The 57,671-nt window shown below is 40.9% G+C and carries 50 protein-coding genes (1 of these 50 running past the window's edge); 20 read left to right on the top strand and 30 right to left on the bottom strand.

Translation table 11 applies throughout. From position 1 onward, the window contains the following. Nucleotides 1-190, bottom strand: the beginning of a protein-coding gene (gene nrfA / locus BCU94_RS15680; RefSeq protein ID WP_198590899.1) for an ammonia-forming nitrite reductase cytochrome c552 subunit. It extends 1,205 nt beyond the left edge of the window; the window shows 190 of its 1,395 coding nt (coding positions 1-190); its start codon is at nucleotides 188-190; its stop codon lies off the left edge, out of view. Between the two features lie 250 nt (nucleotides 191-440). Between nrfA and narQ the strand changes: the two genes are divergently transcribed. Further along, entirely contained in the window at nucleotides 441-2,177 is a 1,737-nt protein-coding gene (gene narQ, locus BCU94_RS15675) for a nitrate/nitrite two-component system sensor histidine kinase NarQ (RefSeq protein WP_102476909.1), read from the top strand. Next, a complete protein-coding gene (locus tag BCU94_RS15670) occupies nucleotides 2,170-2,799 on the top strand; it encodes a response regulator (RefSeq protein WP_102438422.1) in 630 nt (209 codons plus the stop codon). The genes narQ and BCU94_RS15670 overlap by 8 nt, the downstream gene beginning before the upstream one ends. 137 nt (nucleotides 2,800-2,936) lie before the next feature. On the opposite strand, the gene BCU94_RS15665 is transcribed toward BCU94_RS15670, so the two are convergent. Then, a complete protein-coding gene (locus BCU94_RS15665) occupies nucleotides 2,937-3,308 on the bottom strand; it encodes a YacL family protein (RefSeq protein ID WP_102438420.1) in 372 nt (123 codons plus the stop codon). 257 nt (nucleotides 3,309-3,565) lie between these two features. Between BCU94_RS15665 and BCU94_RS15660 the strand changes: the two genes are divergently transcribed. Next, nucleotides 3,566-4,534 (top strand): zinc transporter ZntB, encoded by a 969-nt coding sequence (locus tag BCU94_RS15660; RefSeq protein ID WP_102476908.1) that lies wholly within the window; start codon nucleotides 3,566-3,568, stop codon nucleotides 4,532-4,534. Nucleotides 4,535-4,589: 55 nt separating this feature from the next. On the opposite strand, the gene fkpA is transcribed toward BCU94_RS15660, so the two are convergent. After that, the gene (fkpA, locus tag BCU94_RS15655; protein ID WP_102438416.1) at nucleotides 4,590-5,342 is read right to left on the bottom strand and encodes an FKBP-type peptidyl-prolyl cis-trans isomerase; all 753 of its coding nucleotides are present in this window, start codon (nucleotides 5,340-5,342) and stop codon (nucleotides 4,590-4,592) included. A 150-nt stretch (nucleotides 5,343-5,492) separates the two neighbouring features. Here fkpA and BCU94_RS15650 point away from each other — a divergent pair, with 150 nt between their 5' ends. From BCU94_RS15650 to pepN, 6 genes are all read left to right on the top strand, one after another. Continuing rightward, entirely contained in the window at nucleotides 5,493-6,458 is a 966-nt protein-coding gene (locus BCU94_RS15650) for a hypothetical protein (RefSeq protein WP_102438414.1), read from the top strand. A gap of 21 nt (nucleotides 6,459-6,479) precedes the next feature. Continuing rightward, on the top strand, nucleotides 6,480-6,692 hold the full coding sequence (locus tag BCU94_RS15645) for a SlyX family protein (protein WP_076540726.1): 213 nt from the start codon (nucleotides 6,480-6,482) through the stop codon (nucleotides 6,690-6,692). A 134-nt stretch (nucleotides 6,693-6,826) separates the two neighbouring features. After that, entirely contained in the window at nucleotides 6,827-7,363 is a 537-nt protein-coding gene (gene def / locus BCU94_RS15640) for a peptide deformylase (protein WP_102438412.1), read from the top strand. Next, nucleotides 7,363-8,730, top strand: coding sequence for a hypothetical protein (locus BCU94_RS15635; RefSeq protein ID WP_102476907.1), 1,368 nt, complete (start codon nucleotides 7,363-7,365; stop codon nucleotides 8,728-8,730). The genes def and BCU94_RS15635 overlap by 1 nt, the downstream gene beginning before the upstream one ends. A 68-nt stretch (nucleotides 8,731-8,798) precedes the next feature. Next, the gene (lpoB, locus tag BCU94_RS15630; RefSeq protein WP_198590898.1) at nucleotides 8,799-9,392 is read left to right on the top strand and encodes a penicillin-binding protein activator LpoB; all 594 of its coding nucleotides are present in this window, start codon (nucleotides 8,799-8,801) and stop codon (nucleotides 9,390-9,392) included. 97 nt (nucleotides 9,393-9,489) lie between these two features. Continuing rightward, nucleotides 9,490-12,123, top strand: a complete 2,634-nt coding sequence (pepN, locus tag BCU94_RS15625) for an aminopeptidase N (RefSeq protein ID WP_102476905.1) — start codon at nucleotides 9,490-9,492, stop codon at nucleotides 12,121-12,123. A gap of 126 nt (nucleotides 12,124-12,249) precedes the next feature. On the opposite strand, the gene BCU94_RS15620 is transcribed toward pepN, so the two are convergent. Next, entirely contained in the window at nucleotides 12,250-13,572 is a 1,323-nt protein-coding gene (locus BCU94_RS15620) for an endonuclease/exonuclease/phosphatase family protein (RefSeq protein ID WP_241905020.1), read from the bottom strand. A gap of 212 nt (nucleotides 13,573-13,784) precedes the next feature. Between BCU94_RS15620 and BCU94_RS15615 the strand changes: the two genes are divergently transcribed. From BCU94_RS15615 to BCU94_RS15605, 3 genes are all read left to right on the top strand, one after another. Then, nucleotides 13,785-15,161: a DUF4397 domain-containing protein gene (locus BCU94_RS15615; RefSeq protein ID WP_198589932.1), complete on the top strand. Its 1,377-nt coding sequence runs from the start codon at nucleotides 13,785-13,787 to the stop codon at nucleotides 15,159-15,161. A 180-nt stretch (nucleotides 15,162-15,341) separates the two neighbouring features. Then, the gene (locus BCU94_RS15610) at nucleotides 15,342-15,905 is read left to right on the top strand and encodes a CIA30 family protein (RefSeq protein ID WP_102476904.1); all 564 of its coding nucleotides are present in this window, start codon (nucleotides 15,342-15,344) and stop codon (nucleotides 15,903-15,905) included. A gap of 103 nt (nucleotides 15,906-16,008) precedes the next feature. Next, entirely contained in the window at nucleotides 16,009-16,608 is a 600-nt protein-coding gene (locus tag BCU94_RS15605; protein WP_102476903.1) for an HAD family hydrolase, read from the top strand. A gap of 142 nt (nucleotides 16,609-16,750) precedes the next feature. Here BCU94_RS15605 and BCU94_RS15600 read toward each other — a convergent pair whose 3' ends face one another. The 4 genes from BCU94_RS15600 to BCU94_RS15585 all read right to left on the bottom strand — a co-directional run bounded on the left by BCU94_RS15600 (nucleotide 16,751) and on the right by BCU94_RS15585 (nucleotide 18,798). Beyond that, nucleotides 16,751-17,248, bottom strand: a complete 498-nt coding sequence (locus tag BCU94_RS15600; protein WP_102476902.1) for a hypothetical protein — start codon at nucleotides 17,246-17,248, stop codon at nucleotides 16,751-16,753. After that, nucleotides 17,249-17,482, bottom strand: coding sequence for a hypothetical protein (locus BCU94_RS15595; RefSeq protein ID WP_102438397.1), 234 nt, complete (start codon nucleotides 17,480-17,482; stop codon nucleotides 17,249-17,251). A 120-nt stretch (nucleotides 17,483-17,602) separates the two neighbouring features. Next, the gene (locus BCU94_RS15590) at nucleotides 17,603-17,950 is read right to left on the bottom strand and encodes a DUF3024 domain-containing protein (RefSeq protein ID WP_102476944.1); all 348 of its coding nucleotides are present in this window, start codon (nucleotides 17,948-17,950) and stop codon (nucleotides 17,603-17,605) included. A gap of 35 nt (nucleotides 17,951-17,985) precedes the next feature. After that, nucleotides 17,986-18,798 carry a hypothetical protein gene (locus BCU94_RS15585; RefSeq protein ID WP_102476901.1) on the bottom strand — a complete coding sequence of 271 codons (813 nt, stop codon included), beginning with the start codon at nucleotides 18,796-18,798 and terminating at the stop codon, nucleotides 17,986-17,988. Nucleotides 18,799-20,093: 1,295 nt separating this feature from the next. Between BCU94_RS15585 and BCU94_RS15580 the strand changes: the two genes are divergently transcribed. Continuing rightward, nucleotides 20,094-20,309, top strand: a complete 216-nt coding sequence (locus tag BCU94_RS15580; protein ID WP_102476900.1) for a TIGR02450 family Trp-rich protein — start codon at nucleotides 20,094-20,096, stop codon at nucleotides 20,307-20,309. Here BCU94_RS15580 and BCU94_RS15575 read toward each other — a convergent pair whose 3' ends face one another. Next, nucleotides 20,310-20,981, bottom strand: coding sequence for a nitroreductase family protein (locus BCU94_RS15575; RefSeq protein WP_102438389.1), 672 nt, complete (start codon nucleotides 20,979-20,981; stop codon nucleotides 20,310-20,312). A gap of 500 nt (nucleotides 20,982-21,481) precedes the next feature. On the opposite strand from BCU94_RS15575, the gene BCU94_RS15570 reads away from it, so the two are divergent. Beyond that, on the top strand, nucleotides 21,482-23,101 hold the full coding sequence (locus BCU94_RS15570; protein ID WP_102476899.1) for a methyl-accepting chemotaxis protein: 1,620 nt from the start codon (nucleotides 21,482-21,484) through the stop codon (nucleotides 23,099-23,101). Nucleotides 23,102-23,144: 43 nt separating this feature from the next. Here BCU94_RS15570 and BCU94_RS15565 read toward each other — a convergent pair whose 3' ends face one another. Beyond that, nucleotides 23,145-23,318, bottom strand: a complete 174-nt coding sequence (locus BCU94_RS15565) for a YbaM family protein (RefSeq protein ID WP_102476898.1) — start codon at nucleotides 23,316-23,318, stop codon at nucleotides 23,145-23,147. Nucleotides 23,319-23,472: 154 nt separating this feature from the next. Further along, on the bottom strand, nucleotides 23,473-23,847 hold the full coding sequence (locus BCU94_RS15560) for a PH domain-containing protein (protein WP_102438386.1): 375 nt from the start codon (nucleotides 23,845-23,847) through the stop codon (nucleotides 23,473-23,475). A 333-nt stretch (nucleotides 23,848-24,180) separates the two neighbouring features. Between BCU94_RS15560 and BCU94_RS15555 the strand changes: the two genes are divergently transcribed. Further along, entirely contained in the window at nucleotides 24,181-24,918 is a 738-nt protein-coding gene (locus BCU94_RS15555; RefSeq protein ID WP_102476897.1) for a nucleoside-diphosphate sugar epimerase, read from the top strand. An 890-nt stretch (nucleotides 24,919-25,808) separates the two neighbouring features. Here the strand turns inward: BCU94_RS15555 and BCU94_RS15545 are convergent. Further along, nucleotides 25,809-26,309 (bottom strand): nuclear transport factor 2 family protein, encoded by a 501-nt coding sequence (locus tag BCU94_RS15545; RefSeq protein ID WP_102476895.1) that lies wholly within the window; start codon nucleotides 26,307-26,309, stop codon nucleotides 25,809-25,811. 141 nt (nucleotides 26,310-26,450) lie between these two features. Here BCU94_RS15545 and BCU94_RS19825 point away from each other — a divergent pair, with 141 nt between their 5' ends. After that, nucleotides 26,451-26,636, top strand: a complete 186-nt coding sequence (locus BCU94_RS19825; protein ID WP_277869670.1) for a LysR family transcriptional regulator — start codon at nucleotides 26,451-26,453, stop codon at nucleotides 26,634-26,636. Nucleotides 26,637-26,982: 346 nt separating this feature from the next. On the opposite strand, the gene cydC is transcribed toward BCU94_RS19825, so the two are convergent. After that, nucleotides 26,983-28,773, bottom strand: a complete 1,791-nt coding sequence (gene cydC / locus BCU94_RS15535) for a cysteine/glutathione ABC transporter ATP-binding protein/permease CydC (RefSeq protein ID WP_102476894.1) — start codon at nucleotides 28,771-28,773, stop codon at nucleotides 26,983-26,985. After that, nucleotides 28,773-30,653, bottom strand: a complete 1,881-nt coding sequence (gene cydD / locus BCU94_RS15530; RefSeq protein WP_102476893.1) for a cysteine/glutathione ABC transporter permease/ATP-binding protein CydD — start codon at nucleotides 30,651-30,653, stop codon at nucleotides 28,773-28,775. Before cydD ends, cydC begins: the two co-directional genes overlap by 1 nt. 350 nt (nucleotides 30,654-31,003) lie before the next feature. Here cydD and BCU94_RS15525 point away from each other — a divergent pair, with 350 nt between their 5' ends. After that, entirely contained in the window at nucleotides 31,004-31,885 is an 882-nt protein-coding gene (locus tag BCU94_RS15525) for a sensor domain-containing diguanylate cyclase (protein WP_102476892.1), read from the top strand. 56 nt (nucleotides 31,886-31,941) lie between these two features. On the opposite strand, the gene BCU94_RS15520 is transcribed toward BCU94_RS15525, so the two are convergent. Continuing rightward, nucleotides 31,942-33,015 carry a DUF3626 domain-containing protein gene (locus BCU94_RS15520; RefSeq protein ID WP_102476891.1) on the bottom strand — a complete coding sequence of 358 codons (1,074 nt, stop codon included), beginning with the start codon at nucleotides 33,013-33,015 and terminating at the stop codon, nucleotides 31,942-31,944. Between the two features lie 277 nt (nucleotides 33,016-33,292). Between BCU94_RS15520 and BCU94_RS15515 the strand changes: the two genes are divergently transcribed. Then, on the top strand, nucleotides 33,293-34,708 hold the full coding sequence (locus BCU94_RS15515; RefSeq protein ID WP_102438374.1) for a DEAD/DEAH box helicase: 1,416 nt from the start codon (nucleotides 33,293-33,295) through the stop codon (nucleotides 34,706-34,708). Between the two features lie 303 nt (nucleotides 34,709-35,011). Here the strand turns inward: BCU94_RS15515 and dbpA are convergent, their stop codons facing one another. The 7 genes from dbpA to BCU94_RS15480 form a co-directional block, all read right to left on the bottom strand. Further along, nucleotides 35,012-36,415 carry an ATP-dependent RNA helicase DbpA gene (gene dbpA / locus BCU94_RS15510; RefSeq protein WP_102438372.1) on the bottom strand — a complete coding sequence of 468 codons (1,404 nt, stop codon included), beginning with the start codon at nucleotides 36,413-36,415 and terminating at the stop codon, nucleotides 35,012-35,014. Nucleotides 36,416-36,544: 129 nt separating this feature from the next. Then, the gene (locus tag BCU94_RS15505; protein ID WP_102476890.1) at nucleotides 36,545-37,426 is read right to left on the bottom strand and encodes a pirin family protein; all 882 of its coding nucleotides are present in this window, start codon (nucleotides 37,424-37,426) and stop codon (nucleotides 36,545-36,547) included. Between the two features lie 185 nt (nucleotides 37,427-37,611). Further along, on the bottom strand, nucleotides 37,612-38,007 hold the full coding sequence (locus BCU94_RS15500) for a DUF2391 family protein (RefSeq protein WP_102438368.1): 396 nt from the start codon (nucleotides 38,005-38,007) through the stop codon (nucleotides 37,612-37,614). Nucleotides 38,008-38,059: 52 nt separating this feature from the next. Continuing rightward, nucleotides 38,060-39,472 (bottom strand): class II fumarate hydratase, encoded by a 1,413-nt coding sequence (fumC, locus tag BCU94_RS15495; protein WP_102476889.1) that lies wholly within the window; start codon nucleotides 39,470-39,472, stop codon nucleotides 38,060-38,062. Nucleotides 39,473-39,645: 173 nt separating this feature from the next. Beyond that, entirely contained in the window at nucleotides 39,646-40,005 is a 360-nt protein-coding gene (locus BCU94_RS15490; protein ID WP_102438364.1) for a group 1 truncated hemoglobin, read from the bottom strand. Nucleotides 40,006-40,431: 426 nt separating this feature from the next. Next, nucleotides 40,432-41,088, bottom strand: coding sequence for a hypothetical protein (locus tag BCU94_RS15485; protein ID WP_102438362.1), 657 nt, complete (start codon nucleotides 41,086-41,088; stop codon nucleotides 40,432-40,434). Nucleotides 41,089-41,310: 222 nt separating this feature from the next. Further along, on the bottom strand, nucleotides 41,311-42,033 hold the full coding sequence (locus BCU94_RS15480) for a hypothetical protein (RefSeq protein WP_102476888.1): 723 nt from the start codon (nucleotides 42,031-42,033) through the stop codon (nucleotides 41,311-41,313). 281 nt (nucleotides 42,034-42,314) lie between these two features. Here BCU94_RS15480 and BCU94_RS19545 point away from each other — a divergent pair, with 281 nt between their 5' ends. After that, complete coding sequence (locus BCU94_RS19545) at nucleotides 42,315-42,542, top strand: hypothetical protein (protein ID WP_133126443.1); 228 nt, start codon at nucleotides 42,315-42,317, stop codon at nucleotides 42,540-42,542. Nucleotides 42,543-42,675: 133 nt separating this feature from the next. Here the strand turns inward: BCU94_RS19545 and BCU94_RS15475 are convergent, their stop codons facing one another. Continuing rightward, complete coding sequence (locus BCU94_RS15475) at nucleotides 42,676-43,125, bottom strand: SMI1/KNR4 family protein (protein WP_102476887.1); 450 nt, start codon at nucleotides 43,123-43,125, stop codon at nucleotides 42,676-42,678. Between the two features lie 413 nt (nucleotides 43,126-43,538). On the opposite strand from BCU94_RS15475, the gene BCU94_RS15470 reads away from it, so the two are divergent. After that, entirely contained in the window at nucleotides 43,539-45,953 is a 2,415-nt protein-coding gene (locus BCU94_RS15470) for an ATP-binding protein (RefSeq protein ID WP_198590897.1), read from the top strand. Between the two features lie 167 nt (nucleotides 45,954-46,120). Here BCU94_RS15470 and BCU94_RS15465 read toward each other — a convergent pair whose 3' ends face one another. The 7 genes from BCU94_RS15465 to BCU94_RS15435 form a co-directional block, all read right to left on the bottom strand. Continuing rightward, nucleotides 46,121-48,280, bottom strand: a complete 2,160-nt coding sequence (locus BCU94_RS15465) for an ATP-binding cassette domain-containing protein (protein ID WP_102438353.1) — start codon at nucleotides 48,278-48,280, stop codon at nucleotides 46,121-46,123. A 3-nt stretch (nucleotides 48,281-48,283) separates the two neighbouring features. Further along, complete coding sequence (locus BCU94_RS15460) at nucleotides 48,284-49,894, bottom strand: ABC transporter transmembrane domain-containing protein (RefSeq protein WP_198589346.1); 1,611 nt, start codon at nucleotides 49,892-49,894, stop codon at nucleotides 48,284-48,286. Next, nucleotides 49,887-51,263 (bottom strand): TolC family protein, encoded by a 1,377-nt coding sequence (locus tag BCU94_RS15455; protein WP_102438349.1) that lies wholly within the window; start codon nucleotides 51,261-51,263, stop codon nucleotides 49,887-49,889. The genes BCU94_RS15460 and BCU94_RS15455 overlap by 8 nt, the downstream gene beginning before the upstream one ends. Beyond that, on the bottom strand, nucleotides 51,260-53,491 hold the full coding sequence (locus tag BCU94_RS15450; RefSeq protein WP_102476885.1) for a response regulator: 2,232 nt from the start codon (nucleotides 53,489-53,491) through the stop codon (nucleotides 51,260-51,262). Before BCU94_RS15450 ends, BCU94_RS15455 begins: the two co-directional genes overlap by 4 nt. Before the next feature lie 2 nt (nucleotides 53,492-53,493). Continuing rightward, nucleotides 53,494-54,843, bottom strand: coding sequence for an HlyD family type I secretion periplasmic adaptor subunit (locus BCU94_RS15445; RefSeq protein ID WP_102438345.1), 1,350 nt, complete (start codon nucleotides 54,841-54,843; stop codon nucleotides 53,494-53,496). A 43-nt stretch (nucleotides 54,844-54,886) separates the two neighbouring features. Continuing rightward, nucleotides 54,887-55,210 (bottom strand): Hpt domain-containing protein, encoded by a 324-nt coding sequence (locus BCU94_RS15440; RefSeq protein WP_102438343.1) that lies wholly within the window; start codon nucleotides 55,208-55,210, stop codon nucleotides 54,887-54,889. Nucleotides 55,211-55,394: 184 nt separating this feature from the next. After that, nucleotides 55,395-57,671 (bottom strand): cadherin-like domain-containing protein (locus BCU94_RS15435; RefSeq protein WP_133149795.1); only part of this gene is annotated, 2,277 nt, incomplete at its 5' end.

The following is a 57,671-nucleotide window of genomic DNA, read 5'->3' as shown; positions in this document are numbered from 1 at the left end:
GGTTTGGATCTTCTTCTAATACATCAACAATTTCATCACTTTCTGATGTTGCATGCCAAGATTCAAATTGGGCTTTATATTTATCTTTATATACTTCACTTCTAGGTTCTGTTTTATCACTAGCCATTGCACTAGTCATCATAAAACTGCTTGCTAATAGTGCACTTAGTGCAACAATCTTTCCTTTCATCTTCATCACCGTTCATCTCCGTGTTACATTTTATATATTAAATAATCACGACATCTCCATAAGCAAACTTATAGATTTAAGGTTCAATTAAGAATACCCCTTAATGAGTATTAAGCAATAAGCTTGCGCTAGATCAAAATGTTAATACGTTGTATGTCACACATTTACCAATCCGTTAACAAATACTGATAACCGAACAGTAAAATAGTGCGTACTTTATGTTCAAAATATGACTTAAGTTGGATATTTCATGGTCAAACGTGGCAGTCTTACATCAACAATATTAAGGCTAATGTTAGTACTAATATTTATTTCTTCCAGCCTAGCGGTGTACTCAATTATTAATCTTTCATTTAGTATTGGCGATGCCCGAGCCATTAATGCCTCTGGTTCATTAAGAATGCAAAGTTACCGCTTAAAGTTATTTTTAGAGCGAGAACCACAGTTATTGAATGAAAAAATAAATCAGTTTGAAGAAACCTTGGGGTCTGAAGCACTGCAGCGCTCCAATGCTTGGTATAGCCCGAAAGAGCTTTCTGACCAATATTTATTGGTCATTGATAAATGGCAACAAATGCGTTATTTCATTGAAAATAATGAAAAACCACTCTATACCGCTGCCCTAAAAGACTTTGTTGATACTATTGATTTACTGGTTCTAGAAATGGAGCGATTTGCGGCATTTAAGCTCAGAGCATTAGTTATAAGCCAAATAATCGGTTTATTTTTAATGCTAATAGTGGCAAGTTTTGCGACCCGCTATACCCGCAAAAAGATGGTGCAACCGATACTGCAATTAATGGATGTGGCCAATTCAATATCTAAAGGAAAATTTAACGTTGAGGTGCCAGCCACAGACTATATAGAGCTGCACTCATTAGGGGTCGCTTTCAAAAAGACCGCCGCCGAGCTTGATAGGCTATATCAAGACTTAGAAGGCCAAGTAAATGAAAAAACCACTGCCTTAACTCGCGCCAATAATGAGTTGAGTTTTTTATATGACAACTTAATTATGCTTCATGCTGACAGACTGGATTACAAAGCATTGGGCTTAGCATTAAACCAGCTGCAGCAATTTGAAAGTCTTGATTTTTTACGCCTTGTTATCGAACATGATGACCATTCAATCGATACCATTGAGGCTGATACAGGCTGGCCATCATCTGAACATATCCTAAATAAAGAAAGCAAACTAATCCCTGTTAAGTTTGACCTTAAACTGGAAAATAAAACCTTAGGTTATCTGGAAGTTATTTCTCTAAAGCCGATCAATAACATGTTATTTGTCAATTTCGCTATGATGCTAACCCGCTCTATTGTGATCCATAATGCCACCGAAGAGCGCCAGCAATTAGCTTTAATGGAAGAGCGCGCCGTGATTGCCAGAGAGCTACACGACTCTCTAGGTCAGCTATTATCATATTTAAAAATTCAGGTGAGTTTATTAGGAAAACAAATTCAACCAGCACATAAAACTGAGAAAGTAGCATCACAATTAGCTGATATTAATGAAGGTGTTAGCGTAGCATACGGTCAATTACGAGAACTATTATCCACCTTCCGCTTAACCATTAAAGAGCCTAATTTAAACCAAGCCATTGAAGTCATGATTAGTGAGTTACGTAAGCAATCTGGCATTAACATTGAGCTTAAATATAGCCTTTCGCAGCACCTATTTGCCTCAAGCCAGCATATTCATGTGCTACATTTAATGCGTGAAGCAACCATTAATGCCATAAAACATGCCAAGCCAAATAAAATAGTTATTGATTGTTTTTTAGCAGACTCTGGTATGATACAAATCAACATAAAAGATGACGGCATTGGTGTCTCTCACTTAAAAGAGCGGGATCAACATTTTGGCATCGGCATCATGCATGAGCGTGCAACTAAATTGCACGGCACGGTAAAGTTTGACAATAATCCGCAGGGCGGCACAACTGTTTCCCTCGTATTTCCACCCCAGCAGGAGCCTTTAAATGGGTAAACCTTATTCTGTACTCGTAGTTGATGACCACCCTCTACTTCGGCGTGGCATCTGTCAGTTAATAACCTCAGATAGCGATTTTAAACTATTTGGTGAAGCCGGAACGGGGTTAGATGCATTAACCGCAATAGGTGAAGACGAACCTGATATTATTTTGCTCGACCTTAATATGAAAGGCATGTCAGGCTTAGATACCTTAAATGCTATGCGTCAAGAAGGAGTCACTGCTCGTATTGTGATCTTGACCGTGTCTGATGCTAAACAAGATGTGGTGCGGCTATTACGCGCTGGCGCTGACGGCTATTTACTTAAAGATACTGAGCCAGATTTATTATTAGAGCAGCTTAAAAAAGCCATGCTTGGCCATCGCGTTATTAGTGATGAGGTCGAAGAATACATTTATGAGCTGAAAAATGCTGATAATGATGAAACTTGGATAGCCTCGTTAACCCCACGTGAATTGCAAATTCTCAAAGAGCTTGCCGAAGGTAAAAGCAACCGCGTGGTCGCTGAAGATTTACATATCAGTGAAGGTACGGTAAAAGTTCACGTGAAAAACTTATTACGTAAAGCCAATGCTAAATCAAGAACTGAAATGGCGGTAAGATACTTAAACCACTAACTTCAGTCGCAGCTACTTGTGCCCATTGAAAGTGTTTAGGCCATAAAAAATGGATGACAGCCACTGGCTATCATCCATTTTTATCTCTAAAGCAATAATAAACAGCTATAAGGTCAAGATGCCTGACGAAACATCAACTAGGCTCTGGCGATAAACTCAACCCAACTCTTTAAGGCACTTTCAAAGTCTTCTAAACCACAAAAGGCTTCTGACTCTGCATCATACATATTCATTGACTCTTCCAAGTCAAAGTCTTCATCAAAATCAATGGCATTGGTATAAATCCGCACCTGCTCACTGTCAATCGCGATAGACAAATCGTTACTTTGCCACGACCAGCCTGCTTTTTTGCTGGCCCTAATTTGTTCAATTTGCTGCAAAATATCGTGGCATTGGGATTTATCAGTACCAAGTTGCTCAGCAAAAAATCGTCCGAGTATCGCATGCTCCATACTGAATTCTGCAAACACGGTGCCGTCTAGACTATTACGGCGAAATTCATATTCCATGGTAAAGCTCAATTAAATAAGGCATTAAGTCTATTTTAACTGATATTGATGCAAACTGCTTAATTACAGCCAGTAAATAATTAAAAATACCCCGAATGGTATTTAAACTTACAGCATCTAAAATGCCTTAATAAGGCATTAGCAAGTAGGTTAAATAGTTAGCGGTATATTTAATGCTAAGTGATAGGATAGGCATTACCAACAAGATAAATCCGCTTTTAAACCATACACCATACCGCCTAGGTATAAGGAATCATATGGAATCAGGTTTTATATATTGCTTATTATTATCAGGTCCTAATGCTGGTCAAAGTTTAACACCTGAGCAAGTTAACCAATGGCAGCCTGCAGATGGTTTATTGTGGCTACATCTGCGTTATAGCGCAGCCGATGCCATAGCGTGGATTAACAACGCCCAATTACCCGCCACTGAAACAGACACCCTACTGGCAGAGCACACTCGCCCAAGGGCTCTTAGCACTGCAGATGGTATATTAATGGCTTTACGCGGAGTTAACCTTAACCCCAATTCAGCGCCAGAAGACATGGTGTCGATGCGCGTTTTCGCCCAGCCACAGCGGATAATCTCTACCTGTGAACGGCCACTACAATCGGTAAAAGATATTGCTCAACAGATAATAAGCTCACCTGGTTCTATTGATTCTAGTGCTGATTTTCTTATCTCTTTATGTGAACGTTTAACCCACAGAAAAGTAGAACTCATCCATAATCTTGAAGATGAACTAGATAATCTTGATGAGCAGGTGTCTGAGCATAACAGCCAAACTTTACGCTCCGATATTGCTGAGCTGCGTAAGCAAACGGTTATTTTACGGCGATACTTTTCGCCCCAACGGGATGCTTTTTCGCGGCTACTTAATGACAGCCACTTGCTCTTTAATACTGAGCATAAGCTTCGCATTAGAGAAATTAATGAAGTGCTCATTCGGGTCATTGAGGATTTAGATGCGGTGCGTGATAGAGCCAGCGTCACTCAAGAGCAGCTGCAATCAGTGCAATCTGAGCAGCTTAATAAACGGCTTTATTTTCTGTCACTGATCTCAGCAATATTTTTACCATTGGGCTTTTTAACGGGGTTGCTTGGGGTCAATATTGGCGGCATACCTGGTACTGATAGTCATTTAGCGTTCAGCTTATTTTGTGCAGGACTGTTTGCCATTATTGCGCTGCAAATGTGGCTATTTTATCGCTTTAAATGGTTGTAGTGATTTTCAGACAATAAAAAAGGACGCTTGGCGTCCTTTTTTATTATTCGAAAAATTACTGCGCAGCTGGTGCCGCTTGTGCTTTTTCGATAGACAGCAATTCAACTTCAAATACTAAGGTTGAATTAGCTGGGATAGTACCAGTATCACGTTCGCCGTAAGCAAGTTCTGATGGGATAACGAACTTGTACTTAGCACCAACAGGCATTAATTGAACACCTTCAGTCCAACCAGGAATAACGCGGTTTAGTGGGAACTTAGCTGGCTCACCACGGCTGTATGAGCTATCAAACTCAGTACCGTCAATCAAAGTACCTTTATAGTGTACTTCAACCGTGTCTTCAGCAACTGGAGTGTCACCTGCACCCGCTTCAAGTACTTCGTACTGTAAACCAGATTCTGTGGTTACTACGCCTTCTTTAGCTTTGTTGGTTTCAAGGAACTTTTTACCTTCTTCAACCGCTTTGCTGGCTAATAATGCAGCTTGCTCAGTACGCTTTTCGTTTAATTTAGTGTCTAAACCTTGAAGAACCACTTGCATCTCTTCTTCAGTTAACTCTAGCGTATCAGCTAAACCATCGCTAAAACCTTGGATAACTAAAGTTCTATCAACTGCAAACCCTAACTCTTCTTGTTCAGTAATATGACCCGCCATGTAACGGCCAATAGAACCACCAACACTGTAAGCTTCTTTTTGTGCATCCGTTGTTAATTCAACTTTTTTAGCAACAACTTCTTGCTCTTGATTACACGCAGTTAGACCAACTACAGCCAATGCAACTAACGATAATTTGTAAATAGATTTCATTAAAGCTTCCTCAGCACTCTTGAGCGGTTACAATAACCTTTAAATGTAAAATTTGTATATATTTGGCCACTTTATACTAATTAAAGTGTTTTTAGCAATGGCCGTAAGTCATATCAACGCCAATGAGACAACATTTATGGGAGTAAGTTCATGGTTAGGATCATAATGCTGATATTTTGCATTTGCTTACTCATAGGTTGTCATCCCTCTGCCACACACGTCTTTAGCGTCACTGATGATGCCAGTTACAGCGCCAGCTTATCTGAAGATGGCCAATATGCACTTGTTAGTACAGCAAGTAATGGGATTTTATGGTGGGATCTCAAGGCTAACCAGCTAAAATACCATTGGCAGCATGGCAATAGTGCTAGCGAAAGCGATAATAGCGTCTTTGATACAGCGATCTCTGCCAATGCGCATTATGCCGCGACATTATCTAATAGCTCATTAGTGATTTGGAATATCCAAAGTGGTAAATCCATTGGCTGGTGGTCCTTGCCCGCATCAGCACAATCGGTGGCCATTGCTAATAATGCCCAAACCCTAGTGGGATTAATTGATGGCTCAGTAATGTCATTGGCACCAGAAAAAAATCTGATTAAATTTTTGGGCCATAATGAGCGCGTTTCAAGCGTGTCAATTTCCGCTGATGGCCAGCGGGCACTAACAGGCTCCAATGATGGCTCTGTTATCTTGTGGCAAGCACAAACAGGCCAACCGATTCAGCAATGGCAACTTGAGTCACGCCTTAGTAAAGTACAATTGAATCAGCGCGGCAGCTTGAGTTTTGTCAGTGATATTAAAGGTCATGCCTATATCTATCACAATGACACTGGCGCACAGCAATCGCAATTGGCCATAAACCGACGCCAAATGACCTTTAGTAGTGCCAGGTTTATTCATCAAGATAAACAGCTAATAACAGGCTCACCTTCCAAAGAAATTATATTATGGGATACAAAAACTGGTAAAAAACAAACAACAAGGCAAATTCAGCTGACGAAAAACAGCCAAAATAGAGGTGCCGTTGTATACTCTATTGCAAGTGATGAAAATCAAAACATCATCAGTATCAGTAATCAAGGTTTAGTAGAAACATGGGGCAACTTAAAATAGTGCCATGTTTGGAGAAGATTAATGCAAGATGTACATCAAAAAATTGATGATTTAGAAATGAAAGTCGCTTTTCAAGAAGCAACCATTGAAGATCTCAATCAAGAAGTGATTAAATTAAATGACCTTGTTGCGTTTCAGCAACATCAATTGTCATTAATCGTCAATAAACTACAAGCGATTGAACCCAGTAATATGGCTTCTCAAGCAGATGAAACACCACCGCCACATTATTAATCTATGCTATATAAGCCATGATGAGCTAAGCCGCTATGAGCTAGCTTTTAGATAACGTGGTCGCTTTATTATTAACATTAAAGAGTCAAGAATTCGCTTGATGTTATCAAGCTGAATTTTCAGTAAGGGATTATATGCTAGAAAGTAACATTCTAACGATTGCTAAAACCGGTGCCGCTATTTTAACTCACCAAACTCAGCCCGTTGTTACTTTTGATCAAGCTCTGGTTCAGCTAACCGACGATATGATGGCTACTATGTTGGCAGCCAATGGAGTCGGGATCGCTGCGCCACAAGTGTTTAGTAATAAAGCGGTATTTATTATGCATTCAAGGCCAAATGCGCGCTATCCCTCAATACCCACAAGCCAAGCAACCATAGTTATCAACCCACAAATAATTAGCAGTTCGTTAGAGGTGGAAGCGGCTACAGAGGGATGCTTATCAATCGATAACCAGCGTGTTAGCGTCTATCGGCATAAACACATTAACGTGGAATACCAAACCTTAAGCGGTAAGTGGGTAACACAACAGTTGAGCGGCTTTGATGCCCGCATTTTTCAACATGAATTTGATCATTTACAAGGTATTACTTTGCTAGAAAGGATAAATATGCCAGATCAGCAACAGGCCTTCGACCAAGAAAAATCACGGTTGCAGGACGTATGCTAATGAAAGCACTGAGCAGTATTTTCCTATTGCCAATCCTGTTATCAGGCTGCGCTTATAATAGTGTGCTGATTAACTACCCTTCGCAAATTGCGCCGATTAAACAGCAACTCAGTGGCCCAACACCCAGCGCCAAACTTAATGAGTTGGCCGGTGAAATTGATACCAATGATGGCCTACTTTACGCCCAAGAAGCTGGCCGAGTAGCGCAAATATCGGGTGATTTTGATGCCAGTAAAAATTATTACCAACAAGCCATCAAAGCCTATCAAGCCTTTGATGACAGAGCCGTTATTAGCGCCTCAGACTTAACCGCCACCGCCAGTAGCCTAGTATTAAACGACAATGCCATTCCATATCGCGGCCCAGGCTATGAGCGCATTATGGTGCATCAATACCAAGCCTTTAACTATTTATTTGCCGGCGATCCCCAAGGGGCGTTAATTGAAGTGCGCCGCAGTAATGAGCTGCAAAGCAGTGAGCAGGCGCGCTACCAAAAATCGCAAAAATCAGTGCAAGCCATGGCTAATGGCACCATTGATAGCGAATTAAATAAATTAGGCTCAGCGGCTGGCACTGTCACCAGCTCCTTTTTAAATGCCTACAGCTATTACACCACCGGCTTACTACATGAGTTATTGGGCGAGCCCAATGATGCCTATATTGATTACCGTAAAGCCGCTCAAATAAGCCCGAATAATAAATACCTCCAACAAGATTTAGTCAGGTTAGCCAAGCAACTTTCAATGCCGCAATATGATGAATTCAAACACCGTTGGGGAGATGCCATTTTACCTAAACAAGGCCAAGGTCAGGTGGTGATGGTAGTTGAACGTGGCTTTGTCCCCGAAAAACAAAGCCTGACCGTGCCGTTTACAATTCATGGCAACTGGCAAACGGTGTCATTAGCCACTTACCAGCCCTATAACCAAGTGATCCCGCCCTCAATCATTCAAGGTTTTGGCACAGTGCTAAAAGCTGAGCCCATTGCCAATATCGATGCCTTAGCCATTAATGCCTTAAAAGAAGATTTACCCGGCGCATTGGTTCGACAAGCCGCGCGGGTCTATACTAAATCAGAGTTTACTCGCAGCGTCGAAAGTGGCAGTAAACGCCGTAATAATGAAGCCGATGCCGCTGCCATATTAATGCAAATTTTCAATGTAGTAACAGAGCAAGCCGACAGAAGAAGTTGGCTAACGCTGCCAAGGCAAGCGCAAATAGCGCGCCAATATATTGAGCCAGGCGCCTATCAAGTCAGCCTAGGTAACAGCCCAGCTGCGACCATTAATGTTCACGCTAATCGGGCCACCTTAATTTGGGTAATAGAAACTGGCAATCAAACCCGTTTTTATTCAATAATAATTTAATACGACTCCTATTTAATGCGACTTTTTAAAAACAACAACTTTACCTTTTATCTAACATGGAACTTACTATGAAACATTTTAAACTGATTTTTGTTTTAGCTGCGGTTATTGGGCTAACAGCGTGTCAATCTAAGGTTGAGTATGGCGATGCCACAGAAGTAGAAACCGTGAATGAAAACTTCGGTTCAACGGATCTACAAGTCATTGCCGCCAAAATGGTCGACAGCATGTTAACCTTCCCACCAGTGATCGTAATGACCCAAAACGATCGCCCAATTATTTTCGTTGATAAAATTAAAAATAAAACCTCAGAGCACATCGACACTGAATCAGTCACTGACACCATCAGTAACAAGCTATTACGCTCAGGTAAGTTCCGCTTTATTGACATGACCAAAGTCGATTCAGTGCGCAAGCAGCTTGATTACCAAAACAATGCTGGCATGGTCGACCCATCAACTGCGATTAAGTTTGGCCGCCAAGTGGGCGCGCAATACATGCTATACGGCAATCTTTCTAGCATAGTAAAACAAGATGGCAGCACTAAAGATGTTTACTATAAAATGACCATGCGTCTTATGGACCTTGAAACAGGCTTAATTGAATGGTCTGATGAAAAAGAAATCCGTAAAGTAAAATCGAAGTCTTTCTTAGGCATGTAAGCCTATTCGATTTACAATCATAAGCCGACGTCACGTCGGCTTTTTTATAGCAAAAATAACAATAATAAAAACATCAAATTAGGTTAGGGAAGAATTTGTGAACTCGTTTAAGTCTGCGCTTATTGCACTGGTCTGCTCCAGTTTATTTGCCTGTAATGCCACCGCGCCCAATATCAAACCCCGAGATGGCAGCGCGAACATCACTCAGGGCCAAGCTAAAGCTCGCTCAAATGTGGTGTCAGAGGTAGATTACCAACTCAGTTTTACCCTCACTGGTGAAACCCGTTTTGAGGCCATTAGCAAAATAGATTTTAGCCTTGCAAGCACAGCGGAAGCATTAACCATCGACTTAAACCAAGCCAATATCAGCAAATTATTGATTAATGGCAAAAGCCTTTACCCTAACTACAATGGCGCATACCTCACCATTAACCCGCTGCTTTTATCAAGTGGCAAAAACACCATTGAGATAAGCTACAGCCGCGAGCACAGTACCAATGGCGAGGGCTTGCATCGCTTTGAAGACCCCGTTGATGGCAAGGTATATTTGTATTCCCATTTTGAACCCGCTGCTGCCCAGCAAATGTTTGCCGTGTTTGACCAACCCGATTTAAAAGCCAGCTTTCAAATTACTGTTGAAGCGCCGCCAAGCTGGCAGGTGATAAGCACCATGGCTGAAACCCATATTGAAGATCTTGGCGACAGCAAAATTTGGACTTTCCCAGCGACGCCAAAACTGAGCCCTTATAACTTCTCAATGCATGCTGGGCCTTATCATGTGTGGCAAGATAACTCCGGCAATTACCCCATGCGTTTATTTGCCCGCCAATCTGTGGCTGAGCAAGTTAACTATCAAGATTGGTTTTCTTACACCAAGCAAGGCCTCAGCTTCTTCGATGATTACTTTGGTATTGACTACCCTTTTAAAAAGTACGACCAATTATTAGTGCCTGATTTTCTCTATGGCGCGATGGAGAATGCTGGCGCTATTACCTACTCAGAAAGCCGCTTTATGGTAAAAGACACCATGACCGCCGCCCAAAGGCAGCGGTTAGCTGGGGTTATCATGCATGAAATGGCGCACCAGTGGTTTGGCAATTTAGTGACCATGAAATGGTGGAATGGCTTATGGCTCAACGAAAGCTTTGCCTCCTTTATGGGCACCTTGGCCACCAGCGAAGCCACCGAATTTAACCACGCTTGGCGCAGCTTTTACGCCAGTGGCAAGCTAAAGGCGTATCAGCAAGATAGCCTAGTGACCACTCACCCCATCGAAGTGCCTGTGGCCAGTAGCAATAATGCCTTTGATAATATTGATGCTATTACCTATTCAAAAGGCGCGTCGGTGTTAATGCAATTACGCCATTTACTGGGCGCTGAGACATTCCAACAAGGTGTGCAGCAATACCTTAAAACATACAGTTATCAAAATGCCCAGTTAGCGGATTTTATTAATAGCCTTGCCAAAGCCAGTAATCGCGACTTAAGCCAGTGGACACAAGAGTGGCTGTACCAAGCTGGGGTTAACACCTTAACAGCCCAATACCAATGTAAAGACCATCGCATCAGCAAGTTTTCATTGCTACAAAGCGCCCCAAGTGAAGACTTTGCCACCCTGCGAGAACAAAAAGTACAAGTGGCATTATTTAGAGCAGCGCGGCATTTTATTCACCATAGCACCACGGTAGCGGTCACTTATAAAGGCGCCATTACCGAGGTACCTGAACTTGTAGGCGAGTATTGCCCAGACTTGGTTTACCCAAATTTTGATGATTGGGGCTTTGTAAAGGTTGAGTTAGATCAGCGCTCGTTTAACACGGTAAAGCAGCAGTTAGCTAAGGTCAGTGACCCATTACTGCGGTCAATGTTATGGCAAAGCATGTGGGACAGTGTTAGCGATGGCCACACCTCATTAAAGCAGTTTATTAATGTCGCCTTAGTTAATGCCCCATTAGAAAAAGACTACACCATTTTAGGCCAAGTCATTGGCTACTTAACAGAGGTGCAAAAAAACCTTCATAGCATGGCGCCTAACCATAAATCTTATGCCACTAAAGTCAGCAAAGCGCTAACACAAATGAGTTTACGCATGACCATGGAGCACCACGACGATGCTGATTTTCAGCGCCGTTGGTTTGATGCTTATATTAGCTTAGCCAGCGACAATGCCGCCCTTGGGCACTTAGCCGATATCTTGGCTGGCATTGCGCCGATTAAAGGGTTAACTATCAGTCAGGATTTACGCTGGAAAATAATCATTCAATTAAATCGCTATGATTACCCTAATAGCGCGGCGTTGCTGGCAAACGAAAAACAACAAGATAACAGCGACAGTGGCCAAAAATCTGCCATTGCCGCAGAAGTGTCTCGCCCTCAAGCTAGCCTTAAACGTCAATGGCTACACAAGATACAAGATGACAGCCGACTGCCCTTTGCCAAAGCCCGTATCGCCATGGATCATCTTTACCCAAGCGAACAAAAATTACTGAGCGCCGCTACTGCGGAGCAGCGTTTAGATACGCTAAGTGAGATTGATAAAAAAGGCCCGGTATTTATGCGCGCTTACAACCGAGCATTAATCCCCATGGACTGCACCAATGCCAATATTGAAGCTTTATCTGAAGTGTTAAATACCCAAACGGGATTATCGAAAATGACTCGGCGGGCACTGTTAGAAGCCCGCCAACAGGAACAAACCTGTGTCAGCATGAGTGAGGCCTTAGCTTATTAACAATAAGCTTGGCGCTCGCTTTTTGAATCAGCTTTTTGAATCAGCTTTTTGAACTAGCCGTTGAACTAGCCTTTGAATTAGCCTTTGAATTAGCTTTGTAAATCAGCTCAGTGAACTCGCGTTAGGCTACTGCCTAACGCTAAAGGTCATCATAATAGGCGCGTGATCAGTACTATCACTGTCACGTTCATATTCTGGCCTAACTAAGTGTCTATCATAGGTTTGATAGGCGCTGACCTCAGCTAAGTTTCTTGGATGCGAGGCATCAAACTCACAACTTGCCAAAATATAATCTAATACCGAGCCAGTATTGCCATAATAATGGGTTGCTGGCCTATCATGCTTATGTAAATCAGGCGCTGGTGCATCATCAATGTCGCTAGTCGATTCATCTGCATTAACACTAGATTCATATTCATCTTGGGCTAAGGTGGCATTGAGCTTTTGCCCTGCTTGAAACAATTCATAACTATCAAATAAACTAAAGCGTTCAAACTCAGCTTTAAGAGTAACGTCATTCAATACTTTAAGGTTTGGATCGATAATATCGCTTCTAAACACTCGCTTGCTGTTAGCCCTAAAAGCCTCCAGTGCTGTGCTTTGCAATGAATCATTAAAATCACCCATTAATAACACCGGCAGCTGATTAGCCTGGCGGCGTTTGGCAATTTCATAAAATAGTAATGCCGCTTCACTGCCCCTTTGCATATTCGATGCCCATGTACCAAGGGCTTGTCTGGCCATAATATCAGCGCCGCCAGTCATGCCAGTATCGGCTAAAGTGTCGATACCCATGCCACTGCGTTTAGACTTTAAATGCACCACGTAACACTCGCACTCACCAAAGTTGGGAATGTTAACCCTTGCCAGTAACGGTTGGCGGCTAAAGCTAAAATCACTGGCAATGCCCATCAGTGGCAATAGTGATTTATCAACGCTGATTAAGGCAGTTTCGGTTATCGGAAATTTAGAAGCCAGCGCCACTACAGGGCTTTGATAAACATAGTCACTGACTAAGGTGGGCTCATCTAATACCGCAAAATAGTCATAGCCTAAAGGGAGCAATAATGCTTTTAAAGCATCGGGGCTAAAGACTTCTTGAAAACCAATCATGTCAGGTTGCAGCTCAGTGAGATAGTCAGTTAACCAGCGACACTTTTTTTGCCATTGCTGATGGGAATAGATGTTTTCAAAATCATAATAAGCCGCAGGCGGCTCGATGAAGTTGAATAAATTAAACGAGGCCACCCGAAACTGGCGCTCAGTTTTTTGTTCAATTTTAGCGGCAACGCTAGGAGCAATTTCAGGTTCGACTTTAGATTTGATTTCAGCAGCGACATCTGCCGCTATTGGCAGTAACAGATCATTATTTTGATCCTTTTGCAGATCTTTTTCTAGACTATTTTTAAGAGCTTTATTCAGAGTATTTTGACGGCTTTTTAAACTCACACGCGACACCTTACAACACCGATTAAGACTACAGATTATCCCCTATTCACCCCTATGTCGATGTTTGTCATACCGACTAAAAATCACCCTATTAGAATCTCTAAAACCAACAATTGTGTTTAAAGATTAAATAAAAACATGATCCTAAATTAGCAAGTGCCGTATTACCCATCGACATGACAATACGACAAAATGAATTTGAGGATATAAAGATGAAACGGAAATACTCCCTTGGTCTGTGCTTTTCACTAATCGCCCTAACCGCTTGTTCAGATGATGACGATGACAAAATTGTTATTGAAGAAACCCCCAATATTGAATATGCCCAAGTACGCGTTATTCACGCATCAAGCGATGCGCCTATGGTTAATGTCACTGCCGATGGCGCTCAGTTATTAGCCGATGTCGATTACGCCGTTTCAAGTGGTTTGTTAGAAGTTGAAGCCTCAACCTACGCCATTACCGTAGATGCAAAGCTTGCAGATGGCACCACTACAACGGTATTGTCAGCCGACTTAGCCGCCGCTGCTGATATGGAATATACCGCCGTTGCTTTAGGTAACGTCAGCGATGAAAACTTGATGCTCAAGTTGGTTGCCAATGAAAAAGCCGACATCACCGCAGACAATGCCCGAGTGCAAGTATTACATGCTGCTCCTGATGTGGGTTTAGTGGATATTTACGTCACCGAGCCAATGGCAGACATCGCCATGATGGAGCCAACCTTATCGGCCAATTACATGGATAACAGTGATCAGCTTGAAGTGCCGACCGCTGATTATCAAATTCGAATTACCCCAAATGGTGACAAAACCGTGGTGTTTGATTCAGGCACAGTCAATTTAGCCGCAGGTAATGATTACTTCATTTCGGCAATCCCAAATGAATGGTCAGGAGACTCACCTGTCGCGCTGTTAGTGGCATTACCAGATGCACAAGTACTTTTAAATGATGTGAGCAGTGGTAGCGACATCCGTGTAGTCCATGCCGTAGCAGACGCACCTGCTGTTGATGTGTTTCTTGATGGCAGCATGACTCCCGCCATTGACATGCTATCGTTTGGTCAATTTGCAGGTTACGTCAACATCCCAGAAGGCATGCACACAGTCACTGTGGCAGCTGATGCTGATAACTCAGTTGAAGTGATTAAAGATGCCGAAGTCGATTTAATGCTAGGTGCCAGCTACTCAGTGCTCGCAGTCGGCTCTTTATCTGACAACGACATTAGCCCTTGGGCCTTTGCCGAGCACACTCGCCGCATTGCAACTGAAGCTAGATTAAACGTCATCCACGCTTCGTACTCAGCGGGTAATGTCGATGTTTACCTCACCCCTACAGCCGACATCAGTGCATCAGAGCCTGCGCTAACAGATGTACCATTTAAAGCAGCGTCAGGTAGTTTAAGTGTTGCCCCAGGTGATTACACCGTAAGCGTCACTGTAACAGGTACTAAAACTGTTGCCATTGGTCCACTGCCAGTGAGCTTAGCTGCAAATGGGCTATACAGCGTTGCTGCAGTGGATGCAGAAAATGACACTTCTATGTTTTCAGTTATTCTAATGGATGACTTTGTTGCCGAAGAAGAGTAACAACCAATTCAATACTGATATCTACCCAGTATGAGTATTGATTAAACACGATTTACCCGTCCCTGCGTTACCTTTTGCGACTTATTCCTCACCCAGATAAGTCGCTTTTTTTACTAAAATCATCAATCAAAACCATAACTCAACTTAAATGCCAGCTAAACAACCTCGAGGCACAGCATTATGCTAAAGTTATCCCCGCTTTTTATTGTCACTTTGGTGTTGTTTCATTTACTCAGCATAAAGGCGCTCGCCATGGAAATTCAGTTTGATAACCCCAATCATGTCACAGAGGCTAAAATTAGTAATGACACGGTAATGGGCGGATTATCGGCAAGTCAGCTTGACTCTCAACAAGGCCAAAATGCCGTATTTAGCGGTAATGTCTCGCTAGATAATAATGGCGGCTTTGCCTCGATAGAGTTTCAATTACGTCAAACAGCCCCTTATAGTGACCGTATTACCCTTAGGGTCTTTGGTGACGGTAAACGCTATCAATTACGCCTAAAAACCGCCAAACTGAGTTTTGGTGAAGCTTATGCCGCCGACTTTGATACGCAAGCGGGGCAATGGAGTGAACACACATTTACTGTGACAGATTTTCAGCCACGTTTTCGGGGTAGAAATATCAGCGCGCCAGCGTTAAAATTTGCTGATATCAGCCGTATTGGGTTACTGATCGCAGCCAAACAGCAAGGCCCATTTAGTATTACCCTAGATACGCTTATATTTGATAGCCACATATAAGCACAAGCTAAACATAAGCTAAGCATTAGCTGAGTAGAATCAGAGCATCAGCGCGAACGGCTATCACCCATCAACACCCTATTTTTGACTGCAAGGATTAGCAATGAAAAGTTTGGCCGGCATTAAAGGCGTCATTTTTGATTTAGATGGCACCTTGGTTGAATCAGCACTGGATTTTAGCCAAATAAAACAGGAATTAGGTTGCCCATGCGATGTTGACCTACTGGATTTTGTCGCCGATATTACCCATCCGCCTTTGCAAGATAGAGCCAACCAAATTATCTTGGCCCATGAAACACAAGATGCCACGAATGCCAAAGCCTTGCCGCATATGCATGAATTACTCAGCAGCATTGAACAGTTAAGTTTGCCCAGCGCCATTGTTACCCGCAACAGTAAAGCGGCCACGGCCACCAAGCTTAGGCAAAATAATATCAATCTCGAACTGGTATTAACCCGCGAATGTTATCCCGCCAAACCCGCCCCAGATGCACTGCTGGCCATCGCCACCACTTGGGATTTATACCCTGCGTCACTGATTTATGTAGGGGATTATTTATATGATATTCAAGCGGCGAAAAATGCGGGGATGAAGTCGGTTTTTATTAATCATAATAAGCAGCCTGATTATCAATCTCAGGCTGATTTTATTGTGAATGATTTACTGCAATTACAACAAGCGATTTTGGCGTCTAATAGCTAGTTAACTCGCTACTTTAGGGGCATGATTGGGATTGGTTTGTAACTTTTTTTGGACAAAAAGTGGGTTAGTAACGCCGCACTAAGCGGACTAAAATTGTGGGTTAGAATGCGTAGCAAAGCTAAACGTAACTCGCTGTTTTAGTTCAATTTAAACACCTTACTACACGTGCTATACAGTGACCCAAAAAAAGTTCCTCATGGCTTTCTTTTTCTAAGTCTTTCCATGTAATCTTTGCTTGGTATTTTAATGGAGAGCCTAAGCATATTGCAGCGATTAACTTAACTCTGGTATTTGGCTTCATTTCTGGATGTGGGAATTTCTCTTCTACATCACTACAAAGTGGACTGTTTTCACAGTCAACAAGCTCAAACCTGACGTCAAATGCAGAGCCTTGCCCTGTATTGGAAATATAGAAAGAATATGACTTTCCTAATTTAGTTAACGATACATTAAATTTAGGCTTTATTTTGTCAGCCTTTTCTAATTCGATACTTTCAATTTGAAGCTTAGAAAGCTCAGCAGTGACCCTTTCTAGTTCTAGTTGTTCTTTAGCCAGTTTACGAGTTCGGATTAATGAAACTGAAGAAACCACTATAGCCAGTAATGAAACAAGACTACTTATAATTTCGTATTTGCTCATTTATTTAAACCCCTTGAACGCTTTCTTTAACATATTTTCAATTTCTTTTTTAGCTTCTGGAATAATGACTTCCTTAGCTTGCTCAATACCTACCTCTTTAAGGTCTGCCAGCATCATTTCAAATTTACAATGATTACATTTAACAAAGTCATCATCTTGTACATTATCAGGTTGTTCAAATTCAGTTTCACCACACTGTGGACATTGAATCTGTATGCTTTCAGTTTTGATCATGGCAACTCCGAATGTACGTGTAACGCCGCAATAAGCGGACTAAAATTGCGGGTTAACATGTGTAGCAAAGCGAAGCGTAACCCACTGTTTTAGTTCCGTTATAACTACCTTGCTATACGTTTAACTAAAAAAGCAATCGTACTGATTTTGACCAACAACATTCAAGAAATCTTCTAGATGTTTGACTGTTGCTACAGGTTCATATACATGCCATTTAAGATCAGATTTTTGCCAATAGATCTTCCACACTTTTTGCGTTTTCACATATGTAGCTTTCGCAATCGGAATATCTAATTTTTCCGATGGATTTCTAAAGTTAGCTCTAATTTCAAATAGCACAACGCTTTGATTTTCAATTTGATAACTAATATCAAGCTGGTCTCTTACATGAACAGGAGGCCGATGCTCATCAATAAACTTATCTAACTCTTTCTCACAACGCTTTATTTCAAACTCACTGATTGCCATAATAAAACTCATCTCTCTGAATGACGTATAACGCCTCAATCAGCCGCCGCGTCAGCGGTCGGTTGAATTGACTTGTTATATCTAAACTCCAATCTAGCCCAATACATTCCCAAAGTAATAGGTATTACAATTGAGGAGTAAACTGTCCACCTGTATGCCTCAATATCTATAACTGTTTTGGCTAGTAAAACGGAAGAAAATGCACAGGTCATACTCAAAATAAATAAAGTAAGCTTTTCACTCACACCTTTTTGTTTTAATTTTTCAAAAAACTGCCTAAAGGATTTTGCGTAAAACACCAACAAAATGAAACTCAAGGTAAGAGTAATTGCGAGCTTTATAGTAGATCTTTCAGAAGGATAGCTTTCTTTTATTTCAGATATTCCAGCTATTCTAGATGCAACTGATGGATAGTTTTTTGATGATGATACTATTTCAAGTGAAAACTCCTCTTCAGAATTAAACAAGAAGGGGTTTACTAAAACACTTTCACCTTCAACCAAATAATCCAAGGAAAGGTTAGTTGGTATCTTTTCCTTAGCTTTTACAGATAGGATTTCGCCGTCAAATTTAATCTGTATTGGCTTCTCATAATCACTTACCATTATTGGCTCCGTCCCTGTATTTGTTAATTTCACCAAATAGAGATAGGCCTCTTTAACCTGTTTTTCTTTTATGGATATTTCTAGCTCATCAACTCCATCTAGCGCGCCAACTAAATCGGTTTTTGAGACCACCTCAAATACAACAATTCGTTCCGGAATAGAGTTAAAATACAGCGCGATAGGAATTACTACACCTAAGAAAGCTAGTGCTATAGAAATGATCCATTTGTTTTTTTCAGTCATAACGCGCTCATGTAATTAGAAGATATAACAGCTTATTATCCAGCGTCTCGGATAAATCCCTGCTTATAATTAATTTTAAATTCAATTTATCATGTAACTTACTGATGTAAAAGAACTAATACCTACTTTATTGGCCGCATTAAGGTTAATCACTCCGCAAAGTTGAGCCTGAACATTTATCGGGTCCATTGTTACTCAATATGAATAAGATAAACCCATGAAATATATAAGTTAAACTTTCAACCTCAAATTTATCGATGCCAATTGACCTGATTTTGGCTTCGATAATAATGAAAAATTCTTAGAGGATTAATATAACTGCGTTAATACACAGTGATATTAAGCTTTAAACTTCATTTATATTGGCCCCGTTACAGCAGGCCATTACTTCAATCTAACCAATTGCCTGCCGCAGGTGATGTATAGGATATACAAATGTCGCGATCACATGGTCAATGATGTTCCCGACATCATCATGACATTTCCCAAATCCCTATGGGTCAGATGTGAAAGAGCGACCTTATGTGCAAGCACTACTGTGACACGCTGCATTCTTTATATAAATCAAAAGGTCCCTGAAAGCTCTGCCAAAACAAATAACATCCTTGTTAAACGGCCAGTTCGGCATCCATGCCTCTCGCTCAGAACGTTTCACACTGTGAAACTTCGCCATGTCATGGACGGTCACAGCTGCGCTTACACCGGAATTTTCATATCTTCGATTTAGCCTCATATATTGCGGCAAGTAAAAGCTAAAGAGTTGAAGATCTATTTGCCTCCGACTCAATTTGAATTGAGGACGCAGAGAAAATAGCGTGATGCTCACATGAATGTGAGCATAGCTTTCGCGGTGCAGGGTCACTCCTTAGCATCCATGCCACCGTGACATTTGTAAATCCATTTACTTCAGACTCACCATCGGAAGCGTTAGCATTTTCACTCTTTATAATAAACAGGGGCCGAAGTTAGCAACAAACGAAGTCAGAAGCTGGATCAATCCCCGTCGAAAATTATGCGCTTTTCAGCATTTTTCGTCGGGGGGCTGAGGGATTGTTAAGGGGGACAAGCAGTTTCCCCCTTGACTCTGGTGTGGGCGAAGCGCCACGACTTTGATTTTTACATGGCAAAATAAATTGAGGGCAAGTGTGAATGTGAAAAAACCACAATGTTAATCCAAACAGAGTTTGGAAACAGAACCCTTCTATAGCTGAACCTTTTAACCCGATTCAACGTAATAACGTAATGAGGTAAATAAACAATCAGATGAGATATAAACCACCAACTAGGAGAAATGAATGAACCCACTACATCCAAAAAAGTTACTTCATAGTAAGTGGACTAAGGTCAATGTGACCGAAAAGCTAAAACACTTTTCGGTCATCAAAGTCAGTTTTGATGAACAACAAAACGTGATTGAATGCTTGATTAGAGCAGAGCTAAACGGTCAAGAATTTGCTATCAATTGGCGCGAGTTAAAACAAACCAGCCAGTGGTTACAAGGCTGGAAGTAATCATAAAAAATCACAAATCTCAGTTAACGGTTTCTTGTGTAAAGCATGCTCTGGTACCGTAGCATTCTCATCAGGATAACCAGCCACAATCAGCATATAGGGGCGCTCATTGTCATTATCTCGGCCACATACTTTACTTAAAAACGACATAGGTTTGGGAGTGTGAGTTAAGGTGCCAAGGCCTGCATTGTGCAGCGCCTGAATTAAAAAACCTGTGGCGATGCCTACCGACTCATGCACGTAATAATTCTGCTTTTGCTCACCATTATCTTCGCTGCGTTTTTTAGAAAACACCGCAATTAACCAAGGGGCGGTTTCTAGATAAGGTTTGCTGGCATTAGTGCCTAATGGCTTTAAATTATCGAGCCACTCTTCACCGCCGCGACCGGCATAAAACGCTTGTTCAATGGCTTCTGCTTGCTGGCGAATTTGCGCTTTAATCTCAGGGTTGCTGATGGCGACAAAGTGCCACGGCTGATGATTGGCGCCATTGGGCGCGGTTCCTGCCGCTAAAATACATTGCTCAATAACCTGCTGAGGAACCGCTCTATCAGAGAACTTACGTATCGAATGACGGCGTTTTACATTTTGATAGTTTTGCTGCGCCCGTTCAATCATCTCTGCTTGGCTATATTCGATGAAATCTGTCAGTGGTAAGTGAGCTTCGGTCATGTGTGTTCCTTATTATTTTAGTTAGCACGGTTTGAGTCTTGTTCTATTTATCGGCTTATCAATTTATCGTCCGTTAACCATCGTTATAGCTTCATGAGCAAGTAGCCGCTAAAGCTCTTTAGAATATAAGGGCTTAATCATATGGCTATAAAGCAAGCTGGCTACGGCCTGTGATGCATAAAGCACCAGCTTACATTGTATATTTACAACTAAAAACTCAACTATTTAAAGTCAAAAACGCTAGCAGCACACATCCGACCAGCACAATGGCTCGAACTCCTTAGCTGGCGATCATTTTTATTTTAATGCTGCTAACTCTTGGGCATAATCAGCAACCCTTTTACTCAAGTTGGCAAACAAAAACCTCACACCAACAGCGTAATCACAACCAACTTTTTATTTGGAACGCAAAATTAACACATTTTTAAAATGGAAGTTACCAGCTACAGAACCGTTAAGCAGATTCAAATAAAACACGATAATAAAAATTAAAGGTTTACATGAATTTTACCATCAAGCATAAGATCAGTTTCTTCGTCTTCATTTCATTATTCGCCATTATAGCTGTTGGATATAAAGGTATCGATTTAGTCGAGCAGAAAATGCTCGAAGCCAAAAAGGTCCAACTACAAGTACAAGTCGAATCGGTCGAAAGTCTACTTAAATCGGTTTATCAAAAAGTGCAAACCGGGGAGCTTGCAGTTGATGAGGCAAAGCAAGACTTTTACCTTACCCTACAAAACCTCAGTTATGGTCATGACGGTTATTTCTTCGCATTCACTTCCGACATGATCCTTCGCGCATCCCAAAAAGGCGCAAAAGTAGCGGTTAATATCGCCCATGTCCAAGACAATGATGGCGGCTACCTGTATCAAGAGATTTTGGATGGCACCCGAAATCGTGATAATCGCGGCTTTGTTGAATATGACTTTAAACGCGTTGCCAATGGTAAACCTGAACCCAAGTTATCTTACTCATTAATGTTTCAGCCATGGGATTTAGTGGTGGGAACGGGTATTTATATTAGCGATATTAATGAGACAGCAAACAAAACAATGATGACGATGGCGTTAGTTGTCGGTGTTATTCTGGCTATCTTGCTCAGTATTTCATTTTTCATTATTAAAGCGATAACGGGACCGATTAATAATATTCAAGCGGTGATGCTAAAAGCAGAGCACGGTGATATGACACAACGTATTGTGATTGACAAAGAGCATGATGAGCTGGGTCAGCTAAGTAAATCAATCAATGCGATGTTAAGTCAGTTTCATCAGCTACTCGATAGCTTAAATGTCTCATCTAAAACACTGTCGAGCGCATCAGAAGGGCTCTCTGTTATTGCGGCACAAACTAATCGAAGTGTTTCAGATCAAACGGGTGAAATCCAAACGGTAGTCAGTGCTATTGAGCAAATGTCTGTGACAATCAAAGAGGTTGAAGGTAACACCCTTAACGCTGCGAGTGCCACTGCAGAAGCCAGCGACATGATTAATGGCGCAAGTGATATGGTTGCAGATACCATCACATTAATAAATAACACCTCCCATAGAATTGATGAAGCCAGCGCGGTTGTCGATGAGCTTAAGCAGGGATCCGCAGAAATTGCCCAGGTACTCAATGTGATTACCAGCATTTCAGATCAAACCAATTTACTCGCCTTAAACGCGGCGATAGAAGCTGCTCGTGCTGGTGAAGCTGGTCGCGGTTTTGCAGTGGTTGCTGATGAAGTTAGAAGCTTAGCCCATAGTACCCAAAACTCGACTGTGGAAATCAGCAAAATCATTGAGACCCTGCAACACTTAGCTCAAAGTGCAGCCAGTAGCATGAATGCAGGTAAAGAAGCTACCAATCAAACCATAGAGGCAGCGGCTAGAACGGATCAAAACTTAAAATTAGTGGTGCAGCATGTAGACAACATTAACCAAATGACTGAACAAATTTCTTCGGCAACGACTGAGCAATCAGCGGTTTCTGATGAAGTAGCTCGCGCTATGGTCAACATTAGTAATATTTCACTGGAAACAGGTCAAGCAAGTGAGCAAACCAGCCATGAAAGTGAGAATGTGAAATTACTGTCAGAGCAAGTTGATAAAAATATTGCTAAATTTACGATTTAATCGCCTCAAATGAATAACAGATAAAGCAGCGATACAGGGTGTTCTACACGCCCTGTTGCTGCTTTTTTTTGAAATCAGCTAAGGTGATTTGTAATGCTTCAATCGCCGTTGTGGTATCTATTTTATTTTCTTCAAGTAACTGAATTAAATCGACCGCAAGTTGAATGGCTTTAGGCGCATCATTCAAGGCTGATGGTTGCGGAGTTTCTGTGGTCATTTGCGTTATCCAATATGTAAAGTAGGCCTAACCATACGCACATAATGATTGCGCTATGGCTCAGCCGATATGTTAACTCAGTAATTGTTGTTGGCCTGCGGTTTATGGTAAGACTTTAGCTGGCTGCTTTGTTATAAAACACATTAACTCGCAATTAAAGTGAAAAGTTAGCAATGGCTTTTTGAATGCCCACCACATCAGTGCCTTTTTTTAGCTCTTTAACTATGGGTTGCTCTGTGCCTGAAATATAAATTTTCAGCTCGGCATCCATATCAAAGGTACCTGCGGTTTCAACAATAAAGTGAGTCATCGATTTATAAGCAATTGAATGATAACTCACCTTTTTGCCCGTCATGCCTTGTTTGTCGATTAAAATAAGCCGTTTGTCGGTGAACACAAACATATCGCGGATCAATTTATAACCCAGATGCACTGACTCATTGTCAGCCAAAATTGGCGCAAGCTCTTGCTCTAATTCTGCTAAATCAACTTCTGACGAGTTACCTAATATCGCATCAAATAATCCCATAACGTCTCCCTGTTTTTATGTTTTCAAACTGAATGGTCAGCTTATTCATTATATTTATGCCACAAAATACTGCGCTATCTTGATGATATTAACAAGCTTATTCCATGCTAAAACCAATACTTATAAATGTTCAATAGCAGCTGCTATGGACTAATAACCCTGCAATTACCTATGCAACTACCTATGCAACTACCTATTCAACTACCTATTCAACTACCTATGCAGCAGCGCTTTTGCGCACTTATTTTGAGCCGTATTAACAAGCTTATTCCATGCTAAAATCTCTACTTATAAAAAAGAGTCAACATGCTGGCTTGGTACTTTAGGAAAAATATGAATGCTGCAATAATTGGTGCCACAGGGCTTATTGGTGCAAATGTGTTACTTGGATTACTGGCTGATGAGCGCTACCAGCAAGTAATGGTTTTAGGTCGACGTCTGCCACAACTGGCTGAAGGCACCCACGGCATCGACAAGCTCAGCTTTATTCAATGCCAGCTAGAAGACATCCCCAGTTTATCCATTCCGATCGACATCGATCATGCATTTTGTTGTTTAGGCACCACCATTAAGCAAGCGGGTAGCCAAGATAATTTTAAAAAAGTAGATGTGACTGCAGTTATTGATTTCGCTAAGTTAATCCAACAACATCAACTTAGCAGAAACCGTTCAAAGCCATGGTCTTTTTCAGTGGTCACGGCATTAGATGCCAATGCAAATTCAAGCATTTTTTATAATCGTGCTAAAGGTCAGGTACAGCAAGCCTTAGTCGCGCTTAACCTACCTAAACTAATGATATTTCAGCCAAGCTTGTTATTAGGGGAGCGTGCGAGTCAGCGAACCTTAGAAGATATAGGGCAAAAGTTTTTTGCTATTGCCTCTGGGGTATTTATCGGCCCTTTAGCCAAGTACAAACCCATTACAGGCAAGCTTGTGGCAGACAACATGCTGGCTGTTGCAATAAAAGATGAAGAGTTAGTCACTGATGCCGAATTAGTTAATGACACTAAGCTAGATAAAGTCGAGGTTAGGATTATTGATAATAAACAGATGCATCGACTGGTTAACTGAGGTTTGTCCCAAAGCTTATTTCAAATTTTTAAAAAAATCTAAATCAAGGTCGTGGCGCTTCGCCCCTTCTTTTGTAAAGAGCAGACTAAAAGGGTATCAACAGCAATACCCTCTATACTCTTTATTAAAGAATTAGGCCCGCAGCCCCAACGAAAAATGCTGAAAAGCGCATGTTTTCAACGGGGATTAATCCAGCTTTTAACTTCATTTTGAGTCCGCTTCGGCAAGCTACAAAAATCACTAACGCTTCCGATGGGGCGTCCCTTCCCCTCGAAAGCTAGCCAGACATCCATGCCTGGACTCACGTAATTTTCTTGCTTACCTCAATTCAAATTGAACATTCAAAGAAGATCAAAAGCACCCACGCAACTTGAGTAATTTAGCTTTTAAAGTTGTCACGAATACAGTCAAATCGAAGAGACAATAATCCCAGTGTAGATGCAGCAGCGAGCTTCCAAAACATGGATGTTTTGGCAGAGCTTACAGGGACGTACTTGCAGCGTCTCGCAGTTGTATCTGCACATAAGCCTGCGGCAGGCAATGGATTAGATGGAAGTGATGGATTACAGTAATTGCCCCAATATAAACGAAGTATAAAGTTGGTGGCTGTAACGCATTTATGCCCCAAAAGGTATTTGAAATGGATATATCCCGAAGCTTAGCAGTTTTTATTTACCCTCAATAATCTAATATAACATTCAATAGAATGGCCAAATTATCTATACCACTACACACCGTGTACGTTTACGACTGGTTGAATCTGAGGGTTTCATAGATAAGTCTCCAAACTGTCAACTTATCTCAGGACGGGACAGAGCAACGAAAAAAGGCGCAAGTGATCACTTGCGCCTTTTGTTGTTAGGGTCTCTATTTGGGATAGATTTATATGCTTACTTTTTAGCGTGGAACGCTTTCGAAACGGCAAAACTGTCTTCGAACCAGTTCCAGCTTTTTACCTTACCATTTTCAACGTGTACACGCACAGCCCAGCTGAATTTTCCAGTGTCGGCTCCCGACTCCGTTGCAATCGCGCTCATGCTACCCATAAAAACGGCTTGGTCGCCATTAACGAAGCTATAGTCTGTAGTCCAGCTTGTGGTTTTCAGGCCTGCACCAAAACGAGGAAGAAAGGTATTAAGGACAGTCTCTTTTGTTTCCCAATTGCCGATCCAAGGTATTTGGTTGTCGCCTTCATTATGCCAAACAAAGTCATCAGACATTAGCGCATTGAGTTTTTCCATGTCACCCGAACCTGCAGCCCATAAAAAAGCTTGAGCAGTTTCTAGAGTGTTGGATGGTTGTGTTGTGCTTTCTGTGTCTGCAAAAGCAGTCGTCAGCTTGAACATTGAGAGTAAGCAGATAAGCAAAAGGGGTGACTTATTTTTTAACATTTTGATTTCCTTTTAATTGAACTTAAATACATAAAGCACTTAACAAACAACACGATAACCATCACAACACATCAAAACAACTATAATATATATGAATAAAATCGATTATTTGTCGCTTAACGGGCATAGTTTTCGAACCTTTTGACCGTTCTTGAAGAGAATTCGGTTTCAAAGGCAGCTGAACGACTTGGGGTTACTCAATCTGCCGTCAGTCATACACTAGACAAACTGCGAGTGACCTTTGATGACCCACTTTTTGTGCGCTCTGGACTAAGTATAGACGCTACCCGAAGGGAGTGGGTAGGATTGAAAAACAAACCTTTGTAGATACATATAGTAAAGTAGCTTTTGCTGGATTTGGACATGTGGTGTAAATTGTAAATCACGCATAAAAGTTCAAGCACTCTGAGCAGGAATGCCCAGATTTAGCCTTACTAAAGTTAATTTATAGATTGCTAATTTAGTAAGATCTCTGGCAAGGTTTATGTCCAAAAATGAGTTTCAACCTTTACAGTCTGCAAATAACCAGCTCGATTTGAGCTAAAACAAAAAAACGCTAATCGCTTGGTTCAATCCCAAGTCGATTAGCGTTTTTTTGTTGTCATTATCGTTTCAAAAGCGTTTTCCAATTCCTTTCAAACGATAACAGTCCTTTCTAACGATACCAGTCCTATTAAGCTTCTTTGGCTAAATGCTTATATAAACCTTGGTATTCAGCACAATCTTGCATTAAGTCTTCATGGGTGCCACTGGCGGCAATCAGCCCATTATCCAGCATATGAATTTGATCCATTTCAGCCATGGCGGTGAGTCTGTGGCTGATCATCAGTAAGGTTTTACCTTCAGCAAACGTAAACAGTAAGCGTAAAATTTCCCGTTCAGTGCGTTTATCAAGCCCTTCGGTTGGCTCATCAAGCAATAAAATAGGCGCATCACGCAGTAATGCACGAGCCACCCCAATTCGGCGCTGTTCGCCACCTGATAACTGACGCCCGCCGTCACCAATCCAGCTGTCTAAACCAATTTCTTCACCGCGATCTGTAGCCGTTACGGACTCAAGTAACGTGCCTAAGCCCACTTGCTTTAACACTGCGATTAAGCGCTGATCATTGGCCTTTTTCTTTTGCCCCTCAACATAAGGTAAGGCAATGGTTAAGTTATCGCGTACTGTGCCAGCAAATAAATGCACCCGCTGACTCACCACTGTCATCGCGTTGCGTAATGACACTTCGTCATAGTCAGCAATATCATGACCTGATAATCTGATTTGACCTTGTTGCGGCATCCACTCACGGGTGATCAGTGCAAGCAAGCTTGATTTACCACAGCCCGTTGGCCCAAGTAAGGCCACTTTTTGGCCTTGGGTTATATGTAAATTAACCCCGGTTAAAATTGACCGCTCAGCTTGATAGCCAAAGTGAATGTCGTTTAACTCAAGTTCTGTAGCAGCTAATTCACCCCCTTGAAATTGGCGCTCACCGTACTGAATATCCCCTTGCTGATCGGTAATTTCAGTAATACGTTTAGCCGATAACACACAGCTAGATAAATGCTGAAACGCCCCAGAGATTGGCATCATCATTTCAATTGACGCCATAGTAGCAAACACCATTGTCGCCATTAAGGGGCCTGGCGGCACCTGCGCACCAACGCCTTGTCCAGCAAGATATAACATCATTACCACAGCAAAACCGTTCACCGCAATCAATAGCCCTTGGCTAAAACCAGTAATATTGGCCATGGCTGTTTGGCTGTTAAATAAGGCTGTTTCAGCATCACGTAATTTTTGTCTATAACGATCATTAGCTGCAAAAATGCTTAATTCAGCTTGTCCCTGAATAACATCAAGGATTAACACTCTAAAGTGGCGCTTAGCATCTACCACAGCCTCACCAGGTTTTCTGCCTAAGCGATAGAATATCAATGGCAGCACAATCCATACACTCAGCAACAAACCACATAGGCTTAACGCTAGGGTTAAATCAAACCAAGATAAAAATGCATACAAGGCAATGATGGTCAATAACGACGCTGTCATTGGCACCAGTAAGCGTAAATACAAATGATCTAAGGTATCGATATCGGCCACTAGACGGTTAAGCATGTCGCCTTGTCGTAACCCTTGCAGATTACTGGCACTAAGCGGAAACAGCTTTTTCCAAGACCAAACCCGTAAATCCGTAAGTAATTTAAAGGTCGCCTCATGGGTAGCTAAGCGCTCACCATAACGACTTGCGGTGCGGGCAATAGAGAAAAAACGCACCCCACCAGCAGGAGTAAAAAAGTTAAAGGCTAATGCCGTGGCTGCAGTTAAACCCGCGATGGCGGTTGCGGATAAAAACCAGCCCGATAATGACAATAAACCGATACCCGCAAGGATAGTAGTACAGGTAAGAAACAAGCCAATGGCCATCATCAGCCATTGGCGTTTAAACAATTTAAGGAACGGATATAAAACTTGCATTATTTATCCTCCTTAGTGCCAATGCTCTGCGCCATTTCGGCTTGGTTATTTACGTTTGCCGCGTCAGTATCAGATTCAGCAGTAATAAACAGTGATAAACCATCATCTTGTTGCTGCATTGATTTGAATAAACCCGGTTGCTGGCTGAGGGTTTTATAGTCGCCTTGTTGCACAAGGTTGCCATTATCAATCACTAAAATATTATCCATATCTTGTAGCTGGTCTAATCGATGGGTGATCATCAAGCTGGTTTGCTGCAACTTGGCTTGATTAAGGGCGGCGCTAACCAGTTGCTCACTTTGGTTATCAAGACTGGCGGTGGGCTCATCCAACAAGAATAAGCTCGCAGGTTGCGACAACGCCCGCGCAAGGGCAATACGCTGAGCTTGTCCCACTGAAATACCCGCTGATTGGTCACTAATAATGGCATCAAGCCCTTGGGGATGAGCCTGAACAAAATCAGCAATATTGGCTTGTTGCAGTAACGCCATAATCTCAGCATCGCTGAGCTGTGCGTTGCCTAGGCTGACATTATCGCGGATAGAGCCATGGAACAACTGCGGGTCTTGACCTAACCAAGCAAGCCTTGAGCGCCAATAGTTTTTATCAAGTAAACTCAGCTCAGCGGCATTAATTTGCAGTGAACCTCTGTAAGGTAAAAAGCCCAGCAAGGCATTTAATAAACTGGTTTTACCGGCGCCACTTGGGCCAACAATAGCAATATGTTCGCCGGCTTTAATGCTAAATGAAATCGGCCCTAATAAGGGTTTTCCCTCTAAGGTGAGCACTTCAAGATCTGTTGCGGTGATCACAATTTTACTGAGATCGGTGTTTCGCAGCTGGCCAGTTTGCTCGCTAAAGTTTTCGTCAACTTGCTTTAATGGATTAGGATGTTCAAGAAGTTCTACCAAGGCTTCTGCTGCACCAATGGCTTGTGCTTTAGCATGGTAATGGGTGCCTAAATCACGTAATGGCTGAAAAAACTCTGGCGCTAAAATCAGCACAAACATACCGGTAAATAAACTAATTTTAACCCCATAATGACCAAAATTAAGGTGCTCTAGGTAGCTAAAGCCAAAATACACCGCCAGCACAGCGATAGATAGCGCGGCAAAAAACTCCAGTACCGCCGAACTTAAAAATGCCATTCTCAGCACTGACATAGTGCGTTGCCTAAAGTCTTCTGAGCCAGTTTCGATTTGCTTTACTTCAGCTTCTGCGCGGTGAAACAGCTTGAGGGTACTTATGCCCTTTAAGCGATCCATAAAATGGCCGCTTAAACGTGACAGCGCGCTGAAGTTTTTACGATTAGCATCGGCGGCGCCCATGCCCACTAAAATCATAAACATGGGGATCAACGGCGCTGTGGCCAGTAAGATCAGCCCTGAGGCCCAATTGAGCGGAAATACCGCCACTAAAATAATTAGCGGAATAAACGCTGCCAGCATCATTTGCGGTAAATATTTAGCATAAAAATCGTGCAGATCTTCAACTTGCTCAAGAACCACACTGGCCCATGCCCCTGCTGGTTTACCTTTAATAAAAGCTGGACCTAAATCGGTGAGCTTATTGAGCACAGCTTCACGAATGTCGCCACGAAGGCGTTTACCCGCTTCAAAACTCAAACGCTCTCTAGCATATGCCAGCACCGCTCTGACTAGAATTAAACTAATTAAAGCGCCAAATTGCAGCGTAAAACTGCCCATGGGTAATTCCAGCATGATCACCCCATGGAGGATGGTCGCCAACAAGTAAGCTTGGGCAACAATTGCCACCCCATTAGCGGCCCCGGTAAAAATGGCTAATTTAAGGAAAATACCACAAGATGATTTCTGCGATTTAAGCCAGTGAGTGAGGGACTTTTCTAAAGTTTTATCCATTAGATTCCTGAAGAGAAATACGCCTAGATTGGCGCAGTAAAGTGTGGAAAATTGCCGCAGTATCGCAAGCTAAAGCCCTAGATTACAGCCGCCACCTTAGAAGTGTTAACTGACTCACACAATACTAATAAAAATTATAGTAGGTAAAGCTTATTAACCTTGTTTAGAGGGTTAAAAGATCTGCTTAAAAACCACAGCGGCTTTGATGACCAGAGCCATAAAAACTCCCCATGACTAAAACCATAAACATTGCTACGTTCAAATATTAACCATTGACAAATACCCTAATTCTACCCACATTTAGTTAGTCCTTTTTAATGACTAAAAATTCACTGTGGAGATGCAATTAAATGCAATTTGATCTTCCTGCGCTGCGGGCCCAAGCATTTGATTATTTATTTGATGCTGTGGTGGTCACCGACACTGAAGGTGTTGTGATCGATTGGAACGCAGGTTCTCAATCTTTATATGGCTATAGTAAAGCCGAGATACTGGGTCAACACGTCAGTATTTTGCATTCGCCGGAGGATACTGAATCTATCACCGAACAAGTGATGTCTGCAGTGGCCAAGCATGGCAAGTGGAGCGGTGAAATTCGCTTTAAACATCAAGATGGCACCATAGGCTGGATTGAGTCCATGTGTATCCCGCTGTTTGATGAGCAACAGCAGTTTCTCGGCGCACTCGGCATCAACCGCGATATCACCAAACGCATTGAAGATGCCCAGCGGTTATTAAACCTTGCCTATTACGATCAACTCACCCAAATGCCCAATCGTCACTTACTCACTGACAGAGTCGGACAATATATCGAAAGAGCCAAACGCAATAACAGTCGTTTTTGTCTGTTTTATATTGATTTAGACGACTTTAAAAAGGTCAATGACAGCCTTGGTCATAACGAAGGTGATCAAGTGCTAATAGAAGTGGGCCGCAGGTTAAATGCCCAAGTCAGAGATGCTGACACCATTGCTAGAATGGGTGGTGATGAGTTTGTCTTAATGATTGAAGGCATTCACGACAACAACGACATTGCCGCAGTGGCAGATACCTTAATTGCATGTTTATATAAGCCCTTTCAATTGGGCGAACAATCGGTAAACGTTAATTGCAGTATTGGTATCGCCACTTACCCTGATTCGGGTGAATGCTTTGATAGTTTGATTAAATCAGCTGACTTTGCCATGTACAAATCCAAGCGCCAAGGCGGAGCAACCTATCGTTTTAGCTAGCCTTATCAGGCTGCTGATTTAGCTACTGGCTTTAGCAACAGGCTTTAGCAAGTCGCTTAAGATGTTGGCTCAGTTGGCGCAATCGCACCAAATTTCACTAACACATGCCAGATTAACTTCAACTGCTGTAACTGCTGTGCTTGCTTACCGCGCTCACTCCATAACATTGGCTTTAAGGTGAGATCCATTGCCGCTTTGCCAATTAATTGTGCGGTGATTAAGCCGTCTTTCGCAATTGCTTGAGCAAGTACTGGCATATCAGGGCCACGAAAATCTTTTGGCACGCTATCAACTGTTAATTGATAACCCTGATGCCACAGCAATCTGATGTCATATTCCTCACACAGGGCTTGCATGCAATCCCCCACTTCAGTGAGTTTAAAACTTGGGTCTGCCACCAGATAAGCAATATCATCATCCAGTGATACATCACCGTGGATCTGCGCTTCGATATAATGATCAAGATTACCTAAGGGCTGGCGAGCAAAGCGTACATTAACTTCCATAGGCAGCTGCTGTAAATGCGTAATAATCTGCGCTGGTTTGATATTAGCCAGCCCCAGCGCATAATGGCGCTCAAAACTTTCACTAAGTAACGCCGCTAAAATCACTTCAAAACACTGCAGCGTGCCCTTTTCTTTTGGCAAGCGATATGAATCCATATAACTAAAACTGCAGCGAGATAACACTTGGGGCTTTGTAATGAAGTAACAACTACCAAAACGGGGTGCTGGGCCTAGTGGGCAAAAACCTAAATCTAAAGCGCCATATTTAGGCCGATGTTTTACCCCAGAGTAGCATTGACCAAACAGTTGGTTCTCCCAATGATCTCGAGGGCCACCTAATTCAGGTGATAACTGGCCATTGGAGATATGAGTCTCAAACTGGGTTTTATAATAGCCATCTTTTAATAGCCCAGCAGCCACACTGAGCCCGCGACTATCAATGCGATCGGGATGAAAATGCAGTGCCACTTGGCCGTGGGCATGTAACTTTTTCATTCCCTGCTGCACATCTTGGCTGGAAATATTAGACATCAGCAAAATATTTTTAATCACCGAACAGGCTTGTTCACGAAGGCAAGCCAGCGTTTTTTCAATATGAACTTGCGCGGCAAACTGCGGTTTCATTTATCGCGACTCCATTCGGTAAGTGATTGTATTTCATTGTATGTTAAATAGCCGACTTTGCCATCAAAGATTAATCCTTATTCATCGATTTCGGCCATTGTGCTGAGTGAAAGTACCGCTAACACCAGCGTTAGCTGTGGATGCCATGCCCTAAGGCCAAGGGTTAAATTGGCGATTTATTAGCACTTATGCACCTATTCAGGTAAGCTTCACGCCCGCCACATTCTGGCTCCCATTTATTGTAAACAACGTTAGCGTTGACCAAAGAGATCATTCTATGAGTTTTGCCTCCCTTGGCTTAAGTGCAGCAATTTTAAAAGCTGTTGAAAAACAAGGCTATGACACGCCTTCCGCTATTCAAGCACAAGCGATCCCTGCTGTACTTGAAGGCAAAGATGTTATGGCTGCAGCACAAACCGGCACCGGCAAGACAGCAGGTTTTACCCTGCCACTACTAGAATTACTTTCAAAAGGTCAACGTGCACAGCGCGGACAAGTTAGAGCCTTGGTATTAACTCCAACACGTGAATTAGCCGCTCAAGTTGCTGAAAGCGTGTCAACGTATGGCGCAAACTTACCGCTAAAATCTGCAGTGGTATTTGGGGGCGTATCTATTAACCCGCAAATTGCAGCACTAAGAAATGGCGTTGATGTTTTGGTGGCGACACCGGGTCGATTATTAGATTTATGCCAACAAAAAGTATTGAGCTTTAGTCAGCTTGAAGTGCTTATTTTGGATGAAGCCGACAGAATGCTGGATATGGGCTTTATTCGTGACATTAAGAAAATCTTAGCCATGTTGCCAAAGCAACGTCAGAACTTAATGTTCTCAGCCACCTTCTCAGATGAAATTCGCGAGCTGGCTAAAGGCTTAGTGAATAACCCAGTTGAAATTTCAGTAACGCCACGTAACGCAACAGCGAACACGGTTGATCAAGCGGTATACGCCATTGATAAAAGCCGTAAAGCTAAAATTCTAACCAAGCTAATTAAAGAAAATGATTGGCATCAAGTGTTAGTTTTTTCACGCACCAAACATGGCGCCAACCGCTTAGCAAAAAACCTAGAAGCTGATGGCATTAAAGCGGTTGCTATTCATGGTAACAAGAGTCAAAGCGCTCGTACTAAAGCTTTAGCTGACTTTAAAGCGGGCACTGCACAAGTGATGGTGGCCACCGATATCGCTGCCCGTGGTATCGATATTGACCAACTGCCATTTGTGGTTAACTTTGACTTACCGAATGTGCCTGAAGATTATGTGCATCGTATTGGCCGTACTGGCCGTGCGGGTGCATCTGGTCAAGCGGTATCATTAGTGAGTGATGAAGAAGTCAAATTACTGCATGATATTGAGCGTCTTATTAAGCGCGTAATTGAACGTAAACAGATTGCCGGTTATGAAGCATGTCATACTTTGCCTGAGCCGAATTTGAATCGCGCTGGTGGCCACAACAGCAACCATAAAAAGCCGAACCCAAATCGCCGTAAGCATGCGAGCCAAAACAGCAGTGATAGATCAGGTAAACCAGAATCTAGACATAGCTCGCGCCAGAATTCGCGCGCTGATGCCTCGGCAAATTCAACAGCGGCTAAAAAGCCACAACGTCGCCGCCAAGGTAACAATAGCGCCAATAGCGCAGCTTCTGGCAGTGTGAATCCTTACGCTAATGCAAGACCTAAGTCCCGTGACTAGTGCTAATCGCTAAAGCGAGTTCTCGATGAATTAGCTCAATAAAAAAGGTATGAAGACAATAGTTTTTATACCTTTTTTTTGGGATTTTTTGTTGAGCACTACGATACTAGGGGAAGAGCGACACTGATTAATATGCTATCCGGAGTCGATAACGGTCAAGCGACAGCTACATAGAATCAACAGTACTGAGCTTTACATCAACAGCACTGAGCCATAAATAGATATAAAAAAGCGAGTTTAGTATTAACTAAACTCGCTTTCAATTCAGTGAGTAACGCTAGCGCTACCGACTCAAAATAATATCTACAAGAACCAAGCGCGGTAGGTTTTACCTTTTAAACGGCCTTTAGTGATCTTGTTAAGTGCCTTTTTAGACGCGGTGCGTTTCACTGCCACAAATGAACGGATATCGGTCACTTTAATTTTGCCAATGTCTGCGCCATCAATGCCATTTTCGCCAGTTAAACCACCAACGATATCGCCAGGGCGAACCTTATGCTTCTTACCTGCATCGATTTGAATGGTAACCATCTCAGCTTCAAGTGGCATTTTCGTTAACGCACTCATGGCTGGTAATGCTTCACCGTCGATTTCGCGGCCAATTAGCTCACCGATTTCAACCATACGATGACCATCTTCATGACTATAGAAAGTGTAAGCTGCGCCAGTACTGCCCGCACGACCGGTACGCCCAATACGGTGAATGTGTACTTCGGTATCGTAGGCAATGTGATAGTTAAATACCGCGTCTAAGTCTTCGATATCTAAACCACGAGACGCCACATCGGTTGCCACTAATACGCGGGCACTTTTGTTGGCAAAACGCAGTAACATTTGATCGCGCTCGCGCTGCTCTAAGTCGCCATGTAAGGCTAGTACGCTAAAACCTTGTTCAGCTAACGTATCCGCCACTTTTTGAGTTTCACGGCGGGTGTTACAAAACACCACCGCACTTTCAGGCTGCTTATCCAGTAACAATAACTGTAAAGCCTCCATACGTGCATGATTGTCTTCGGTTAGATAAAAATGCTGATCGATAGTGAGGTTGTCGTGCGTCGCTTCAACCTTAACCATTAATGGCTTATACATGATTTGATCAGCAACCTGCTTAATTTGCTCAGGGAAGGTCGCGCTAAATAGCAAGGTTTGACGCTCACGCGGCGTGTCTTCAATAATTTGGTCTAATTGCTGCTGAAAGCCCATTTCTAACATGCGATCGGCTTCATCTAAAATCAGCATGTTAACGTTGCTTAAATCTAAGCGATTGCGATCAAGATGATCAACAATACGTCCTGGGGTGCCAACAATAATGTGCGCGCCATGTTCCAATGAACCAATTTGTGGTCCCATTGGTACGCCGCCACACAATGTTAGTACTTTCACGTTATGAATGCCGCGAGCTAGAGTACGGATCTCTTTTGCCACTTGGTCGGCGAGTTCACGTGTTGGGCACAACACCATGGTTTGGATGCGAAAACGTTTCACATCTAACTTGTTTAGTAAGCCCAAACCAAATGCTGCAGTTTTACCTGAGCCGGTTTTTCCTTGGCCAATCACATCATCACCTGCAAGGATTGCTGGTAAGCTCTCAGCTTGAATTTGAGTCATTGACTCGAATCCCATGGTTTTGAGATTTTCAAGCAAATCAGGTTTAAGATTTAGTGATGCGAAAGCCGTATTAGCGGCTTGTTGAGTAGACTGACTCAAGGCGAATATCCTCTGATATAAAACGGGTACTGAAACAAAACGAGTACAAACAAAACAGCCAAGATATTTATACCTTGGCCTAATTGCATATTGTAGCAATTTTATCCGCACATGGCAGATATATCTTTGCTAAATGATCTTACCAAAGCGCCCTTGTTGGTAATCATCTACTGCTTGATCTATTTCAGCTTGGCTATTCATCACAAAGGGGCCCATATGGACTATTTTTTCATTAATGGGCGAACCTGCCAGTAACAATAACCCTGTCTCGGCAGAGATAGCATTGTTAAAATGACTTAGCTCAGCTGACAATAACAATAACTGTCCGGCGCTGGCCGTCATCAAGTCTCCATTGGCGGCGATATATTCAAGCTCACCTTGATAGATATAGGCATGAACCACCTCATGGCTGGATAAATCAATACTGGCGTGGCCATTAGCTGCGAGCGTTAAATCCGCAATGGCACCATTGCCCGCCAAGCCTTGAATACTCGAGACTAATTCCTCAGCGTCATTGTCCCTATCATTGCCAGCAAATTGCCAATGGCCAGCAAGCGCCTTTAACTGCGCACCGTCTTGGTTAGTACCCGTTGGATTAGCCTTTTCTGAGGTATCTTGATAGATCGCCGGACGCATTTTGTCTTTAGCGGGCATATTGAGCCAAATTTGAAAGCCATGTAGGCCATCTTCAGCATCGGCTAATGGCATTTCAGAATGAATCACCCCACTGCCAGTACTCATCCACTGCACATCGCCAGCGCGTATGGCTTTAACATTACCTAATTGATCGCGGTGTTCAAAGCCACCCTTACGAATATAGGTAAAGGTTTCAATACCGCGATGAGGATGCGGTGGAAAACCACCAATGAAATCTTGCTGATCATCTGATTTGATCTCATCAATCATTAAATAAGGATCAAAGCGGGTATTGATAAAATCCGCAACCCGCTTAATGTTAACCCCGTCACCATCCATTGCTGGTCGAGCGCTAAAACGGCCTAATACTTTCATGATGTTCTACTCTATGAGTGATTAATAGCCTTAGCTTAACAAGCAACTAATCGAATAAATATTGTAATAAAACGCTACTTTTAGTCGATTTAATCGGATAGTTATTAGCGGCCAAATTGAACGGTCATAGCTGAATACTTATAGCTAAAGAGGCAAGGTTATTTTACAGGTTACTCTTTTAAGGCTTACTCTTTATCAAAGCTATCCACCACTATGGCGCCCATAGAGGCTGGCATAGTAATGATAATAATCCGCCGTAATGAGGTTATGGGATCGTCTAATAAGGGTAATTTATTAAGGCATAATAACACCAAGCTCACTACCAAGGCCGCCATCAAATAAGCGATAACGATCCGAAATATAAACACAATAACCCGTGATTTAACATCATGTTGAAACACGCTGTGATAGGTAAATAACCCCAAAAACACCACCGACAACACAAACAGCATCATGACGTTGATTAAGGGTAAAGTCTCACCCAGTTTCCACGCTTCTTCAGAAAAAGAAATCGGTACAGCTAAAGCAAAAGCGCCGACAAATATTTGGCTGGCATCTTCCATATTAAAATTAAGTTTCATAAGCAACTCTTTACTTAGACGGTGTTTTAAGCGAGATCATTCGATCGTTTATTTAAGGTTTGCCTTTAGGTAAATCATGGGGCGCTAGCATCTTCTCTACCACGACCCACTGATTAAACTGCGCTTCGGTGAGTAATCCAAGGGCAAGGGCTGCCGCTAGTAGTGTCGAGCCATCTTGATGAGCTTTTTTGGCGATGCTGGCGGCATTATCATAACCAAGGTAGTCATTAAGCGCGGTTACCAGCATTAATGACTCATCACAAAACTTAGCAAGTTGTGCTTCATTGGCACTAATACCGCAAATACATTTATCAGTAAAACTGCTACAACTATCTGCCAGTAAAGCAATTGATTGCAGTAGGTTATAAATCATCACTGGCTTAAAGGCATTGAGCTCAAAATGGCCATTGCTGCCTGCCACTGAAATGGTTGTATGATTTCCCATAACCTGCGCCGCTATCATAGTTAACGCTTCACATTGGCTCGGGTTCACTTTAGCGGGCATTATCGATGAGCCGGGCTCATTTGCAGGCAGATTAATTTCCCCTAATCCACAGCGCGGCCCAGAGGCCAAAAAGCGGATATCGTTTGCAATTTTCATCACACTGACGGCCACGGTATTTAATGCGCCACTGGCTTCAACAATGGCATCATGGCTCGCTATGGCCTCAAATTTATTGGTCGCAGTAATAAAGGGCAATTTAGTCAGCTTGGCAACTTGCTGAGCAAAGCTTATATCAAAGCCTTTGATTGAGTTCATGCCGGTCCCCACAGCTGTGCCGCCCTGAGCCAACTGTAATAACGCAGGCATTACCGCTTCAACTCGAGCAATGCCATGACTCATTTGGGCACTATAACCTGAAAACTCCTGACCTAAGGTCAGCGGAGTGGCATCTTGAATATGGGTTCGACCGATTTTTATAATATGATTAAATGCTACCGATTTTATCGCTAGCTGCTGCTGTAAATGCCTTAATGCGGGCAACAATTGCTGGTGTAACTCCAGTACTGCTGCGATGTGCATTGCAGTGGGAAAGCAGTCGTTTGATGACTGGCCTAAATTACAATGATCATTTGGGTGCACGGGGGTTTTACTGCCAAGCACGCCGCCAAGCAATTCAATGGCGCGATTAGCAATCACCTCATTGATATTCATATTGGTGTGAGTGCCCGAGCCAGTTTGCCATACCGACAACGGAAAGTGTTCATCCAGTTTGCCTTGCATCACCTCGCCAGCGGCCTGTTCAATCGCTTGACCAATATCAGTATCGAGAATGCCAAACTCCATATTCACCTTGGCCGCACATTGCTTCACCATTCCCAAAGCATGAATTAATGGCTTGGGCATGGTCTCGACCCCAATAGCGAAATTGATTAAGCTGCGCGCCGACTGAGCGCCATAGTATTTATCCGCAGGCACCTTTAATGGCCCAAATGAATCCGTTTCTGTGCGAAATGTGCCCATAAGGTTATCCTTTGCAGCCGAGCTATTGATGACACAAGCTATAGAGCTGGTTTGAAGTCTGCGTTAACAGATTAGTGATAAGAGACTAGTGATAAGAGACTAAGTCGATCCTGAATAACTGGTTAACTTAGCCTACTCTCGGGGTTAAGTGAGCCTTTTAGGGCAGTAACAAGCTAAACCAACACGATATCAGATCGCATGCTGTACAAAATATACAGCGCTTGTTCTTGATCCCGCTGGCTAATATTATTCATTTCAAATGCCTGCAATGCATCATCCAGTACCGCCATAAATTCAGCCGCCGATATGTTCATGCCTTTATGTACCGAGAGCATATCTTGGCCTTTATACACACTTGGGCCGCCAGTTCCTGCAATGAAAAATGTCGCCGCGGCATTTTTTAGCGCTACGGGATCTGATTTGGCAAATCTTGGGGAGATTGTCGGGTTGGCCATATGCAAATCGACCAAGTCATTTGCAATACTCTCAATGCCAGCACTGCCGCCAAGTCGTTCATACAGTGAATTACTCATAAACTATATCCTTGCTTTGATTCAGGTGAATCACATTGGCGTTTAATATTTAACAGCGAGTTTATTACGAAGAAATATCACGCCACTCGCCCTAAAGGGCACTGATAAATTGTAGGCTAAAATGGCGAAATGAGAGGGCTGCGACTCAATAAATAGGACTATTGATTGAGCAAGGTTATAGGTTGGCAAAACTCAATTAGGTTTACTTCTAGCTTTTAGGTGAGCTTTGAGAGAGCGCGTTGAGACTTTATATTAACACTAAGATTTAGCACTAAGATTTAGCACTAAGATTTAGTGCTAGTTTTCAGCCTAGGTTTTGGTGCTAGTTTTAGCCTAAAGCGCCAACGTTAGCTGCTGATAAAAATTGCATCTTGCATAATACCTTAAGAGATCAATCCAATCTGCCAAAGAAATTAATTAACCCCCTTACTCGAGTATATTTTCGTTTATTTTCAATAAACAGCATTTAAAAAAATAGCCAAGCCAACTAACAATACCAATCAGCTTAAAGCCATCCTCAAACAAAATACGTGAGTCACCAATAAAGGCCTCGATTGGAGTTTGAAACTGATCAACCAACACTGACAAAGCAAAAAAAACAAAGGCGAGCAGCAGAATTAGATACTGCGTTTTTAGGATGCACTTTCTGAAAACCACCATCCAGCAAAACATTAAACTGAAGTAAGCCAATAGAAAAAACTTCTCTTTGATAGCTAAATAACGCGGAAAAATATAATCGTGCAGCATAAAAAAGTCGTCACATAATAGCAGCGTGGTTAATAGGCCTGAACACAACATAAATACAGCGAACCACTTTTCTTTAGGCTGATGACGAAAAACCTCCCAAGTTAAAAAGCATATGGTCGCAGCAGCTGCCCACAATAAAGCGCCAACATTTGATGTCACCCCAGTTAAAGGATTCACTTCTGCCGTCGCAGCGAGATCACGGGTAAAAATGCCAAAAGGTAAATCCATTGTGGTACTGGCGAGGATAACAAATAGCAATAAGGCAAGGGGTAAAAAATAGAGAAGAAAGAAGAAACCGGTGAGATTTTTAGCCTGAGAAACTATCTGCATGTTCATGTTTAAACTTTTCCTAAACGTTTTGGCAGGCTCACCCATTAGAGTCGACTATTTAAGTTATAGTCGTAACTTGGGTGATAGTAAACTTTAGCGCTTGGGGTTTTAGCTGTGTGTTCTTGTGACTTGAATGAATGGAAAAACCCTATAGCGATCAATCTGCTTTCACAGTTTTCTTACTATAATCCGGTAAAGTCTGTGCAACTCTACGGCGAAGATCATAGCTTATGATTCTGAGCGATAAATAGCCAAACAAAGCTTTCTATTAAGCATCTCTCGATATAACGCACAGTTTAATATTGCGATGCCATACATTTCAAACGCCTCTTCAAATACTCGGCGCAGTTTGTACAATAAGTCAGCCTTGGAATCGACTAATCCGTTATCCAACATCACTGCGCCTAGATATTCAAAACCAATAGCCCCGGTAAGAAAAATCCCCCCTGAAAGTACAAAATAAAAAGCGCTTTGTTTTGATAATGATCTTAAAAATGGCACTAGCGAGACGCCTACAACAAACACAAACAACACCCCAAAAGGTAACCATGTGTGTGAGCTAATTAAGGCCGGTATGATGTCTTTCGCAGCAAGGTAATCATGAATATTTGAAAAATTTTCGTGTACCCCTACGCTCTCATCACAGGATAATAATAAAAATAGCACTGCTAAATATAACCAATAATTAAAGCCTTTATGATGATTGGCTTTTTCAAATAGATATAAAACAAAAAATAATATTGACGCTAATAGTAAATTTAATACCGAGAAATAAGTCGGAAAGCTTTGCTCATTACCTACGTCAAATAACGGCAAGAAACCCAATACATATTCATGTCCAGTGATATGAGCATAAATATAGGCAGCGAGCCCAGCAAGAACCAACAGGGTGACTATTGAGAACTGAGTAATACAGAATGTAGATAATTTGATATTCAATTTTATGTCCACAACCACTCCTTGCATCGCGTCATCTGAATTAAACTCAAGGCCTGTGCAGTTTAAATTTCAAGCAAACAATAGCTTAAACATAGCTTTGCGATACCGCTTATGTAAAGTAATATCCTGACTAAAAACCAACAAAAAAGGACTCGATATCGAGTCCTTGGATGAATTAGCCTGAATTAACACAGTGGCCAAAAAATGCCCCCAAATTAAACTTCGAGTCTTATACTTCGAGCCTTACATTAACCATATTAGCGGCTGTTATTGGCATCGTACTTGATAAAACAGTGCTGTTTGAATCGTGGAATAAATATCTAGTTAACCTCTGTTTTTCGGCAACCATACTATTTCATTTGATCCCTACTGCCACCGAGATTATGACCCGTTTCCCTATGGATGACCCCATAGTGACATCATTAGAAGACCCTTTATTGCAAAAAACATTCTTAATCATTTTTATGGTATTTATCAGTTTTGTTATTTACCAAATGAACTGGTTACGCAAACAAAAATAATCCATAAAAAACCGGCTTAATTACTTAAGCCGGTTTTTTCACTAACAGAAACTTACACTTAAAATCAATATACTTAGACAGTTAACCTACTGGAAGCTATACAATAAGTAACTTAGCTAGTGATAAATCCGCTTTAAAGATCATTGAACTGCTGTAGCCATTCACTGAACGAATTAGACACCTTTTCAACCGTCCCCCAACCTTGATTATAAAACCACACAGCCACATCTTGCTGCTGAGTTTGACACTCGGTTTGCTTAAAGCAAAACATGTTGCCCTTACAATCAGAGGCAAACAAAATATGCCCTTTTGGCATGCCGCTCATCTCATATAAGTTGGACAGTAACGCCACATCTTCAAGGCTTAAAAAGTCCTGCACTTCAGAAATATCGACACCTAAATCGCAAATTTTTGTCAATACATTAGGGGTGTGCACCAAGCCATAGGTTGAGATTAAATACTTATATGAGTCTGGCAGCACTGCCGTCAGTTTTGCTTCAAGTTCAGCGATAAACTGACTCTTTATTGGCACCATGGCATTTTTACTGCCCCAGTTTTTTACAAATAGATCGATGCTATTCATGCCTACATATTCCCAAAACAACTAAAGCCAGAATACTGGCCAAAAAATTGTGACTAAAATACCAGAGAAACCCAAAAAGTCCGCGGTTTAACTGTAATTAATATTAGTTGACCACTTGTATCTTGAAGCTTTGGATGATTAGCAATCTGTATCACGCTATGTGCTTCCCCAAAAACGGCAAGGTTTTTCATTATATTCAAGCCTTACCCATGTCAGCCTGAAACAATGCAGGTATGAGTAAGCTAAACCTGCTGCATTTTGTTTGTACTGTGACTGATAAACTTAACCTATGGCTTGATTTTATCAGTGTTTTATCAATCTTTTTCTGTTTGTTTTCTTATATTAATATGATTTACAACTATAGTTATTAGATAGGATTGGCAATGATAATGGATTACTAAAGGTTTATGGATATGAAAACTTTTGCACGACTTAATCTTAAGCAGTTAATGGCTGTTGGTGCGGTTTCAATATTTATTATTTTGATACTTTTTTTAATCGCCAATCAAAAAACTATTCAACAGCGACACGAGCTCGGAGTGTTTCAAAATAAGATATCGCTTGCCTCCAATACCCTTTTACAACTTCGCCGATTGGAAAAGGATTTTATCCTAAGACGTGAAGAGCAATACATCACCCAGCTTAATTACAGCGAAAGATTATTAGAGCAACAACTGCTGGATATCAATAGCATATTGATATCCCATGACTTACAAATAGACTTTAACGGCCTTGACAGTATCAAGAGTGTCGCCCGCTATACCAACACCTTTAACAAACTTAGCAAGCAAACCTTTTTGATTGACGGAGATGACCTTGAACCTGGTTATCAAAGCAGATTTAAGCTTGCGGAGCTGGCATTTGAGCAAGATGCTTTGCAGCGTCATGATGCTGAATTAAACCTGGTACTGCTTGATATTCAGCAGCAGACTTTCGAGTTTTTCTCCAGCTTTGACCCAAAGCAGCTTGAACAAATTACGCTGCAATTTGACACGCTTGGCTCACTTCTGGGCCGAAATAATATCGATAAATCCATTACTCGCCATTTAGAAGCCTATAAAAACGCATTTTTCACGCTACAAACTGCACATCAAAAGCTTGGCTACGACTATAAATCAGGGCTACAAGGTGAGCTTCGCGCCTCGATTCAACAGGTTGAAGAGGAGCTTGATGGGTTATTTAATCAACTTCCAAGCATGATAGATGAGAAAATTAAAAATTACTTATTGTATGACTATCTGCTTGCCTTAGTATTATGCTTACTTATCTTTATAACCTTATATACGGTCAACATTGCCAGCCATCAACTTGAAGCAGAACTGATTGACGCTAAGCAAGATGAAATAAAGGCCAATCGGGCTAAAAGCTCGTTTCTCGCGAATATGTCCCACGAAATACGTACTCCGTTAAATGGCATTATTGGCATGACCGAGATCCTCACAGACTCTAATTTAAACGCCATGCAAAAAGACTATTTAGCGACGATAAATGCATCCTCTCAAACACTATTAATGCTTATCAATGATATTTTAGACCTCTCCAAAATTGAATCGGGCAAGTTTGATATTAATGTTCACACTTGCGCCATAAAAGAAGTTATCTACGATACAGCAGCCCTTATCGCCCCCAAGGCACAGCAAAAAGATATCGAATTGCGTATCGATATGGATGCACAAATACCGACGTTAATCCGTGCCGATGAGCAAAAGCTAAGACAAATTTTGATGAATCTGGCATCAAATGCGATTAAGTTTACTAGCTCAGGTTCAGTGCAATTTACCTTGCGACAACAGCCATTAAAAAGCGCCCAAGACCATAAGGTTAATTTATATTTCTCAGTAAGAGATACTGGTATTGGAATAGATGAGGACAAACAAAGTCAGGTATTTGAAGAATTTAAACAAGAAAGCAATAGCACCTCTACTGAATTTGGTGGCACAGGTTTAGGGCTGGCTATTTCAGCAAAAATGGTTCAAATGATGGGCAGTAAAATTGAAATCAACTCAACCAAAGGAGTCGGCTCAGAGTTTTATTTCAATTTGATTTTAGACAAGCAGGCCCATACAGCCCCTGCTAAGCCAGCTCAAACCATTTATTACTGTGCTAATGAGCATGAAACCCTATTACTGCAAAATTTGGATGAATTTAACTACCCTGTCATCTTACTTAAGGCCTTTGATGAGCTGCCTGAATCAATATCAGACAGTGCAGTATTACTGCTCAAGCAAACTCCCACGACTAAAGCCTCTGACATCATTAACATAACTAAAGCTTACCCAAACTTGCCTGTGGTGCTATCTCGTCATAACAATGATAGCAAGGATGACTTTGGCGAATCCATTTCTGGCTACGTCACAATCCCATTGTTAGGGCTTAGATTAGATACCTTACTGAAAACCGTCACAAGATCAGTTACTGCTGACATTGAAAGCACTCAAGCGACGATGAAGAGTGACAAACTTATTTTGCTGGTGGAAGATAATAAAATTAATCAGAAAGTGGTTGAAATTAACTTAAAAAAATTAGGAATAAATTACAAAATTGCCAACCATGGTGGCGAAGCGCTAGAAATATATAAACGTCACCATAAAAACATCGAATTGATACTGATGGATTGTATGATGCCAGTTATGACAGGCTTTGAAGCCACTGAGGCCATACGCGCTTTTGAAAAGGTAGAAGTCTCAGAGCCTGTGGTTATCATAGCCTTAACCGCTTCAATTTTAGATGATGATATTCAAAAGTGTTACGATGTGGGCATGAACGATTATTTACCTAAACCCTTTAGACGCGAAATTCTGGTAGAAAAGCTCACTAAATTTATTTGATGTCTTTTATCTGTGCTTTATTTATAGCGAAACTCAATTCACAGCTAAGCTCAATTAAAAGCCCACTACAAGAATACACTACCAAATTTGACTGATGAAAAAGGGGGATTAAAAGTAGCCTCCTTAGACCCTGTTGAAGCGAATACCATCTGCAAAGGCTACGGCCTTTAATACAATATTTTAGACGCCGCTGATAAGACCTTATCAGGCGTACCAAAAAACTTCTGCGCCCCCTCTTCATCCAGCAGTAAACACAGATCTGATGTTGCCACCATGGCCTTCTCATTGCTGGTATAGATCACTGTGCATTTCTTTAAATAGCTAGAAAAAAGCGAAGTTAAATAATGGCTATTTTCTTTTTCTGAGCCGACAAATGGCTCATCAATAATAAGAAATTTTTGCTGACAACTACCAATACCAATCATCAGCTTTATTTTTCTTAAAATACCATCTGGTAAGCTTTTGATTAATCCGCTGGTGATCAGTGTTGACTTACCTTCTGGCAAGTATTTTTCTAAATGAAAAAAGCTGATCATTTTATCGATATGGTCTTCATCAACATAGCCATTATAAAGCCGATAATTAGCCAGAATTGACCCTTGGTATAAATGAAAGTCAAAGGGGATATAGCAGATGCTATTTCTATATTTGAAGCTATTAAACTGGGTAATATTATAATTATCTAGCGTGATTTGACCTTGAAAACGGGTTTCAATCCCCCCTAAAAGGTTCATTAACGTGGTTTTACCTACCCCAGAAGGCGCACAAACTGACACTTTCTGGCCTTTGCCAACACGAAAAGATAAGTTAGTTAACCCTTTTGAAAGCCCCGTATAACGATGGGTTAGCCCGGTGACTTCTAACTGTCCCTGAAATTGATTTAATGGCGAGCTTTTCTCCATTTTATTGCGGTCATCATCTAGTGACATTAGCGCATTAATTTGCCCCGTTGAAGCTTTAATAGTATCTATTTTGGCTAAGGAATTATAAATCCCCATAATTGGCGTTAGTGCCTTCCACACTAAAATGATAATCGCCAACATAGCACCTGCATCTGTCGTGCCTTCCATCACGCCTGACACCGCGGTGACAATACTGGTGATGCCGATAATTTGAATCAAACTACCACCCATACTCTGCACTTTGCTGTTAGTGGTACTAACTTGGTGTGAATCGCTTAATCTTTGTATTAACGCTGAATTAAAACGTGATTTTAATACCGAAATTAATGGTAACCCTTGAATTGAGGAGGTATTGGATAATATTTCATTCCACTGATAAGAAACCATCGCATTGGCTCTAGAACTTTGAGAAGCCGATTTTGAATAGATGTAGCGGCCATACACACAAAAGCCCACCATGACTAAAATACCAGATATTACGGTTATCGCCGCGGTGCCAGACATGATGACTATGGCAATGATAAAAATAAAGATAAAAGGTAAATCAAAGTAGCTTAAGCTTGATTCAGCTGTCACTAACTGCCTAAATTGGTCAATATCTTTGAGTCTGGCTAACTGTGAAGATGTACCAGCACTTGATGTCATCGCATAGGGCAGCCACAGCAGTTTAGACAAAACACTGTAAGAAATATAACAAGAGAGCTCTTTGCCTGAGGTTGCTAGAATTTCCATACGCTGCTTTTTCAAAATATATTCGAAACAAGCGACCATCACAGCCCCTGCTGAAAGCCACAATAAGGTAGAAATCGAGCCTGCACTTAAGGCAAAATTATATACACTCATAATAAAAAAAGGCTGCAGGGCGCCCAACAAGTTGATCCCTAAACTCAGTTTAATGAGATCTTTAAATTCTGCGTTATATCGATAAAACGAATATTTAATCCAATTCTTTTTATCTTGAGACTCTGGCGGCGGCTCTCGAAATAACCGAGAGTAACTTGATATGTAACAAATCGATGCGACAAACTCGCCGCTGGGATCAAACACATATTCGAAAATATTGTCATTTTCATAATCATATAAGAAGCAGGTTTTATCGTTATAACTGAGTAAAATATAATTTTGATGTTTTAGCGAAATAAAGGCCGGACATGTGACCTCGTGTAATTGATCTTTTGTTTTTATATCAATGCTTAGACACTCATAGCCAACTCTGGTTAATGTGGCTTTAAATGCGCTAAGGTGGTTGTCATGATGAATAAAGACATCGGATAAAATACTGGGGGTCCCTTCCCACTCTAATGCAATCAACGCATAGGCTATGCCATTTAATAATGGCGTTTGTTCAAAGCGCTGCTGATACTCACCATGCTTAAAGTGCTCTAGTCTTTCGTTAAGCTCATCAAATGCTATTAAAGTATCCATTTTTTAACCCAATGTAATCGTTTCAACCAGGGTGTCAGTATTGGTGATTTTATTACTCACTATGACAAAGGAGTATTTTCCGGTGCGGGGCCTCAAACAAGAGAGCAAATTAATGGCCACTTCTTTATCGTAAACAAGATCAAAATCATCAATAATAATAACCAACTTGTTATTTAATAGTGCTCTTACAATAAGTAATAAAAAAGAAACCTGACGAGAAAATACTTTACTATTACCGCTACTGAGCTCAGTAAAAAAACCGAGTTTGAGTTGGTCGATATCTTCTTTTATTGATAAAGCTTCACAAAGAGAATATGCCGCCTTATGTAATTGCGGCCTAAAACAAGTGATATTATCTATGATAGTCCCTTCAATAAAACTGCTGTTTTTATCTATAGTTACAACAAGGTTAGCATCGATATTCTCTTCTTGAGATTTTTGTACAATGCGCTCAATTAACCGGGTTTTACCACTACCCGACTTGCCTTTTAGTAGGGTTATTTTTCCCTTAGTAAAAGAGATTTCTCGATTATTAAAAATTATCTTGGGGATCCTACTGTTGTAGGCTAATAACGCTTCGTTAGCTTTATCACTGGCCAACACACTTGAACCAGAGCTAGTGTTAGGCTCTTGCCCGGCAGCAGACTCAGGCGAGGTGCAAGCCGCTTTATTGGTATTTTCCATCAGCAACATTTCATTCAAGCGATCAATATAAATTTTATTGATTTTCCATTGTCCCATAGTTCTCATCGCTTGCTGATACGGGCCAAAATAGCGGTTAGTTAATAAAATAATAGCCGCCATCACCCCTTGGCTCATTTCTGTTGCGATCACGCTAAGGGCACCATTAATTACCACTACCGCCACTGAAAGCTGCTGCACCAAAGAAAGAATTAAGGCAAAATTTGATTCCTGTCTTTCAAATTTAGTACTGAAATGCTCTCGTTGTTCGATCATGTTATTCATCAAGTTTTCAACTCGGTATTCCATGGTGCGACTTTTAATATCCAGTGGATATGACACAATCTCGATTATTTTAGAGTTTGTAATCCCCTCAATAGTCGACTTGGTTTCTAATAGCTGCACTTTTTTACTTGTTGAAAAATAGGCAATAATAAATAGAAATAATGACGCTACACTGATGATAATACCGGTATTCAGATTAATGACCGCCAGTACGACTATGGTCACAATACAAGTAAATATATTGATAAAAGATGACACTAAGTCGCCACTAAAATAGGATTTTAAGCTGGGGATCGTATTGAGTCGTTCTAAGTATTCACCGACTTCAAGCTTTTTAAAACGGGTGATATTGGCATGACATACCGCCTGAAACAGTTGATTGGTGATTTTTCTTTCAAACTTATTACCAATATCAGCAATAAGGGTTTCTTCTAATGCTTTCACTTTGTAATCTAAAATTATCGCTATTAAAATAATTGAATAGATAAAATACAAAGTGGAAGTTGCTTGATTTGGCAGTACCCGGTCAAAGATAATCAAAATTGCAAATGGTAGCACCAACCCAAGTAAGGTCGTCAGAATACTTGAAGTGAATAGAAAAACTAAGTCGATTATCGACAGTTTAGGAATATAGGATAATTTATTCATCAGCTTCCTTTTTCAACTTTTCAAGCACTTCCAAATCAAAATTATTCTGTATCGGCACCATACTATTTGATAATGCACTAAGAATATTAAGGTCAACTGGGCCGAGTAAGGCGTCAAACTTAGTCATATTGATGATGTAATCATATTGATTAGAATAAAAATCACGAATACTGTTGTATAAATTTGACTCTGAAGAAAGTAAATCCGTTAATGTTTTAGTTCCGATTTTATAAGCTTTTTGCGTTCCTTTATAAACTGAGTAGTTCGATATAATAATTTTCCGCAACAAATTAATTGATGTGACATTGTCATTAATTTGATAAATCAACTCATCAAATTCAACTCCTGCGTCATCAATTGATTGCCTATGGTTAGCGATACTCTGGAATATTTTATTCTTATTTTTTTGATATTCATAATAAGTGGAGCCACCACTCATTATGGGAACATTTATATTTAAAGAGTAGCTGATATCATCGTTATAGGTTTCAACATTATTATTGCTATCATTGACACTATAATTTGCCGACGCTGAAATGGTGGGGTAAAAGCCTGATTTGGTTTTATCCAATGTGGTTTCTGATTTTTTGATATTGTATTGTGAAATAATAATGTCGTAGTTTTTATGGGCTAAGTTTTTTTTAAGCTTACTTTTGCTTCTTGATGGGATCTGTTGATAGTGCTGATTTAATTGGATATCAAACTTAGGTTCGAGCTTTGTTTGGGTTGTAGAATTGAGCTTGATTAGAGAAATCCTGATGTCTTTTTCAATGCTTGCCAAGCTTTTTGCATTTTGCTCCTTCTTAGCATAGGCCTCATAAACATCTGTTTTGGCCACATTACCCAGCTCATTGTTTCTACTAATTTGCTCTAGGCGTGCTTGAGATGACTTTAGCTCCGCTTTGGTGGCTTTATGCTGCGCTTTGAATTTTAAATAAGAGAAATAATTTTCAACCACCTTGATGATAATATCATTGAGAATTTTATTATGTTTTATTTCATTTATTTGTAACTCTAACTTGCTCAAGTCGTAGTCATATACGATAGAGTAATCCAGTAATACCTGTGACAAGGATAAACTGTAACCATTACTGTTATAGTCATTATCGGTACGACTACCGTCATCAGGGTTTGGATAGGTGGTTTTAGATTCATTCCAAGTGGAATTTGCCTGAATATTCACGGTTGGTAAGAAAGGCGAAGTCCCTTTTTGTAGATCATATTCTGAAGACACTAATTCAAACTCAGAACTGATAATCTGATAATTATTCCTCAATGCCTGATCAATTAACAAAGATAGCTCTGATGCCCTTGTAGAAGCAGCATTAACAACACACAACAGTATTAAAGCGAATTTAATAATCTTCATTTATTCGCCTTATTAATTGCTAGATACTTTCTTAATACATTAAAAATCTCATCTTTTTTATAGGGCTTATGGATGACATAATCCATGCCCGCACTGATACATTTTTGATGTTCATCGTTACTGGTTAAAGCGGTCGCACCGATGATGACCCTGTCAGGCAGATTATTTTCATTGTCACTCTGTCTGATCCTTGATGTCGCCTCTAAACCATCAAGATTAGGCATAATACAATCCATAAACACCGTTTTATAATCGCCCACTTTGACTGACTCAATGGCTTCTTTACCATCATTAGCCGTATCACAATCAAAACCTAAATCAGTGAGTATTTTCTTCAAGATAAATTGCTGCAACCTATCATCTTCAACGATTAATATTTTTTCTGATTTTTCATCTACCGCTGCGTCTTCGTCTTTATTTATATGCTCAACAATATGGGCGATAAAATCACTGGGTGGACAAGGGTGATAAAAGACATGATCAACATGTTCGTAGAGCTTCTCATCGATATTTGAGGATGATAACGACAAGAATATTTTGATCACTTTCTTATTCAGCCTCGCCTTTAATATTTTACAAAATGACTGTAAATTTACCCCCTGAATAGTATTGGTTAAGATGATGCCATCTTGGGGGGAAAGCTCCTTTATAGATTGAAATAATTCATTGCCGGTGCGGGCAATAATCACTTTAGCCCCTTGATCTGTTAGCATTTGTTCAATCACATCAACTTGCATATAAGATGCACCACAAATTAGCAGCGTTCTGCCGTAGAGCTGGTTATTTTCAGTCTGATAATCAACAGGGGTGACATCAAAAGAGATCCGCACTCTTGATATGTCATCAATATTTTTTTGAATGACATGATATTTTTTTATTTGATTGAGTAATGTTTTAACCAATGCCTTGTTGGTTATGTCTTTTTTAGGTACGACACCCCAAGCTAAATTTTCGATATGCTCCATGGAGGGTATATCTTGATCATAGAGGTATAGATCAATATTAATCTGTAACTTCTCAACCCTTGTTGCCGAGCTGCAACTTAAAGAAAACAGTACGTTACGACAGTTGGAACTGGAGATTGTTTCGGAAATTTGCATCAGCAAAAGCCAAAATAAACCAGTATGATGACCATAAAAGGATAAGGGTATAGTATTTGCGACGTAACATTCTATAAGTTTATTTTGTTGCTTTGATTTTGTTGATAGTAGTACTACTAATTCACTAATTAAATTGTAAAAATCGACCAACTTTGTGCTAGAAGATGACTCTACTGTTGAAAGTAAATTAAAATTTTCAGCAAGGTTTTCTAATGTTCTGGTCGCAGTGGTGATCTCTTTGGCCTGTAAAACCTCTTGAACATTCTCTTTATTGACCAGTAGATCAATGCCCCCGTGTATGGTGTTAGTTATGCCTCTAATTTCATAACCTAATAAGTTATACAGCCTTTGGTATAAGTCAGTTTTACTCATTTGCTGCTCTAACTTTTCAAAACTAAACAGCAGCATGGAGTAGATTTTTTTTTCATCTGAGCTTGAGTCAATATCTGATAAGCGATGCTTTAGAGAACTATGATTGAGGGTTTTAACGTCACCTAAAATATGATGAAACGACTTCGATAATCTGCTCTTTTCTTTTACTGTGTATCGAATTTGCTTCCTTATCAGGTACCAGCCAAACACAAAAAAACCAAATATGGCGGTATTGATGGCAAAAAATATCGCCATTTGGGATTGTGAATTTTGCTTTATATCAGCTGCTAATTTTTGATTTAGGTTAGCTGAAATATCACTAACTTCTGCTAAACTTCCTTCGATATCAAGTTTTAATGTATTGATATCTTTATGATCATTATACTTTTTTACATATAAGTTAACGTAGTCAAACTTTAACAGACCAGCAAGGGATATAAGTTTTTTTTCAGTAGATGCGATAGAAATGAAAGACTGTACGTCTTTAGCAATTTGCTGCGTCAAAACAGAAATTTGAGCCTTATTACATGGTGAGCGCCCTACTTCGCATAAGGAGAGGGTGGCATTTAATATTTCAAGTTGATCGACGATATTGTTTGAGGTGTTAATGAGTGCATCTTGATTAGCCGTGACGGCAGGCTTCTGACCAGAAACGGTATTTTTTAGTGAATAAACCACCTGGCCGAGAGTTAATATCAGCACAATAGCAAAAGCAATTTTAATTTTTAGCGCATTATTATTATATTTTACATTCATGTTTAACGCTCATTAAACGACTCTTCTAACGCAGCCATTATAGGTTTAAGAGCATAATCAATAATTTTTCTACTGCCTGTTTTTACATCTGCAGTAAATTCCATATATGGTGCTAAGTGGTACTTAACCCCTTTATTTTCTAGATAATTTTTATTGATTGTGAGTTCGGCTAGAAAAAATTCTTCTTCTTTTTCTTCGTATGATCCTCTCGAGATAGATGAAATCACCGCATCGATAACACCGTATTTAGCAAAATTATAGGCATCAAGCTTTAGTTTTACTTTTTGGCCTTTAACGATAAAACCTATGTCTTTGCGGGCTATTTTTATCTCAGCTCGTAAAGCATTATTTAACGGCGTGATATCAGCAATGCTATCCCCTGGCGATATAATGGCAGAGATATAATTATAATTAAGCTTATCTACTGTACCGTCTACCGGTGAATAAACAAACAAGCGATCCACTTTATCTGAAATCGATGGCAGCATTTTTGACTTTATTGAAAGCTCTTTGTCTAGCGCAACAACCTTGGTTCGATATTCGCTATCCCTAATAAACTTGGTGTTTTCCAGTTGCTTGGTGAGACGAGTTAATAAAAAACCTTCATTAACTACTGACTCCTCTAAATTTTCAATTTCACGCAGCATATTCATTTCTTGCACTTGCATATTAAGCACGTCGGTATATGACGCCATTTCTTCTTTATACAATTGCTCTTTTATGGCGAGTTGCTTTTTAATTATGTTTAACTGGGCTGTAGAAGAAAGTATTCGCTGTTTCATAGAGTCGATGATCACCGTTTTATGGGCAATATCATGCTCCATTAAATCATCACTGGTTACATTTTTGCTATTCTCTTCTCGCCATTGCTCTTGCTGTATTTTGAGCGTTTGTGGATAGTCTTTAAAGGCTGAAAAGTCGGGTTCTTGTTGGGATATTAAAGATTCGTATTTTATTAGCTCTATCCTAAGCTGATTGATTTCAAAAAGATTAACAGCAAGATCACCAAGCTTATCTTTTGATCTTAATTGTGCAATTTTTTGGCCTTTGTAAACAATATCGCCAGGGGCGACATAGAGTTTTTCAAGTATCCCTCCTTCTAAGTGTTGCACTTTTTCGATATCTGAGTTTAGAAGTATTTCCCCTCTTGTGGCCACAGTAATTTCAAGCTCTGCTTGTGAGCCCCATATCAATAAAATAAAGAAAAAGACAAATGCAACCGAGGAAACTTTTTGTGAACTATTACTGCTGTTTTTAGCTATTAATACGCTAGAGCTATCAGAATGAACACTGTTAATAGACTCCTCGATGATGTCTTCAAAGTTTTGCTCAAGATTATCTTTACCTTTCATTTATCTCCATCACTACCTTGTTATGTCAATGAAATAAATTTTTTTAAACGGAAAGGCTAACCTGCTCAGCAATTTTTGATAGGTGTTGCTGTATTACATCTATTTGCTGCCTGCTTGGCATTTCGCCCTTTTTACTTATCCCCTCGGCCTCCCTAATCAATGGAACAGCATCTTCTTCGCACAAGTTAGACAAAGAACCTGATAAAGTATGAAAAACATGAAAAAGCGCCTCTGTATCCTGAGTACTATAATGCGCCTCAATGGTTGTTGCGGCATCAGCATTGCACTCTAAATACAAACCTAATAGCTCTTTTACGCACTCTGTATCACCATCAAACATGTCACTTAACGCTGTTATATTTATCATATTTAAAACTCATTTTGACTTGGTTAACACCACCTAAATTGACGACTTAGGTACTGTGTAATTACGATTTAATAATCCCTAATAATAACTTTAGTTTAAAATCCAGATATCTCTATAAAAAACATATATTTTATAAAGATACCTGCACTTTAACGTCTTATCACTGTAAATATTTAATCGTGGTTTATATTGAATCAGCCAATGTCGTTGAGTCATCCTCTGTTGTTGTATGAGCGCTATCATCAAAGCTGGCGCTGTCATCCATAACGTCAATACCGAGATCGGTGTTATCACCTGAAGTCCAATCACCTGCATTACTATCATCAGAGCCTGTGATTAATTGTTGCGTATCAGCACTTGAGCCATCCATTTCATAAGAGGAATTAACGTCAATGGTAATAGACGTTGCTGCTCCATCAATTGGTTGATCCATGCTATTAACACCACTCATGTCCATATTAATATCACCGCTAAAGTTTTCTGGTATTTCTAGCTTGACTGGTTGACATAAGTCCCCAGCAATTAAGTATTCACTGTCTCCTTGCTCTATACCTGACTGAGGCGAAACACCTTCTGGTAAACCAGAAATAATCACATGGTCGACTTCACTGTTTGAGCTGATATCTGTTGGTATGAATACATTTACACTGCCACCAGGTGCTGCTGTATAGTCATAATCTTCAGATTCATTCCCTACTGCAGAGCCAAGGGTTATTGAGCTATCGACTGTATCTGTGCCATTACTGACACTGTAAGTTAAGTCTAAAGAACCTTGTGAATCAGTATCTTGCTCAACACTATAGCTACCATCAAGTAAATCGATAACGACTGCATTTTCTGCCTGCACGTTTGAAACAGTTAAATTATCACCTTCTATACCTTCTACATTTTCAAGTAACTCATCAACAGTTACGATTGTTGCAGCTGGCGCTTCGATACTTGCCTCGGCAATATTATCTACTGCTGCCTCTGTGTTTATTGCCGATATTTCAAAATCAACCGAATGAGATGTGCCGTCATCTACGGTAAAATCGACAGTGACCGGTCCTTGATAATCAGGATCTGACCAGAATGTCCATGTCTCATTATCGTTGTCTATCAATACTCCTTCTTCACCTGAATAACTCACGCTTTCAACATTGACAGCCTCTGAATCTAAACCTTGAGATTCCAATAAATCGCTGGCCTCTAAAAGTACGTAACCATCATCATTCATGGCAAATGCTTCTTCATGTGGCACATCGTTCAATAATGGACTGTCATCCTCTACTGAACTTTCATCGCCAACATCTAAAGTAACTGAAGATACTGTGACAAAGAAATTACCGTTGTAGTCTTCTGGTGGCGTCATTGATAAGTCTTCAAGATTCCATTGGGTTATATCAACAACCTGCCCTTCTTCAGTGATAGTCATGGTATTGGTGCCATCACTCACTACGAAGCCTACTGGGTAGCCTGTCATCACAAGACTTTCCATTGTTTCTGATGCATCAAGCATTTCAACATTAAGTGAGAAATGACCCGTGCTATCTTCAGCAAAAACAAGTGGCCCTTCATGAGCTGTGGTAATAACAGTACCGTCAGCTACAGGTCGAATATAAATAGGTAAGTCGACCGTTGCTTCACTATTTCCATCTGTTGCGACGATCTGCAAACCTGCGGTACCAGCAAAATCACCTGTCGGGCTAAAGGTCCAGGTTCCATCACCATTGTCAGTAATACTGCCGTCAGCCTCCTCACCATCTGCGGTAACCACTTTCGAAATGGTTAGTGAGCTGTCAACATCACCGAATAAGGCTAATAAATCAGCTTCGCTAAAGGTTATGTCGCCATCTTCTTGAATAGTCAGATGCGCATTACCATTTTGGAATGGTGAATCATCCACTGGGATGATATCCATTGCCAATTCACCTTCAACTTCCTCTCCAGTTTCATCAGAAATGGTATAACTTAATTCTATTAAGCCATTGAAGTGCTCAGGAGTAATGAGGTTATAAGTACCATCCTGATTCTGTGTTAGTGATGAGTTGGCAGGTTGACGAACCGATAGATTATCTAACGTCAGATTATCACCATCGATATCACTTGCCTGTGAAAGGATATAGTTAGGGTCAATGGTTATGCTGACGTCTTCAGTACCCTCTAGATTGATAGTAGGTGCTGTCGGTAAATCATTAATTGGATTTACTGTTAAATCCATTGCGGCAGAAACAGTTGCTTCACCATCTGAAACATCAAATGTCAGCCCTAAATCGCCGTTGTAATCTGGATCTGGTGTAATGGAGAATGTGCCATTACCGTTATCAACCACACTGCCATTACCATTAACAGCTAAATTACTAGCAGTTAACTCATCACCATCGATGTCACTGGCATTGGCCAGTAACTGCTCTTGCGTGACCGTAATAACACCATCTTCATCCATAGTGTAAGCGACATTGCCATCAACTACGGGTGCGTC

The organism is Shewanella sp. 10N.286.52.C2 (assembly GCF_002874545.1).
In the GTDB taxonomy this organism is placed as follows: Bacteria; Pseudomonadota; Gammaproteobacteria; order Enterobacterales; family Shewanellaceae; genus Shewanella.
This window is presented reverse-complemented; position numbering and strand designations above follow the sequence as displayed.

What these genes read in the sequence shown, in the direction of transcription:
- BCU94_RS15565 (WP_102476898.1), bottom strand. Translation starts at nt 23,318, where the DNA reads ATGACCACAGAAACTCCGCAACCATCAGCCTTGAATGATGCGCCTAAA.
- BCU94_RS15660 (WP_102476908.1), top strand. Translation starts at nt 3,566, where the DNA reads ATGGAATCAGGTTTTATATATTGCTTATTATTATCAGGTCCTAATGCT.
- BCU94_RS15560 (WP_102438386.1), bottom strand. Translation starts at nt 23,847, where the DNA reads ATGGGATTATTTGATGCGATATTAGGTAACTCGTCAGAAGTTGATTTA.
- lpoB (WP_198590898.1), top strand. Translation starts at nt 8,799, where the DNA reads ATGAAACATTTTAAACTGATTTTTGTTTTAGCTGCGGTTATTGGGCTA.
- BCU94_RS15555 (WP_102476897.1), top strand. Translation starts at nt 24,181, where the DNA reads ATGAATGCTGCAATAATTGGTGCCACAGGGCTTATTGGTGCAAATGTG.
- BCU94_RS15445 (WP_102438345.1), bottom strand. Translation starts at nt 54,843, where the DNA reads ATGAAAGGTAAAGATAATCTTGAGCAAAACTTTGAAGACATCATCGAG.
- BCU94_RS15455 (WP_102438349.1), bottom strand. Translation starts at nt 51,263, where the DNA reads ATGAAGATTATTAAATTCGCTTTAATACTGTTGTGTGTTGTTAATGCT.
- BCU94_RS15600 (WP_102476902.1), bottom strand. Translation starts at nt 17,248, where the DNA reads ATGAGCAAATACGAAATTATAAGTAGTCTTGTTTCATTACTGGCTATA.
- BCU94_RS15520 (WP_102476891.1), bottom strand. Translation starts at nt 33,015, where the DNA reads ATGAAACCGCAGTTTGCCGCGCAAGTTCATATTGAAAAAACGCTGGCT.
- BCU94_RS15615 (WP_198589932.1), top strand. Translation starts at nt 13,785, where the DNA reads ATGAAACGGAAATACTCCCTTGGTCTGTGCTTTTCACTAATCGCCCTA.
- BCU94_RS15665 (WP_102438420.1), bottom strand. Translation starts at nt 3,308, where the DNA reads ATGGAATATGAATTTCGCCGTAATAGTCTAGACGGCACCGTGTTTGCA.
- cydD (WP_102476893.1), bottom strand. Translation starts at nt 30,653, where the DNA reads ATGGATAAAACTTTAGAAAAGTCCCTCACTCACTGGCTTAAATCGCAG.
- BCU94_RS15500 (WP_102438368.1), bottom strand. Translation starts at nt 38,007, where the DNA reads ATGAAACTTAATTTTAATATGGAAGATGCCAGCCAAATATTTGTCGGC.
- BCU94_RS15645 (WP_076540726.1), top strand. Translation starts at nt 6,480, where the DNA reads ATGCAAGATGTACATCAAAAAATTGATGATTTAGAAATGAAAGTCGCT.
- BCU94_RS15590 (WP_102476944.1), bottom strand. Translation starts at nt 17,950, where the DNA reads ATGGCAATCAGTGAGTTTGAAATAAAGCGTTGTGAGAAAGAGTTAGAT.
- BCU94_RS15580 (WP_102476900.1), top strand. Translation starts at nt 20,094, where the DNA reads ATGAACCCACTACATCCAAAAAAGTTACTTCATAGTAAGTGGACTAAG.
- BCU94_RS15465 (WP_102438353.1), bottom strand. Translation starts at nt 48,280, where the DNA reads ATGGATACTTTAATAGCATTTGATGAGCTTAACGAAAGACTAGAGCAC.
- BCU94_RS15515 (WP_102438374.1), top strand. Translation starts at nt 33,293, where the DNA reads ATGAGTTTTGCCTCCCTTGGCTTAAGTGCAGCAATTTTAAAAGCTGTT.
- cydC (WP_102476894.1), bottom strand. Translation starts at nt 28,773, where the DNA reads ATGCAAGTTTTATATCCGTTCCTTAAATTGTTTAAACGCCAATGGCTG.
- BCU94_RS15610 (WP_102476904.1), top strand. Translation starts at nt 15,342, where the DNA reads ATGCTAAAGTTATCCCCGCTTTTTATTGTCACTTTGGTGTTGTTTCAT.
- BCU94_RS15650 (WP_102438414.1), top strand. Translation starts at nt 5,493, where the DNA reads ATGGTTAGGATCATAATGCTGATATTTTGCATTTGCTTACTCATAGGT.
- BCU94_RS15585 (WP_102476901.1), bottom strand. Translation starts at nt 18,798, where the DNA reads ATGACTGAAAAAAACAAATGGATCATTTCTATAGCACTAGCTTTCTTA.
- BCU94_RS15570 (WP_102476899.1), top strand. Translation starts at nt 21,482, where the DNA reads ATGAATTTTACCATCAAGCATAAGATCAGTTTCTTCGTCTTCATTTCA.
- BCU94_RS15485 (WP_102438362.1), bottom strand. Translation starts at nt 41,088, where the DNA reads ATGAACATGCAGATAGTTTCTCAGGCTAAAAATCTCACCGGTTTCTTC.
- def (WP_102438412.1), top strand. Translation starts at nt 6,827, where the DNA reads ATGCTAGAAAGTAACATTCTAACGATTGCTAAAACCGGTGCCGCTATT.
- BCU94_RS15450 (WP_102476885.1), bottom strand. Translation starts at nt 53,491, where the DNA reads ATGAATGTAAAATATAATAATAATGCGCTAAAAATTAAAATTGCTTTT.
- BCU94_RS15575 (WP_102438389.1), bottom strand. Translation starts at nt 20,981, where the DNA reads ATGACCGAAGCTCACTTACCACTGACAGATTTCATCGAATATAGCCAA.
- BCU94_RS15470 (WP_198590897.1), top strand. Translation starts at nt 43,539, where the DNA reads ATGAAAACTTTTGCACGACTTAATCTTAAGCAGTTAATGGCTGTTGGT.
- fkpA (WP_102438416.1), bottom strand. Translation starts at nt 5,342, where the DNA reads ATGAAATCTATTTACAAATTATCGTTAGTTGCATTGGCTGTAGTTGGT.
- BCU94_RS15670 (WP_102438422.1), top strand. Translation starts at nt 2,170, where the DNA reads ATGGGTAAACCTTATTCTGTACTCGTAGTTGATGACCACCCTCTACTT.
- BCU94_RS15635 (WP_102476907.1), top strand. Translation starts at nt 7,363, where the DNA reads ATGAAAGCACTGAGCAGTATTTTCCTATTGCCAATCCTGTTATCAGGC.
- BCU94_RS15460 (WP_198589346.1), bottom strand. Translation starts at nt 49,894, where the DNA reads ATGAATAAATTATCCTATATTCCTAAACTGTCGATAATCGACTTAGTT.
- narQ (WP_102476909.1), top strand. Translation starts at nt 441, where the DNA reads ATGGTCAAACGTGGCAGTCTTACATCAACAATATTAAGGCTAATGTTA.
- BCU94_RS15525 (WP_102476892.1), top strand. Translation starts at nt 31,004, where the DNA reads ATGCAATTTGATCTTCCTGCGCTGCGGGCCCAAGCATTTGATTATTTA.
- BCU94_RS15440 (WP_102438343.1), bottom strand. Translation starts at nt 55,210, where the DNA reads ATGATAAATATAACAGCGTTAAGTGACATGTTTGATGGTGATACAGAG.
- BCU94_RS15595 (WP_102438397.1), bottom strand. Translation starts at nt 17,482, where the DNA reads ATGATCAAAACTGAAAGCATACAGATTCAATGTCCACAGTGTGGTGAA.
- BCU94_RS15605 (WP_102476903.1), top strand. Translation starts at nt 16,009, where the DNA reads ATGAAAAGTTTGGCCGGCATTAAAGGCGTCATTTTTGATTTAGATGGC.
- BCU94_RS15475 (WP_102476887.1), bottom strand. Translation starts at nt 43,125, where the DNA reads ATGAATAGCATCGATCTATTTGTAAAAAACTGGGGCAGTAAAAATGCC.
- BCU94_RS15490 (WP_102438364.1), bottom strand. Translation starts at nt 40,005, where the DNA reads ATGAGTAATTCACTGTATGAACGACTTGGCGGCAGTGCTGGCATTGAG.
- BCU94_RS15505 (WP_102476890.1), bottom strand. Translation starts at nt 37,426, where the DNA reads ATGAAAGTATTAGGCCGTTTTAGCGCTCGACCAGCAATGGATGGTGAC.
- BCU94_RS15545 (WP_102476895.1), bottom strand. Translation starts at nt 26,309, where the DNA reads ATGTTAAAAAATAAGTCACCCCTTTTGCTTATCTGCTTACTCTCAATG.
- fumC (WP_102476889.1), bottom strand. Translation starts at nt 39,472, where the DNA reads ATGGGCACATTTCGCACAGAAACGGATTCATTTGGGCCATTAAAGGTG.